Raw genomic sequence first — 55,793 nt, 5'->3', positions numbered from 1 at the left:
AGCGGGGCGAACGGGCTCGTCGAACGGTGCCGGTTCACCGACGCCACCGACAACGCGGTCGCGGTGATCGAAGGAGCCGACGTCTCGGTCCAGCGCAGTTGGATCGGGGGCAGCATGATCCATGGCGTGCGGGTCAGCGGTGCACGTGCCCAGGTCACCGGGTGCGAGCTGACCGGCACCGGCAAAGCGGCCATCATGGCGGACTCGCAGGCGGAGCTCACCGTGACCGACTGCGCGATCAACGCTGTGCAGGCGGAGGGAATGGCGTTCATCCAGCAGTCGAGGGGTTCGGTGAATGCTACGCGCGTCTTCGACGCGCAACACGGGATCGCAGTTGCGAGTGGTGCCGACCCGGTGGTGCGCGGCTGCGCGTTCACCGAATGTCGCGACACGGGCATCAACGTCCACACCTCGGGCCGCGGCAGGTTCGAGGACTGCGAGGTCTTCGGCGCAGGCAACATCGCGGTGTTCTCGACCAAGGGCGGCGCTCCCGAGGTTCACGGTTGCCGCATCTCGCGGGGCAACGTCGGCATAGCCGTCACCGATGCCGGCAGAGGCCGCTTCACCCGGGTCGACATCGAGGACCTGACGAGCGTCGCGCTGCGCGTCCACGACGAGGCCAGGGCCGTGTTCGAGCAAGTCCGCGTCGAACGCTGCCCGTCGCACTTGGAGACACGGGGTAACGGCGGTACCACGGCCGACATCACCGACTCGGTCTTCCGTGATTTCGGCATGTCCGCCGTGGAGGTCCTGGGCCAGTCCCGGGTCACGTTGAAAGGCGTGTCGGCGGAGCGCGGAGTGGTGGGCCTCGGTGTCGGCGAGGAAGCTCAACTGTTCGTGCATGACTGTGACGTCACAGCGGTGAGCTCCTGTGGGGTCGTCGGGTTCGGCAAGGGGAGGCTCGTCGCGCGGAACCTCACTGTGACCGGCTCGGAGGGCTTGGGCCTCTGCGGGACGGACTCCGCCCGCCTGGATGTCATGGACAGCGAGTTCGTCGACTGCGCGACAGCGGGTGCAAGCTTCCAAGCCATGAGCGGCGGACGGCTGGTGGACTGTTCTGTCACCGGAACGCGGGGTGTGGCCGTGCGGGACAACGGCCTCGCCGACCTTGTCTCTCTCCGCACGTCGCTGCCGGTCGTCAAGCAGATCGCGAAGCCGGTCGAGCTTCCGCCGACGATCATCAACAACTACGGCGGTCCGGTGTTCCACGCCGAGGTCCACGGCCCTCAGCTGGCGTGGAACAACAACAACGTCATCCAGCAGCAGAACAACGAGGACGGTTCCAGCACATGACCGAGCCGCAGAACGTCAACAACTACGACGGGCCGGTGTTCAATGCCGGGGTCTCGGGCGCTCAGTTCGCCTGGAGCAACAACACGGTCACCCAGAACCAGCAGAACAACAGCGCTGTGGCCCCAGGCTTCGAAGCACTCGCCATGCTGGTCACCGACTTGCTTCGAGAGCTGCCTCAAGCCGGCCTCGCTGATCCGGACCGAGAGGATGCCGAGTCCGCGGCGAGAGAAGTGCTCGCGACGATCGCCCGGCTGGATGCGCCCGAGGACGGCAGGCTCCGCCGCGCGCTTGCCATGCTGAGGGGAGCTCTGGCCCCAGTCGCGACCGGAGTGGTGGCCGGCACGGCAGCAGGGGCCCAGGAGTGGGCCCGAAACGCGATCGAGGGTTTGACCGGCATCATCTGATCAGCGATGGCGTGTCAGCGGTCTCCAGCGGTCTCCAGCAGCAACGCGCGCTCACTGACCGACTGAGGCAGGCGCGGTGTTCAGCGGTTCGCGGGCCGACTGGATATCCCGCTAATTACCGCACCGTCAACAGGACGCATGCCAAAAGGCTCCTGACGCGGGAATTCAGGCGTGCCCGGTCACGCGATGGGTGGCCTTGGCAGGCATAGTTCCCGGATGGCTCACGTCAGCACCGGCCCCGCCCGCGTCGTCGCAGATCTCGGGAACCGCTTCCGTGGCCGTCTTGCCGGGGAAGGGCGGCTGAAGATGACGGCCGTCACCGCGCTCGGCCTGTTCGTCGCCGTCCGGCTGTGCGGCGGGATCGTGCTCGCCCTCGCCGCCTGGTCCTCGGGCAAACGGCCGCTGCCCCTGCTCGGGTATTCGTGGGACTCGGTCTGGTATCTGAGAATCGCCACGCACGGTTACGACATCCAGAAGAACCTGGCCTTCTTCCCGCTGTATCCGGGCCTGGTCCGCGCCGTCACCGCACTCACCCCGCTCGATGGGATCGCGGCGGGCCTGCTGGTGTCCTGGACGGCCGCCGCGGTCGCCGCGTACGGCATCCACCGGCTCGGCGTCCTGCTCTACGGCCCCGCCGTGGCCACCGCGCTCGTCGTGCTGTGGGGCGTGCTCCCGCACTCCGTCGTGCTGTCGATGGCGTACACGGAGCCCCTGCTGACCGCGTTCGCCGCCTGGTCGCTGTACTCGGTCCTGACCGGGCGATGGGTGTGGGCAGGAGTGCTTGCGGCGCTCGCGGGCCTTTCCCGGCCCAACGGCTGCGCCGTGACCGCTGCGGTCCTGGCGGGGGCCGCACACGAGGTGTGGCAGAAGCGCGGGCGCGGAGTTACCCACAGGTTGTGGGCGGGCGCGGTGCTCTCGCCGCTCGGCTGGGGCGGCTATGTGCTGTGGGTGGGCCTGCGCAAGGGTGATCCGCTCGGCGGCTACTTCGCCGTGCAGCGGCGGTGGGGCTCACGCTTCGACTTCGGTCAGGGTGCGCTGCGCTTCACCGAGCACATGATGCTGCACCGCGCACGGCTGGTCTTCCCGATGGCGCTGGTGATCGTGGTCGTGAGCACCGTGCTCTTCGTGCTGCTGATCCTGGACCGTGTCCCGCTGCCGCTGGTCGTCTACAGCGGTGTCCTGCTGCTGATCGCGCTCGGCGGTGCCGGCAACGGATACTTCCAGTGCAAGCCGCGCTTCCTGCTGCCGGCCTTCCCGCTGCTGATCGTGGTGGCGCGGGCGCTGGTGAGAACCGCCAGAGCCCGGCCGTGGCACGCCACCGTGGTGGCGAGCGCCCTTGCCGGGTTCTCGTTCGTCTACGGCGCGTTTCTGGTCGTGGTGTCCCGGCCGGCCCTTTGAGTGACGGATCAGTCGGCACCCGAAGGCCCGACGCGCGTGCGGCGGTCCGAACCGCCCCGTCGGACCGGGCCGCCCGAACCGCCCCGTCGGACCGGACGACCCGGACCGCCCGCCCCGCCGGACGACCCGAACCGCCCCGCCGGACGACCCGAACCGCCCCGCCGGACCGTCCGGGCCGGCCGCCGCCGTTGCCGGATCCCTACGCCTCCTCGTGCCCCAGCGACACGTCCACCTGCTGGCGCCCGCCCCCGTCGATCTTCACCGGCGTGACGACCGGCGGGTAGCCGCTGGCGACCACCGTGTACTCGTCGCCGGAGAGATCGGTGAAGGCGTACGTGCCGTCGGGGCCGGTGGAGCGGGCGGCGACGACGTTGCCCTCCGCGTCCAGCAGGGTGACCCGGGCGTCCTCCACCGTGCGGCCGTCCCGGGTGCGTATCGTGCCGCGTACGTCGGCGGCGGGGCGGAGTTCGAGGTCGTGGTGGACGCCCTCGGTCGTGACCGTCACCAGGGAGGCCGCCGGGCGGCGGCCCGGGGCGGTGACCGTGACCGCGTAGTCGCCGGGGAGGAGGTCGGCGATCCGGTAGGCGCCGTCGGTCCCCGTCGTCGTCGAGGACGCCACGGCTCCGCGCTCGTCGGTGACGACGACCAGGGCTCCGGACAGCGCCTCTCCGCCCGTGTCGCGCACCGTGCCGGACAGTGTGCCCGTGCCGGCGGGCATCACCAGGTCGTAGGCGATCGGTGCGCCGTTCAGAGACAGCGTGGCGACCTGCGGCTGGTGGCCGGCCGCCGAGCCGATGAGCACCAGGCTCCCGCGTGCGGAGGTGTCCACGGCGTACGAGCCGTCCTCGCGTGAGGTGGCCCGGGCGACCTGGCGGCCCGTCGGGTCAAGCACCGTGATCGCGGCGCGTGCCAGCGGTGTGCCCGCGCCGTCCCGCACCTGGCCGCGGATCACGCCGGGACCGTCGATCTCGACGCCCAGACCGTCGATCTCGACGCCCAGACCGCCGATTTCGGTGTCCGGACGGTCGGTGTCCCGGCCGCCGGTGTCCCCTGTGGTGGCGGCGGCCAGGGGTTCGGGAGCCGCCGGGGCGGCAGGCGTGTCCGCGGCCGGCTGGGGCGTCGCTTTGCGGCGGAACAGCAGCACCGTCACCAGCACCGCGAAGACGAAGAAGCCGGCCGACCACCAGTACGCGGTGGAGTAGCTGTGCAGCGCGGCGTTCACCTTGACCAGCGGGTCGGTCATGTGGTGCTTCGCGTAGTCCGTCGCGGCGCTCGTGGCCAGCGTGTTGAGCAGCGCGGTGCTGACCGAACCGCCCACCTGCTGCGTGGTGTTGACGGCCGCCGAGGCCACGCCCTGGTCGCTCGCATGGACACCGAGGGTCGCGTAGCTCATCGCCGCGGGCATCGACAGGCCGAGGCCCGCGCCGATCAGCAGCAGGGGCGGCAGCACATGCGCGGCGTAGCCGCTGTGCAGGCCGAGGCGGGTCAGCCAGACCATGCCGCCCGCGGCCAGCAGCATGCCGATGGGCACGATCACCTTGGGGCCGATCTTCGGCACGAGCACGTTGGTGGACAGCTGCGCCATCACCATCAGCGCGCCCACCATCGGCAGGAAGGCCACGCCGTTCTTCACCGGCGAGTAGCCCAGCGTCGCCTGCAGGTAATAGGTGAGGAAGAGGAAGACGCCGAACATGCCGGCGGACGAGATGAGCACGGTGGACAGGGCGGCGCCGCGGTTGCGGTCCGCCAGCACGCGCAGCGGCAGCAGGGGGTGCTTCGCCCGGGCCTGCCAGAGGAAGAACGCCAGCAGGAGCACGCCGCCCGCGGCCAGGAAGCCCCAGGTCATCCAGTTGCTCCAGTCGTGCGTCTCCGCGTTGGCGAAGCCGTAGACGACGCCGAACAGGCCGCCGGAGACCAGGATCACGCCCGGGATGTCCAGCCGGGGCCGCTGGACCGGGACCGAGCGGCTGATGAAGACGATCGCGCCGACCAGCGCGAAGACCGCGATGACGTCGTTGACGTACAGCGTCCAGCGCCAGTTCAGGTATTCGGTCAGCAGGCCGCCGAGGACCAGGCCGACGGCGGCGCCGGAACCGGCGATGGCGCCGAAGACACCGAACGCCCTGGCGCGTTCCTTGGCGTCCGTGAAGGTCGTGGTCAACAGGGAGAGCGCGGCCGGAGCCAGCAGGGCGCCGAACAGACCCTGGACGGCGCGCGCGACGACGAGCATGGTGAAGCCGTTCGCCGCGCCGCCGAGCGCGGAGGCCGCCGCGAAGCCGACCAGGCCGATGATGAAGGTGGTCTTGCGGCCGAACAGGTCGGCGAGCCGGCCGCCGAGCAGCAGCAGACTGCCGAAGGCGAGCGAGTAGGCGGTGACGATCCACTGCCGTCCGTTGTTGTCGAAGCCCAGGTCCTGCTGGGCGGACGGCAGTGCGATGTTCACGATCGTGGCGTCGAGCACCACCATGAGTTGGGCGAGGGCGATCACGCCCAGCGCCCACCATCGGTGCTTCGGCTGGGCATGGTGGTGGGTCCGGCCGGAATCTGTGGCCGGGGCGGCTTCGGTCTGGATGAATTCCATGTGATCCCTCTTGCGGGGCTCAAGGGCTCCGGGTGGCTCAGTGCCTTCCACCCCGAGGCGGAGGAGGACGACGGTGTCCGTCCAGCGCTCGTACGGGGTGGGGGCGTCGGTGCGTTCGGTGTTCGGCCGGTGTGGGGGTCGCTTCGGCGAGAGGGTGGGGACTCTCTGTCCGAAACGGTTTCGTACACCGCCCGAGAGTAGGGAACCTCCTAGCGAAACGCAAACGTTTCGATCCTCGCCCGTTCCGCACCTCAGGCCGCGGTGTAGCCGAGCTGGCGCCTCATGTACGGGGTCAGGAGGGTCTTGGCCTTGGCCAGGGTGCTGGTGCGGCCGCCGAGGACGGCGGTTTCGCCGCCCGGCACGGGCATCACGGTCACTCCGTCGGCCGGGCCGAACGGCACGATGAGCGGGGTACGGCGGATCGGCCGGTAGAAGCGGGGCTCCTTGCGGTGCCTGCCGGAACTCTGCAGATACGCGCGGATGTTGTGGGCGGCGATGTCCGCCTGGGCGAGTGCGGCAGGGGTGATCTTGAGCTCGCTGACGTCGTTCACGTCGCCGACCGCGAACACGTCCGTCCACCCCTCGACCCGGAGCGTCCGGTCGACCTTCACATGGCCGGCACCGTTGAGCCAGTCGCCGTGGCCGGCCAGCCGCAGCCAGAGCGTGTTGGGGGTGGTGCCGGTCGCCCAGAAGGAGAGGTCGGCGTCGACGACGTCGCCACGAGCGTCGCGATAGGTGCCGAAGGCGCTGCCGGGTGCCATGAAGGAGTCGAGCCGCACTTCCACGTCGTGGGACTCCAGCCAGGCGCGAGCCTTGCGGCCGGCCCGCGTGCTGCCCGTGGAGTGGAGCAGCTCCGGCCCGGCGTGGGCGAGCGTGACCCGGGCGTCCGGCCGGGCCAGGCGGATCTCGGCGCTGAGCTCGACGCCGGACGGCCCGCCGCCGACGACCAGGACGTGACCGGCGGCGGCCACGTGCTGCTGGTGTCCGGCGAACGACTTGGCCGCCTCCTCGGTGGTGGTGCCGCTGAAGCGGGCCGGTTCTGGGTAGTCGGCGCCGGTGGCGATCACCAGCACGTCGTACGGCAGTCTCTCGCCGGTGGCCAGCGCCACGTGCCGTTCGGCGGTGTCGATGCGGACCGCCTTGCCGACGACGACACGGCCGTTGCGCAGCAGCCGGTCGTACGGAATGAAAGGAGTGGCCGTCCACTCCGGGCGTACGCCGGCGCGCAGGGAGGCGATGCGGTGGAAGAAGACCTCCTTGCGGTCCACCAGCGTGACCCGGGCCAGCGCGTCCAGCCGTTTCGCCAGGCGAACGCCCGCATAACCGCCGCCGATCACCACTACATCGCCGTCGCGCACGCCGAGTCTCCTCGCCTGGTGGGGGGTCGCGAGTGCCGCGCGGACTGACTGTTCTCGGCCACTCGACTGCCGGGGCAGAGTAACGCTTGAACGCTGAAGTTCTGGTGCGGCCGTGTGCGTATTCCGTGAAGCGATGGTGGGGGCGGGCACCACTCGACGCGGGCCCGGGCCGGGGTCAGGGAAGCGTCGGCGAGCCGCTGTCCGGGCCGTTGCCGTCCAAGGTCGTCCCTTGCCGTTGCTCGACCCATTGCCGCAGTTCCTCGTCGCCCACCTGCTCCACTGTGGCGAGCAGTTCCTGTCGCGCTCGCGTGTCCCGGTCGGACTCGGGGAGCAACTGGTAGCGGTTGATGGCTCGTCGCAGAGACTCACGGGGACTGTGCCGCCAGGACGTAGCGGGGGCCGTGTGCGAACACCTGCCGGACGCCGGTGAAGAACAGGGCGCCGCCCGCGATGAAGGCGGTGAGCCAGGCGGGAGCATGGAGCCCCGCCGCCACCACCGTGGACGAGGAAGCGGCCAGGGCCCCCAGCTCGGTGACGCGGTGCCACTTGCGGGCCGAGTCGCGCACCTCCTCGTAGAAGGCCAGCTCCTCCCGGGCGAGCGCGAGCACCGGGTCGGGGGCTTCGAGCCACAAGCTGGTGTCCGGTCTACGTCGGCGCATGGCTCCATGGTGTCCTATGGAGCCCCGCCGACGCCGTCCCGTATGCGGGAGAAGTACAGTGGAGTTGACCGACGAACAGCACAACCGGGCCTGGGGGCAGCAGCGTTCGGATCTACGGAAAGCTGCGTGGACCATGCGCCCCTCTCCCTCCTCCTTCCCTCGACCGCCACTGCCGGACGCCGAGTTGACTCAGCAGGCCGAGCAGGACGGGGCCCGCGACGACCTCGTACACCACCACCCGAGCGCCCACCGGCCGGCCCGCGGTGCCACGCCGCGGCGGGTCCTCGTCACCGGGCTCGGAGCCATCACCCCGCTCGGTGTCGGGGTGGCCGAGTTGTGGCAGGGGCTTCTCGACGGACGATGCGGAATATCCGAGTTGACGGGTGACGACTTCGCCGGGTTGCCCGTCCGCACAGCGGGGACCGTGCCCGCCGATCCCGCCGCGCTGCTGCCCCGGCCGCGGGCGCGGCGGATGAACCGGGCCGCGCAATTCGGGGTGCTCGCGGCGCGGGAGGCCTGGCGGGATGCCGGGTTCGACCTGGCGGGAGCGGTGGAGAGCGGGCTCGAACCCGAGCGCGTCGGCGTGTCCGTGGGGTCCATCCTCGGTGACGCTTCCGTGCTGGTCGGTGGTGACCGGGTGCTGCGGGAGAGGGGGCCTCACGCGGTATCGCCCCTCACCACCCCCATGACCGTGCCCTCCCAGGCGGCCTCCCAGATATCGATCGACCTGGGGATCACCGGGGAGGCGCGCACCGTCACGAGTGCCTGTGCGTCGGGGACCGAGGCGATCGGGCAGGCTATCGACCGGATCCGGTACGGGCACGTGGACGTGGCCCTCGCGGGCGGCGCGGAGGCAGTGGTGACGCCGGCGATCATGGCGTCGTTCGCCGCGATGCGGGCCTTGTCCCAGCACGCGGTGGGGGACGTCTCGCCCTCCCGGCCCTTCGCCAAGGACCGCGACGGGTTCGTGAACGGCGAGGGCGCCGGGTTCCTGTTGCTGGAGGCCGAGGAGCACGCACGGGCGCGCGGGGCGCGTGTGTACTGCGAGGCCGCCGGGTGGGGCCTGTCCGCCGACGCGCACCACATGGCGGCGCCGGATCCGTCCGGTGCCGGGATCGTGCTCGCCTTGCGGCGGGCGCTGCGGGACGCGGGTGCGCGCGCCGCCGACGTCGTCCACGTGAACGCGCATGCCACCGCGACGCCCGACGGCGACCTCGCGGAGGGCATCGCACTACGGGAGGTGCTGGGCGACGCCGTGCCGGTCACGGCGCTCAAGGGGCACCTGGGGCATCTGCAGGGCGCGGCGGGCGGCGTGGAGGCCCTGGTCACCGCGCTGACCCTGCACCACGGGCTCATCCCTCCAACGATCGGCGCCACAGCCCACCATCCTCAGGACTCCCAGGATCCGGAGATTCCGCTGGACGTGGTCCGCGGCCGCCCCCGCCCGCTCCCCTCACGCGGCGACCTGGCCCTGAGCAACTCCTTCGGCTTCGGCGGCCACAACGCCGTACTGGCGCTGCGGCGGGTGCGTTAGGCCCCCTTCGCGGTTGTCTTCTTCGCCGCCGCCTTCTTCGCCGGTGTCTTCTTCGCCGCAGTCTTCTTCGCCGCAGTCTTCTTCGCCGCAGTCTTCTTGGCTTCCGTCTTCTTGGTCGCGCTCTGCCTGGCCGTCGTCTTGTTCGCGGTGGTCCCCGACTTCGCCGTCGTCTTGTTCGCCGTGGTCCCCGACTTCGCCGCCGTCTTCTTCGTCGCCGGCGCCCTCTTCTTCCCGCCGGTCTCCTTCGGCTCCGTACGCGCCGCCTTCCGCTGCGGCAACCGTCTGATCTCGGCCTTCTGCTCCGCCCCCTGCTCGCCCGCCCCCCGCGCCTCCTTGGCCACGCGCACGCTCTTCTCCAGCGCCGCCATCAGGTCGAGCACCTTGCCGGCCTCGGGCGCCGGAGCCGTCGGCGGTTCCTTGCCCTCCGCCTTCGCCGCGATCAGTTCCTCCACCGCCTCGCGGTACTCGTCGTGCAGCTCGTCCAGGTCCACCTCCCCCAGCGTGTCCATCAGGGCGTCCGCCAGGTCCAGCTCCTTGTCCCGGACCGTGACGTTCCCCTCCGGCGCCACGCCCTCCGGTGCGCGGATCTCGTCCGGCCACAGCAGGGCGTGCATGGCGAGGACGTCGCCGACCGCGCGCAGCATCCCGAGCCGTTCCCTGCCCCGCAGGGCGAACTTCGCGATCGCCACCTTCCCCGTGCGTCCCAGCGCCTCACGCAGCAGCGTGTAGGGCTTGGCGGCCGGAGTGCCGTTCGCGCACAGGTAGTACGCCGTGTCCATCTGGAGCGGGTCTATCAGGTCCTCCGGGACGAACGCCACGATCTCGATCGTCTTCGTGGTCGGGATGGGCAGCTGCACCAGGTCCTCGTCCGTGATCGGGATGACCGAGCCGTCCGCGTCCTCGTACCCCTTGCCGATCTCCGCCTGCGCCACCTCGCGGTCCTCCAGCTCGCAGAACTTGCGGTACCGGATCCGGCCGCCGTCCTCCAGATGGATCTGGCGGAAGGAGATCGAGTGGTTCTCGGTGGCGTTCATCAGCTTGATGGGGATGCTCACCAGGCCGAACGAGATGGCACCGTTCCAGATGGATCGCACGTTCCGCCCCTTTTCCGGATAGGTCGGGCGATTTCATGGGGTTCTCGTGGGATTCTCATCGTATGACGCCGATCACAGAGGTGGAGGGCCGACGGCTGGCGCTCAGCAACCTGGAGAAGGTGCTCCATCCCGCGACCGGCTTCACCAAGGGCGAGCTGCTGCACTACTACGCGACCACCGCCGGCGCCCTGCTGCCCCACCTCCGCGACCGCCCGCTGTCCTTCCTGCGCTATCCGGACGGGCCGGACGGACAGCTCTTCTTCGCCAAGAACGTGCCGCCGGGTACGCCCGACTGGGTCACCACGGCCGAGGTGCCGCGTACGGAGGGTGCGGCTCGCATGGTGCTGATCCAGGACCTGGCGAGCCTGATGTGGGCGGCGAACCTCGTCACCGAGTTCCACACCCCGCAGTGGCGCATCGACACGCCCGACATCGCGGACCGGCTGGTCTTCGACCTGGACCCGGGGGCGCCGGCCACGATCGTCGAGTGCTGCGAGGTCGCCCTGTGGCTGCGGGAGCGGCTGGCGGCGGACGGGATCGAGGCGTACGCGAAGACGTCCGGCTCCAAGGGGCTGCACCTCCTCGCCACCGTGGAACCGACGCCTTCGCAGCGGACGACGGACTACGCCCGGCAGCTCGCCGTGGAGGCGGAGAAGGCGATGCCACGCCTGGTCATCCACCGTATGACCCGCAGTCTGCGGCCCGGGAAGGTCTTCGTGGACTGGAGCCAGAACGCGGCGCGCAAGACCACCGCCACCCCGTACACACTGCGCGCCCGGGCGGAGCCCACCGTGTCGGCGCCGGTGACATGGGAGGAGGTGAGGGACTGCGCCTCGCCCGGCAGTCTCGTCTTCCGCGCCGCGGACATCGCTCCCCGGCTGCAGGCGTACGGCGACCTCATGACCGCGCTCTGCGACCCGGACCAAGCGGTTCCGCTGCCGTGAGAGCAGGAGGTTCCACTGCCCTGGGAGCAGGAGGTTCCACTGCCCCGAGCCCCTGCCGTGTGCCGCCGCCCCGCGGTCACACCCGGGACCACGTGTGCCGGTCCCGGGCCATCGCGTGCAGCGCCTCCACGTCCGCCGGCTTCAGCATGCCGCCCAGGCGGGCCAGGGCGGGCACGTCCGTGTCCTTCAGGACGCGGATCTTGCGCAGCGGGGTCGTGATCTCCAGGCGGGCGGGCTCGGTGACGATCAGGACCGGGTGGACCTCGGCCGTCAGCGCGTACGACGCCCGGTCCGCGTCGGCGCTCACCTGGCGCAGCAGCGGCTGCGCCTCCTGGCGGCCCACCGTCACCATGGGGTCGGCGACGAGGACCCGCTGCCTGCGGGCGTTGAGGGAGCGCACCGCGAACAGGCCGCCGGGGCCGATCGCCAGGTGGTGGATGCGGTCGCCGCCGGGCAGCGGCACCGAGTGCAGGGTGCGCCAGCCCGCGCCCTCCAGGTCGTCCAGCGCGTCACCGACCGCCTGCTCGGCGGCGAGCGCCCGGCGCCGTGGGTCCGGGCGCAGCCGGTGGGTGGGGCCCGGGTCGCGGTCCAGGGCGATCAGCAGGGCCTCGCCGGGCCGGTTCGGCGCCAGGTCGTCGTCCGGGTGGAGGGAGAGCCGGGCCAGCTCGGCGGGGGTGGGCGCGGGGGGCGGCCCGACCGTCACCGGGCCCGTCACGAACGGGCCGAGCGCGTCGAGCACGTCCTCGCGCAGGTCCTCGCTCAGCAGGTTGACCCGGCCGGTCTCCCGGTCGTACCAGGCGATGTTCCGCCCGTCGGTGCCGCACACGTACAGGCGTTCCTGTCCGTGCCGCCAGGTCGGTACGACGCGCAGTCCGTCCATGCACATCACCCCTCGACCATGGGAACAGGCGGGGTGCTCCGGGGGCAAGAACCCGGCTACCTTTGTGAGCAGTTGGGGACTCGGTGGGAGGCGCCGTTGCGGACCCGCAGAAAGCAACCCGATGTTCCGGCTCCCGAGAGCCCGTGGAGCGAGATCGTGCCCGGTCTGTGGATGGGCGGCCACGAGTTCAGGGGGCGCTCCGGGGAGCGGGAGTTCGCCGTCGTCCGTGACGAGTTCGATCTGGTGCTGACCTTGTTGCGGCTGCCCGGGCACGGGCCCGACGACGGGGTCGAGCACCATGTGTGGCCCATCCCGGACGGTCCGCTGGACGGGACGCAGCTCGCGGGTGTGATGCGGCTGGCGCAGGCCGCCGACGACGCGCTGGAGGACGGGCGCCGGGTGCTCGTCCGGTGCTACCACGGGTACAACCGTTCGGGTCTCGTCGTCGCGCATGCGCTGGTGCGGGCCGGGCACACCGCCGAGGAGGCGATCCGCATGATCCGCGCCCGGCGCGGGCCCTGGGCGCTGCACAACGAGCTGTTCGTGGAGTACCTGCGGGCGGGCCTGGACACCGCCCGCCTCCTGGAGGAACTCGCGGAGTAACCTCACTGGCCGGTCGTAGAGTGAACAACCGGTCATCAGGTGAGCAAAAAGGACGGATGCCCCCGTGTTCCCCAGCCGTCGCGCCGGCACTGCGTTCCGCAGCCGCCGTGTGGGGCCGGCACTCCGCGGTCGCCCCGTGCGCGTGGCCCTCGGCGTCGCCGTGGCCGCCCTGCTGCTGGCGGGCTGCGGCGACTCCGGTGCCCTGCGCGGCGCGGGCCCGACCGCCACCGCCGTCGGCCCGGTGCGGTTGTGGCCGCAGCTGCCGCCCGCCTCCACGCCCGCCCTGGACTACGGCGAGGCGGACACCGAGACCGTCAAGGGCATCACCGTTCCGGGTGATGACATCCGCCGGGTGGATCCCCTGGACGTCGTGCGCGCCGAGGTCGCCGCGCACCCGGACGCCTACTCCGGCCCGCACGCCGTGTACGCCGAGACGCGCGAGCGGCTGAAGGACTGCGGCGCGGCGGGCCCGCAGGGGCGTCGGTGCCCGGTCCTGCGGGCGTACTACCGCGACCTCACCGGCGACGGCAAGGACGACATGGTGCTCGGCATCCGCTTCCCGGACGACCAGCTGGCGGTGCGCGTGTACACCGTCGAGCACCACCGGCTGGTGCAGGTCATGGGCACTTCGGACAGCGTGATCAGCGTGGAGCTGGCGGACCGGACCGTGATCATCCACTCGCCGTCGACGCTCCCGGGCTACGAGTTCCGCACGGAGTGGACCTGGGATCCGCACCAGCACGCGATGCTGGCGACCCGGGACGAGATCGTGCGGGTGGGCACCGCGCCCCCGCGCCGGCCGGTCGCGCCGGCCCCGTCCGCCGCTCCCCCGGCCCCGCCCGTTCCGTCCGTCTCCCCCTCGGCCGCCCCCGTCCCGTCGGAGAGCGCCCGATGAGGCCCCTCGGCCGCGCGCTCGGCCGGCTGCCGCGCTGGACCGGCACGCTGACCTGGAAGGCGGCCGCGTTCATCACCGTCATGTGCTGTGGTCTGGCCGCGCTGCTCGGCGTGCTCGTCCATGTCCAGGTCACCGACCGGACCGTCGGTGAGGCCCGCGGCCGGGCGCTGGCCCGGCTGACGGAGGCGGCGCAGGCGTACGAGGCGGGCGACCGGCTGCCGCACGGCGCGGGCGTCGACCCGCCGGGACTGCCGGCGCCGCTGCGGGAACTCGCGGCGGACGGGTACCGCGGCACGATGGTCGGGACCCGGGATCCGCAGCCCACGATGTGGGCGGCGGGCCCGGCCGACGGTGGCCGGGCGCTCGCCGTGCAGGTCGACTACGCGCAGGGCGCCCGCATCATCGACGCCCTGGACGAGGCGATCGTGTGGTCCTCGGCGCTGGCGAGCGGCGCGACGCTGTGCGTGGGAGCGTTCGCGGTGACCCGGGTGACCCGGCGGCTGCAGGCCACCGCGCAGGTGGCCCGGCGGATCAGCGCGGGCGACCTGGACGCGCGCGTGAACGACCGGCGCGCGAGGAACCCGGCGCGCCTCCAGGACGAGGTGGCCGCGGTCGCGGGCGCCCTGGACACGATGGCGGCCACGCTGCAGGGCAAGTTGCTGAGCGAGCAGCGGTTCACCGCGGACGTGGCGCACGAGCTGCGCACCCCGCTGACCGGACTGCACGCGGCGGCCGAGCTGCTGCCGCCCGGGCGGCCGACCGAGCTGGTGCAGGACCGGGTGGCGGCGCTGCGCACGCTGACCGAGGACCTGCTGGAGATCTCGCGCCTGGACTCGGGCGGCGAACGCCTCGAGCTGGCCGAGGAGCGGCTCGCGCCGCTGGCGCAGCGGGTGGTGCGGGCCTCCGGCACCCCGGTCGAGGTCCGGGTGGTGCGGGACGCGTGCGTGGCGACCGACCGGCGGCGGCTGGAGCGGGTGCTCGGCAATCTGGTGGCGAACGCGCACCGGCACGGCCGGGGCCCGGTGGTGCTGACGGTCGACGGTGCGCGGGTCACCGTACGGGACCACGGGGGCGGTTATCCGGAGTACCTGCTGGAGCACGGGCCGCAGCGGTTCCGCACCGAGGGCGGCGCGAAGGGGCACGGCCTCGGGCTGACGATCGCGCTCGGGCAGGCGGAGGTACTGGGCGCCCGGCTGGAGTTCGCCAACGCGCCGGACGGCGGGGCCACGGCCACGCTCTCCCTCCCCGAGACGCCAAGGAGTACCGGAACGGGCTGATTGCCCCCGCATAACGGGACATACCGCTTACCGCTTGCTACGTTCCGCACATGATCCCGCCCGGAACGCCAGGAGCGAGGACCGTGACGCCGGCGGACGCCCCCGCCCCCGCGCTGCGCCTGCCCCGGCGCCGGGGCACCGAGTTCGGCCTGATCGTCCTCGCCGTGCTGCTGTCGGTGTACGGCTACTGCGCCGTCGGCCTCGCCCGGCACGGCACCCTCCCGCCCGGCGCGCTCCGCTACGGCGCCGGGCTCGGCGCGCTCGCGCTGCTCGCGCACTGCGCGGTGCGGCTGCGCGCCCCGTACGCCGATCCCCTGCTGCTGCCCATCGCGGTGCTGCTCAACGGCGTGGGCCTGGTGCTGATCTACCGACTGGACCTGGAGAGCCCGGGCCACCGGGCCGCCCCCACCCAGCTGTCCTGGTCGACGCTCGGCGTGGCGCTGTTCACCGCGGTCGTCCTGCTGCTGCGCCACCACCGGGTGCTCCAGCGTTACACCTACCTGTGCGGGGGCGCCGCGCTCGCCCTGCTCACCCTGCCGATCTTCTTCCCGGCGGTGAACGGCGCCCGGATCTGGCTCAGGGTCGCCGGGTTCTCCATCCAGCCCGGCGAGTTCTCGAAGCTGCTGCTCGCGGTCTTCTACGCCGGCTACCTGGCCGCCAACCGGCAGGCGCTGGCGTTCACGGGCCGCAGGGTGTGGCGGCTTCAGCTGCCCACCGGGCGGGTCCTCGGCCCGGTGGTGGCGATCTGGCTGCTGAGCGTCGGCGTCCTCGTCCTGGAGCGCGACCTCGGTACCTCGCTGCTGTTCTTCGGGCTGTTCGTGGTGCTGCTGTACGTCGCCACCGGCCGCACCGGCTGGATCGCGGTCGGTCTGCTGCTCGCGATGATGGGCGCGGTCGGCGTGGGCCGGCTGGAGCCGCACGTGCACGCCCGGGTCGAGGACTGGCTGCACCCCTTCGCGTCGATCGAGGCGGGCCGGGGCGCGGGCCAGCTCGCCCAGTCGCTGTTCGCGTTCGCCGCCGGCGGCGCGCTCGGCACCGGACTCGGCCTCGGCCACTCGGTGCTGATCGGCTTCGCCGTGAAGTCGGACTTCATCCTGGCGACGGCGGGCGAGGAACTGGGCTTCGCCGGCCTGTGCGCGCTGTTCCTGCTCTACGCGCTGCTGGTGGAGCGCGGCTACCGGGCGGGGCTGGCGCTGCGGGACCCGTTCGGGCGGCTGCTCGCCGTGGGGCTCGCGTCGATCGTGGCGCTCCAGGTGTTCGTGATCGCGGGCGGGGTGACGGGCCTGATCCCGCTGACGGGCATGGCGATGCCGTTCCTCGCGCAGGGCGGTTCGTCGCTCGTGACCAACTGGATCATCGTGGCGCTGCTGATCCGGATCAGCGACTCGGCCCGCAGCCAGTACGACAGGGCGGCCGCGTCGTGAGCAGGTACATCCGCCGGGCGGCGGCCCTGTGCGCGGTGCTGCTGATCGCCCTGCTGGCGAACGCCACCCGGGTACAGATCCTCGAGTCCGCCCGCTACGGGGACAACCCCGCCAACCGCCGGCAGATGATCGCCCGCTACGGCGGTCCACGCGGCGACATCCTGGTCGACGGCCGCCCGGTGACCGGGTCCCGGGACACGGGCGGCATGTTCCGCCACACCCGCACCTACACCGACGGGCCGCTGTACGCGCCGGTCACCGGATTCGCCTCCCAGGTGTACGGGACGACGCTGCTGGAGCACACGGAGGACGCGCTGCTGTCGGGCACCGACCCGCTGCTCGATCCGTTCCCCCTGTGGACCGGCGTCCTGAGGAAGCGCGTCCCCGGCGGCCATGTCGTCACCACGCTCAACGGGGCGGCGCAGCGGGCGGCGTACCAGGGGCTGGCCGGGCGGGCGGGCGCGGTCGCCGCGGTCGACCCGACGACGGGGCGGATCCTGGCGCTGGTCTCGACGCCGTCGTACGACCCCGGGGAGCTGTCCGGGACGTCGCCGTCCGTGGCCCGGGCCTGGAAGAGGCTGAACGGGGACGTGGCGCGGCCCATGCTCAACCGGGCGATCCGGCAGACGTATCCGCCCGGTTCGACGTTCAAGGTGGTCACGGCCGCGGCGGCCCTCGAGGCGGGGGTGGTGACGGACCTCGACGCGCCGACGGACTCCCCCGACCCCTACCGGCTGCCCGGCACGACGACCGAGCTGACCAACGAGACCGAAGGCTGCGAGGACGCGTCGCTGCGGTACGCCTTCACCTGGTCGTGCAACACGGTGTTCGCCAAGCTGGGCGGGGAGGTGGGGCTGAGGAACATGACGGACACGGCGGCGAACTTCGGCTTCAACGAGCGGAGGCTGAGGGTGCCGTTCGCGGTGGCGGCGAGCACGTTCGACCCGAAGCTGGACGCCTCCCAGCTGGCGATGTCCTCGATCGGGCAGTTCGAGACCCGGGCGACACCGCTGCAGATGGCGATGGTCGCGGCTACGGTGGCCGGCGGGGGCGATGTGAAGGCGCCGTACCTGGTGGAGCGGACGACGACCAAGGACGGCGAGACGGTCTCCACGGCCACGCCCCGCACCCTGCACCGGGCGATGAGCGCCGCCACCGCGGAACAGCTGCGGGAGCTGATGACGGACGTGGTGCAGGAGGGTACGGGTCGTAACGCGGCGATCCCCGGCGCCCGAGTGGGCGGCAAGACGGGCACGGCCCAGCACGGCGTCGACAACTCCGGGAAGCCGTACGCCTGGTTCATCTCCTGGGCACAGGCGGACGACGCGCTCGAGCCGGCGGTGGCGGTCGCGGTGGTGGTGGAGGACGCGGGCCGGCAGGGGGAGGTCAGCGGGGGCGGGGACGCGGCTCCGATCGCGAAGGCGGTGATGGAGGCGGTCCTGAACTCCCGGAAGCAGCCGCACAGTTGACGGGTCCGACTGCTGAGACGGGGACTGTTGCGGGCGATCCGGCCGACCTACCGTTCGGTTCCATGACGACCACCCAGCAGCCGAAAGCCGCCTACGAACTCGCCGAGGTCAACATCGCCCGCCTCAAGGCCCCGCTGGACTCACCGCAGTTGAAGGACTTCGTGGAGGCCCTGGATCCGGTGAACGCGGCGGCCGACGGGGCCGACGGTTTCGTGTGGCGGCTGCAGAGCGACTCGGGCAACGCCACGGACATCCCCGTGCTGGGCGACGAGTGGCTGATCATCAACATGTCGACATGGCGGGACACGAACGCCCTCACGGCTTTCATGTACCAGGGGCAGCACCGGGAGATGCTGGCGCGGCGCCGGGAGTGGTTCGAGCGGCTCGAGGAGGCGTTCACGGCGCTGTGGTGGGTACCGGCGGGCCACCGCCCGACGGTGGCGGAGGCGGAGGAGCGGCTGCTTCACCTCCGCGCGCACGGGCCGACGGAGTACGCGTTCACTCTGCGGACGTCGTTCCCTCCGGGGGAGGGGCGACCGGCGGCCGGCGGTTGATGGCGGTGAGGTCGATGTCGATGGGGAACGGGACGGTCAGCCTCAGCTTGTCGTGGTGAATGCCGGTGGGCACGTACGCCTGGGTCTGCGGGTCGAGCTCGTAAACGTAGACAACGGGAAGGCCGTTGTTCTGCTCGACCCTCCAGAAATGCCGGATGCCTGCGGCGGCGTACTTGCGGGGCTTGGCCTCGCGGTCACGCTCCACGGAGTCCTCGGACACGACCTCGACGGCGAGAATGACATCCTTGGGAAGGAGCCGTGTGTCCCTGGGCCCGGTGTCAGCACCGGCGCGGACCACCAGGACGTCCGGCTCCAGACGGTTGCGGCGGTCGAGCGTCACGGTGAACTCGCGGTAGACCTCGAATTCGTCCGGAGCCCGGTCGAGCAGAGCGATGTCCAGCAGTCGGATCGTGCGCATGTGGAACGAGGTCTGCGGACTCACGAAAACCAGGCTCCCGTCGATCAGCTCCGTGTGCGGAGGAAGGTTCGGGAGCCGGTCCAAGTCATCCGCCGTCCAGCCGCCGACCGGCGGACGGGGCCACTCGTAGTCCTCGTCCAGCCCGTAGTCACGTGCGGCGCTCATGATTACTCCCATGCGGCGGAGTCTGCCTGGTACGGCCAGCCTACCCAGACGAATATGCCGATTCGCCCGTCGATCGAGTGATCAACCGCTGAGGCGTTGCCCCTCCTCGATGGCCTCCTCCACCTCGGCGACCCGCTCCCGCTCCTCCGCCGCGAAGCGCTCCGCGTCCAGCTTCTCGGCGATCTCCTCGTCCTGGGCCATCAGCAGGTCCAGGTTCGAGTCGCCCATCTCGAAGACGCCCATGTCGACGTAGGCCTGCTGGAGGCGCTTGCCCCACAGGCCGATGTCCTTCACGCACGGCACGATGCGGCTGAACAGCAACTGCCGGAACAGCTGGAGGAATTCGGACTTCTCGCTGTACGCCTCCGCCTCGGCCTTGGGGACGCCGAAGTTCTCCAGCACCTCCACCCCGCGCAGCCGGTCCCGCATCAGGTAGCAGCCCTCGATGACGAACTCCTCGCGCTCGCGCAGTTCGGCGTCCGTGAGCTGCTTGTAGTAGTCCCGCAGGGCCATCCGCCCGAAGGCGACGTGCCGGGCCTCGTCCTGCATGACGTAGGCGAGGATCTGCTTGGGCAGCGGCTTGTCCGTGGTGTCGCGGATCATGCCGAAGGCGGCGAGCGCCAGGCCCTCGATGAGGACCTGCATGCCGAGGTACGGCATGTCCCAGCGACTGTCCCGCAGGGTGTCCCCGAGCAGTGCCTGGAGGTTGTCGTTGATCGGGTAGAGCATCCCGATCTTCTCGTGCAGGAAGCGGCCGTAGATCTCCGCGTGCCGCGCCTCGTCCATCGTCTGGGTCGCCGAGTAGAACTTGGCGTCCAGGTCGGGGACCGACTCCACGATCCGCGCCGCGCAGATCATCGCGCCCTGCTCGCCGTGCAGGAACTGGCTGAACTGCCAGGAGGCGTAGTGCTTGCGCAGCTCGCCCTTGTCCTTGTCGGTCATCTTCGCCCAGTACGGCGTTCCGTACAGGGTCATCGCCTCGTCCGGTGTGCCGAGCGGGTCGTACGGGTCCACCTCCAGGTCCCAGTCGATCCGCTTCTGCCCGTCCCACTGCTTGTCCTTGCCCTTCTGGTACAGGGCCAGCAGCCGGTCGCGCCCGTCGTCGTACTCCCAGCTGAAGCGGGCCGCGCCACTCGCGGGCACCTGCCAGAGGGGTTCCTCCGGCTCCTTGGCGTACAGCTCAAACGTCGGCATGAGCACACGCTCACATGAGGTAGACGCCGCGTCAACAAGTGGAACGCAAGGGATTGACGTCCTTGCTGACAAGCAGTCTCATAAGACCGTGACCGCGGGTAACAGGCGGCCCGTACGACGAGGTGGTGGGCACAGCGATGACGACCGTGACCGAAGCAGACGTGCTGCACGATGCGCTGGGACTGCTCAAGGACCGGGAGCAGGTGGCGGAGCGGCTCCTCGCCTCCTCCGCCAAACACTCCTTCGACCCGGACGAGGAACTGGACTGGGACGCGCCCTACGAGGAAGGCAAGTGGTTCTGGCCCCCGGAGCTGGTGTCGCTGTACGACACACCGCTGTGGCGGCGGATGAGCGAGGAGCAGCGGATCCGGCTCTCCCAGCACGAGGCCGCGGCGCTCGCCTCGCTCGGCATCTGGTTCGAGATCATCCTGATGCAGCTGCTGGTCCGGCACATCTACGACAAGGCGGCGACGAGCGCGCACGTGCGGTACGCGCTGACCGAGATCGAGGACGAGTGCCGGCACTCGAAGATGTTCGCCCGGCTGATCGGGCACGGCGACACGCCCTGGTACCCGGTGAGCCGGGTGCACCAGAACCTGGGCCGCGTCTTCAAGACGATCTCGACCACACCGGGCTCGTTCACGGCCACGCTGCTGGGCGAGGAGGTCCTGGACTGGATGCAGCGGCTGACGTTCCCCGACGAGCGGGTGCAGCCGCTGATCCGCGGGGTCACCCGTATCCACGTGGTCGAGGAGGCCCGCCACGTCCGCTACGCCCGCGAGGAACTGCGCCGCCAGATGCTGACCGCTCCGCGGTGGTCGCAGGAGTTCACCCGCATCACGTCCGGCGAGTTCGCACGGGTGTTCTCGGTGGCCTTCGTGAACCCGGAGGTCTACACGAACGTGGGCCTGGACAAGCGGGAGGCGATGGCACAGGTGAAGGCGAGCGGCCACCGCCGGGAGATCATGCAGACGGGAGCGAAGCGGCTGACGGACTTCCTGGACGACATCGGGGTGCTCAGGGGTGTGGGCCGACGGTTGTGGAGGTCGTCGGGGTTGCTGGCATGAGTACGTCCCGGCTTCCGGCCGGCCTTTCCAGCCCGTCTGGGGGTCCCTCCCTGCTCGAAGGGCTTGGCGGAGTTTGAGGACGAGGCCGTTCAGGCCGATGGGGTCTGGGGGCGCAGCCTCCGGCACGGCCACCGCAGCTCCGGGTGCCTCATCCTCCCGGCGACACGATTACGCTGCGAACATGACCTCCGAGGCCACCACGCGCGCGTACCGAAGGCTCAGCGTGGAAGAACGCCGCAGGCAACTCCTCGACGCCGCGCTCACCCTCTTCGCGCACCGCGCCCCCGAGGAGGTCTCCCTCGACGACGTGGCCGAGGCGGCCGGTGTCTCCCGCCCCCTCGTCTACCGGTACTTCCCCGGCGGCAAGCAGCAGCTCTACGAGGCCGCCCTCCGCTCCGCCGCCGACGACCTCCGGCAGTGCTTCGCCGAACCCCCCGAGGGCCCGCTCAGCCACCGCCTGGCCCGTGCTCTCGACCGCTACCTCGCCTTCGTCGCCCGGCACGACGCCGGTTTCAGCGCCCTGCTCCAGGGCGGCAGCGTGGCCGAGACGTCCCGCACCACCGCCATAGTCGACGGCGTACGCCGGGCCGCGGCGGAGCACATCCTCAGCCACCTCGGCGTCGAGGACCCCGGCCCCGGGCTGCGGATGACCGTACGTATGTGGATCACCTCCGTCGAGGCCGCCTCCCTCATCTGGCTCGACCAGGACAAGCAGCCCCCGGTCGAGGAGTTGCGGGACTGGCTGGTGGAGCAGTTCGTGGCCTGCCTGGTGGCCACCGCGGGACGTGATGCGCAGACCGCCGCCGTGGTCCGCTCCGCGCTGGCCCTGGAGAGCGCCGAGGGCCCGGTCGGCGCGCTGGCCCGGCGCGTCCTGCCCGTGCTCGGCGACGCCGGTCACCTGCTGTGACACTGGTGCCGTGAAGAGCCAAGACACCCCGTTCGTCGGCGGCCCCCTGGACGGGCGCGTCCTGCCCGTCCTGCTCGGCGTCACCGGGCACCCCCCGAAGACCTACCGCGTGCCGGTCCCGGACGCGGCCGGCGGTCCGCCCACCGTCCTCGTCTACCGTCGCGTCCAGGCGGGCCCGAGCGGCAGGTTCGGTCTCCACCCGGGCTGGAAGTACGAGTACGACCCGGAGGGGGACACCGGCGGCCGCCCGCGGTGGCCGTGGTCGAAGCCGCGCCGGACGCCAGGCGCCACGCCGGGAGGCGGCCCGGACACCGCCCACGAGTGACCTCGCTGCGCCGAACCGACCACTCGGCGCGCGCACGGGCCGCACCCGTCTCATCCTGCCGGTGCGAGGTGGAGGGACCACCCGGCATCCGGAGGTGATGACATGTCAGAAGGGTTGCTGCGCCTGGCGAGTGCTGCGGCGGTGACCACGTGGGCCTTGCTCGCCGCCGCGCCGGCGATCGCCGTCCCGGACCCCGTCCCCACCACCACGGCCCAACCGGACCCCGCGCCCAGCGCCACCACCCAGCCGGACACCGGCCCCAGCGCCATGCCCCAGCCGAACCCCGTGCCCGGCAACACGGCCCAGCCGAACCCCGACCCCGGCAACACGGCCCAACCGGACCCCGTCCCCACCACCACGGTCCAGCCGAGCACCCCACCCGTCGCCCAGCTCCTGACGGACCTTCAGCAGCTCTACCGGGCGGCGGAGCAGGCCACCCAGACCTACGACACCACCACCGAGAAGCTGAAGCAGCGCCAGGCGGAGGTGGCCCGGCTCGACGGGGAGCTCGCCAGGACCCGGCTCGACCTGCAGAGCAGCCGCCTCGCGGCCGGACGGCTGGCCAGGCAGCAGTACCAGAGCAGCGCGGCCCTCTCCCCGTACGTACGCCTGCTGTTCGCCCGCGATCCACAGCACGCGCTCGACGAGGGGCATCTGATCGGCCAGTTGACGCGGGAGCGGGCCGCGACCGTGAACCAGCTGACCTACGCCGAGAGGAGCGCAGACGCCCTGGCCCGCGCGGCCCGTAAGGCGCTGGACGACCAGCTCACCCTCGCCGACCAGCAGAGGAAGGCGCGGGACGACGTCGAACAGCGGCTCAAGGACATCGAGAAGCGGCTCGCCTCCCTCACCCCCGAACAGCTGGCCGCCCTGGCCCGGTTCGAGCAGGAGACGGCCGCGGCGGCCGAGCAGACGGCCCCGGCCTCCGGTGCGCCCGGCGCGGAGCGTACGCCGACGGCCGAGGGCCCGACGGCGTACGGCACCGTGCGCCCGGGGGCGTCGGGTCAGGCGCCGGCCACCGACGCCAGGTAGGCCTCGGCCTTCTGCGGCTCGTAGAAGAAGTTCTCGAAGTCCGAGGGGTCGTTGAACCCGTTGGCGATCCGGTGCGCCACCGGCGGCACGGCCCCAGCCGCCCCGATCAGGTTCAGCACGTGCTCCGGCGGCACGCCCAGCATCGCGTTGGTCCACTTGGTCACGTGGCGCGCCGTCTCCCAGTAGCGGTCGAACGTCTGCTGCATCCACGCCTCGTCGAATTCCTTGTCCCCGTGTTCGAGGATCGAGGCCAGATAGGCGGCCGCGCACTTGGACGCCGAGTTGGAGCCCTGCCCGGTGATCGGGTCGTTCGCCACGACCACGTCGGCGACGCCGAGCACCAGTCCGCCACCGGGCAGCCGCCCGATCGGCTTGCGCACGGTGGGCGCGTACCGCCCGGCCAGCGTGCCGCCGGCGTCGGTCAGCTCCACCTTCGTGGCCCGCGCATACTCCCAGGGAGTGAACTTCTCCATGAGTTCCAGGGTCAGGGAGAGGTGCTCGCCGGGGTCCTTGACGCCCTTGAAGACGTCGAGCGGGCCGCCGGGTATGCCCTCCCAGAACAGGATGTCCGCGCGGCCGGAGGTGGTGAGCGTCGGCATGACGAACAGCTCGCCGACGCCCGGGACCAGGTTGCAGCGGACCGCGTCGAAGTCCGGGTGCTCGGTGCGCGGCCCGAGGCCGTGGACGTACGACACGGCGAGCGCGCGCTGCGGCTCGCTGTACGGGGACCGCTCCGGGTCCCGAGCGAACATCGACACCAGCTCGCCCTTGCCTGCCGACACCAGCACCAGGTCGTAGGTGCGGGAGAAGTAGTCGAGGTCGGAGACCGCCGCGCCGTGGATGACGAGCTGGCCGCCGCGCTGCGCGAACGTCTCCATCCAGCCGGCCATCTTCAGCCGCTGGTCGACCGACTGCGCGTACCCGTCGAGCTTCGCCACCCAGTCGATCGCGCGCTGCGACGGGCCCGGGTCGAACGAGCCGGGAGCGGCGACGGACACGCCGAGTCCTTCGATCTTCGGGGCCTGGGACTCCCAGAAGTTCAGCTTCAGGTCGCGCTCGTGCTGCAGCGCCGTGTCGAACATGCACTGCGTCGACATGACCCGGCCGGTACGGATCTCGTCCGCGGTCCGGTTGGACATCAGGGTGACCTCGTACCCGTGCGACTGGAGGCCGAGGGCGAGCTGGAGTCCGGACTGACCGGCTCCGACGACGAGTATCTTCCGCATGCGGGTGGTGCTCCCTATCTTTTTGACTCGTTCGCCTCCGGGGCGCTGAAGCCGGTGCCGAGGGCCCGATCGTGCTCAGCCCTTCGGGCCTCCGCGCTCTCCCGAGCTCTCGACTTCGCTCGAGCAGGGGGGACCCCCTGGTCCCTCGACACCGGCGCGCCCCTTCGGCTTGCTCACTGCCGGGGGACTACTCCGGGGTGACGTCCAGCGCGTGGCCCACCAGGGCCAGAAGGGTCTCGATCACCGAGATCCGGCGGCGCGCGTCCATGATCATGACAGGTATGTGTGCGGGAATGGTGAGGGCCTCGCGCACATCCTCGGGTTCGAACCGCTCGCTGCCGTCGAAGTGGTTGACGGCGACCATGTACGGCAGGCCGCTGCTCTCGAAGTAGTCGAGCGCCGGGAAGCAGTCCGCGAGCCGGCGGGTGTCGGCCATGACGACCGCCCCGATCGCGCCGCGCACCAGGTCGTCCCACATGAACCAGAACCGCTGCTGGCCCGGCGTGCCGAAGAGGTACAGCACCAGGTCGTCGTCGAGCGTGATGCGGCCGAAGTCCATGGCCACGGTGGTGGTGAGCTTGTCCGGGGTACCGGTGAGGTCGTCGGTCTCCTCACTGGCCTCGGTCATCAGCGCCTCGGTCTGCAGGGGCGTGATCTCCGAGACGGCACTCACCAGGGTGGTCTTGCCGACGCCGAAGCCGCCCGCCACCACTATCTTCGTGGCTATCGGGGCACGCGTACGGTCCGTCTGCCAGGCCTTCAGTTCCTCGTCGGGCTCGACGAGTCGGTCGACGCCCGGGGCGGCGTCAGAGACGACGGAGTCCACTCAGCACCCTTTCCAGCAGAGCGCGGTCCGGCTGTCCCGTGCCGTGACCGGTTCCGTACACACGGATCTTTCCCTGGTCCGCGAGGTCGCTCAGGAGCACGCGGACCACCCCGAGCGGCATCTTCAGCAGTGCCGCGATCTCCGCCACCGTGCGCATACGGCGGCACAGTTCGACGATGGCCCGCATCTCCGGCATCACGCGGGTGGACAGTGAACCATTCGTCAGTTCCCGCCGCTCCTCGGGGGCGTCCAGGGCGGCGACGAAGGTCTCGACGAGCAGGACGTGGCCGAAGCGGGTGCGGCCCCCGGTCAGGGAGTAGGGGCGTACGCGGGCGGGTTTGCGCTCGCCGCCGCGGACGGGAAGTTTCTTCTGTGTGCCGCTCATCGGGCGCTCCCTGCCGACTCGGCCTCGAGGGACCTGCGCAGCTCGCTGCGGAGTTCGGGGGTCAGGACGTGTCCGGCGCGGCCGACGAAGAGCGCCATGTGGTACGCCACCACGCTCATGTCGCAGTCCGCGGAGCCGTGCACGCCGAGCAGCGAGCCGTCGCTGATGGACATGACGAACAGACTGCCCTCGTCCATGGCGACCATCGTGTGCTTGACCCGGCCGGCGTCCATCAGCTTGGCGGCGCCGATCGTGAGGCTGCCGATGCCGGAGACGATGGTGGCGAGGTCGGCGGCGGACCCCTTGGGGCCGCCGGGCCCTCCGTCGCGGCCCGCGCGGGCTTCCGCAATGCGGCCGGGGTCGGACGAGAGCAGGAGCAGGCCGTCGGAGGAGACCACCGCGACCGACAGGATGCCGGGCACCTCCTCCACCAGGTTGGTCAGCAGCCAGTGCAGGTTGCGGGCTTCACTGCTCAGTCCGAAGGTACTGGACGCGGTCAACTGCTTGCCTCCTCGACTGTGCCCCCCGATGATTCAACGTCCTGTGCGGTGCCGGGTGTCGCGTGCTGAGGTGGGGCCGTGGGCCGGTGCCCGGGTGCCTTGGTCTCCCCCGTCCGCTCGGCGATCTCCGCCTCGACGTGGCGGAAGCCCTCCTTGGCTCCCCGGTGGAACCCGCCGAGCCTGCGGCGCAGCGCCTCGGCGTCCACGCCGCCGGCGCGCGGTCGCGGGGCCGGAGCGGGCGCGGAGATCTTGGGGGTGCGCTTGGGGAGCCCCTTGGCGGTGAGCCGGGGGGTCTCGGGCTCCTCAGGCGCCTCGGGCTCCTGGGGTGCCTCCGGCGCGGGCGGCTCGGGAGCGGTGGTGCGGGGCGCCTGCGCGGCGGGCCGCGGCTCGCCCTCGTCCACCGTGCGTTCGTGGCTCTCCGGGCCGATGGCGTAGGGGTCGCCGGCCGCCTGGGCGGGGATGTCGACGGCCGGGGCGGACTCCTCCGCCCGGGGCGACGGCTCCACGCGGGGCGACGGAAGGAACAGCTCCATCGTGGTCTCGGGACCGAACTCGGGCTCGGCGGCGGGCTCCGGCGCGGCGGGCTCGCGTACGGGTTCGGCGCGCGGGGCGTCCCAGTCGTCCTGTACGGATTCGGCGCGCGGTGCGTCCCAGTCGTCCCGTACGGGTTCGGCGCGTGATGCGCCCCAGTCGTCCCGCCCGGGTTCCTCACCGTCGGCGGGCTCCTGCCGCTGCTCGCTCTCCTCCCGCTCCCGTACGGCCTCCTCCGCCGCCGCGATCAGGGGGTCCTCGTCGCCCTCGGGCCTCCCCGGCGCGAGTCGCGCACGGCCGCTGAGGACGTTGGAGTTGACCTCCGCGTCCGCGCCGGGCAGCGAGAAGGAGGCCGCGCCCCCGGCCACCGGGGCCCCGGCGGGTACGGCCGCGGCCGGCGCCTCGGCGAGCAGCGGCTTAGGCAGGACCACGACGGCCGCGATGCCGCCCTGCTTCTGCTCCCGCAGCTGCACGCGCACGCCGTGCCGGTGGGCGAGGCGGGCCACCACGTACAGGCCGAGCCCGAGGCCCTCGCCGCTCTCCTGGTCGTAGGAGTCCTCCGGGTCGAAGTCGGCGAGCCGGGCGTTGAGCCGGCTCATCCGTTCGGCGGCCATGCCGATGCCCTCGTCCTGCACGGAGAGCATCACCTCGCCGCTCTCCAGGAGCCAGCCGGAGATCTCGACGGGGACGTCGGGCGGCGAGAAGGAGGTGGCGTTCTCCAGCAGTTCGGCCACCAGGTGCGACAGGTCGTCGGCGGCGAACCCGGCGACGTGCGCGTGCGGGGGCAGTGCGGCGATACGGACGCGCTCGTAGCGCTCGATCTCGCTGACCGCGGCGCGCACCACGTCGACGAGCGGCACCGGCCCGGCGTGCTGCTGGACGTGCTCGGCGCCGGCCAGGACGAGGAGGTTCTCGCTGTGGCGGCGCATGACCGTGGCGAAGTGGTCGAGCTTGAACAGCGTGGACAGCCGCTCCGGGTCCTGCTCCCGTTCCTCCAGGCCCTCGATGACGGTCAGCTGGCGCTCGACCAGGCCGAGGGTGCGCAGGGCGAGGTTGACGAAGGTGGAGTGGATGCTGTGCCGGACCTGCTGCAGATGGGCGGCGGCCTGGGCGAGTTCGGCGCGCAGCCGCTCGCGCTCGTCGGCCATGGTCTGCCGCTGGCCGACGAGGTGCTTGCGGTCGGCCTCCAGGGTCGAGAGGCGCTCCTGGAGGGCGACGGCATGCGCGTGCAGGGCGTTGACGGAGCGGACGACCTGCGCGAACTCGTCGTTGCGGCCGGTGAACTTCACCGGTTCCTCGCCGGCCGGGTCGGCGGCCACGCGCGCGGTGCCGAGGCGGAGCACGGCGAGCGGGCGGGTGAGGCTGCGGGCCATGGCCATGGCGATGCCGACGGCGACCAGCAGGATGGCGCCGAGGACGGCGATGCGGATCTCCAGCGCGGTGACGTCGTCGTCGCGCAGCCGGGCGAGGTCCTTGCTGCGGGCCTCGTAGAGGGAGGACTCGACGCCGCGCATCAGGTCGACGCGGGCGGAGAGGGCGGCGTCGACCTTCTTGGTGCTCAGGTCGAGGTCGCTGTCGGCGAGGGTGGGCTGGTCGGTGAGGGAGGCGAGGTACTTCTCGGCGGAGGAGACCTCGGGGCCGGTGACCGTGGAGTCGTAGGAGGACTTGGCCGCGGCGGGCGCGGTGTCGCGGAAGCCGGCGATCGCCGCGTCGGAGCGGACGGCGGCCTGCTGGGCGGCGGCGGTGAGCGCGTCCCGCTGCTTGGTGTCGGCGGCCGAGGAGGTGCTGGTGGTGGTCGGCAGGCCGGTGACCGGGCTGATGACGGTCCGGGTGGTGTGCGGGATGTTCAGGGCCGCGAGGAGCAGTCCGCGGGCGGCGGCGGCCTGCTGCACGGCGGTGTCGAGCTCGGCGAGGGAGTGGGCGCCGGAGCCGGCGCGCGGCGGCATCTGGTCGGCCAGCTGCTCGGCGAGCGCGTGCAGCTCGGTGATGGCGGCGGAGTACGCCTGGTGCGCCTGGAGAGCGGTGCTCTTCCCGGTGAGCGCCGCCCGCCGCACCGCGGCCACGTCGTCGAGGTCCTTGCGCAGGCCCGTGGAGAGGTCCGGGTTGGCGCGCAGGTCCTCGATCTCCCGGTCGACGCGGGCCTGCTGCTGCTCGGCGGGCGCCTTGGACCCGGGGCGCCCGGCGGCCACGTACGAGGTGACCTCGTCCCGTTCGTCGGCCAGCGAGTGGGCGAGGACGAGCGCGTCCTGGGTCTGCTCGGCGAGTGTGACCAGGTTCTGGGAGTCGTGCAGCTGCTCGGAGGCGGCGATGACACTCGGCGCCCCGGCCCCGGCGATGGCGGCGGCTACCACGGCGACGGCGACGATCAGCCGGTTGCGCACATGGGCGGCGCGGCCGTGGCCCGCGGACTCGGACGAGGCCCCCTGCGCGGGGGCCGTCTGCTTGCCTGTGCTCCGAGGCCGCGTCTTCTGCACCGGTGCTCGCACTTCCTCACTCGTGTACCCATGGGCCCGGGGTGACGTTCCGTCAACGGGAATGCCGACCCGGTACGACGGCTTCCGACCCTCCCAGTGCCGGTGGGCAGAGGTCCCGCTTCGCCTGACCCGCCACCCGAAGGAGTGAACATCGGTGGGGAGTTGGCGGGCAAGTTCCTCTGGCGCGTGCGGAGGCCTTGCGCGGTGGGCCGGTTGGACGTCGGCGGCGCACTTTGGCAATATTCGCCGCCACGCTTCACCGGAAGCGATTATTCCGTACCAAACCAGGCGGCTGACCTGCGCGCCCGTATCGATTCGGCGACCGTTGACAGCCTTTCGTGGACCTTGTGAAGGCCTCGTGCAGACTGGCTGGATGCGTATTGAGCTGACGTCCGAACCCGGCGATGCGACTCACCCGAACGAGGACTTCGCCGCGCTCGCACTTCCGGCTTCAGGGCAGGGCGGGGCGCTGGTCGTCCTGGACGGGGTGACCCCGCCGGCCGGCGACGACGGCTGTCTGCATTCCGTCCCCTGGTTCTGTGCGCGCCTGGGCGGCCTGCTGACCGAACTGTCCGTTTCCCACCGGGATCTGACACTGTCGGAGATCCTCGCGGAGGCCGTTCGCCGCACCGCCGACACCCATGCCTCCACTTGTGACCTTTCTCACCCGCGCACGCCCCAGGCGACCGTGGCCCTCGCCCGCTGGTCCGAGGCCGCGGTGGAGTACCTCGTCCTGTCGGACTCGGCGCTCCTCGTCGAGGCCCCCGACGGCACGGTCACCGCCCTCCTGGACGACCGCCTCGCCCGCCTCCCGCGTGCGGCGCTGGCCACGGACGCGCTGGTGGACACGACGGTCCGCAACAAGGAGGGCGGATTCTTCACGGCGGCGGCGGACCCCTCGGTCGTAGCCCGCGCCGTCACCGGGGAACTGCCGCGCGGGCGGGTGCGCGCCCTGGTGGGCCTGACGGACGGGGCGACGCGCTGGACGGAGAAGTTCCGCCAGGGCGACTGGACGGATCTGTTCACGGTCGTCCGCAAGGAGGGCGCGGCGGCGCTGGTGGAGCGCGTACGGGCGCTGGAGAGCGCCGACCGCGAGGAACGGGCGTACCTCGGCCGCAGCAAGACGCACGACGACGCGACGGTGGTGTACGTGGAGCCGTAGAGCTCCCGCCCGGCAGGGCTCCCGCCCCGCAGGGCCGGCGGCCTCGCAGGGCTCCTGCCACCCGTACGGCTACTGCTTGTCCATGCCGAGGTTCAACTGGTGCAGCAGCCGTGCCAGTTCCGCCACCTCGCGCGGGTCCCAGTGGGCGAGCTGGCGCACATAGCGGGCGCGGCGGGCCTCGCGTACACGGCCGACACGCCGGTGGCCCTCCTCCGTGAGGTGCACGAGCCAGGCGCGGCCGTCGGCCGGGTCGGGCTCCCGGGCGACCAGACCCAGCTCCTCCAGGGCGCGCAGCTGGCGGGACATCGTGGCCTTGCCGACACCGATGTAGGCGGCGAGTTCCGTGGCGCGCTGACGCCCGCACTCGTCCAGCCGTACGAGGAGCCCGTACGCGGCGGACTCCAGGTCCGGGTGGACCTCCCGGGCCATCTGGCCGGCGTTGGCGCGGGCGCGCCGCAGGAACACGGTCAGCTCGCGCTCGAGCGCCAGGAACTCCTGGTTCGCGTCACCGGACCGGTCTGCGCCCTCCGCCGACGCGCCGGGGTCCACCGGACGCCGCTCACCGTTTCCGTCCTCGTGCACGTCAGTCACCTGATCCGGTATCCCGTTCCTCGAAAGTCTCCGCCGAAGGCCGCCGTCGCCGCAGCTCCGTCAGTATTTCGCAGGCGTAGACCAACGGCAGCACCGGTCCATGGCGAAGGCCCGGGCCTCCCTCACGGAGCCCGGGCCTTCCCTCATCCGGCAGCGTCCGTCACGCCGCCACCGGAACCTCCGGCGTCGCGTCGCTCGTGGCGGGTGCGAGCGCCAGCTCCAGGACCTGGCGGACGTCGGTGACGGCGTGGACGTCGAGCTTGTCCAGCACCTCCGCCGGGACGTCGTCCAGGTCGGGCTCGTTGCGCTTGGGGATGATCACCGTGGTGACCCCCGCCCGGTGCGCGGCGAGCAGCTTCTGCTTCACGCCGCCGATCGGCAGGACCCGGCCGGTCAGCGAGACCTCACCGGTCATCGCCACGTCCGTGCGGACCAGCCGGCCCGACAGCAGCGAGGCCAGCGCGGTCGTCATCGTGATGCCCGCGCTCGGGCCGTCCTTGGGGACCGCGCCCGCCGGGAAGTGGATGTGCACGCCCCGGTCCTTCAGGTCGCCGACGGGCAGTTCCAGTTCGGCGCCGTGGGAGCGCAGGAAGCTGAGCGCGATCTGCGCGGACTCCTTCATCACGTCGCCGAGCTGACCGGTCAGGGTCAGGCCCGCCGCGCCCGTCTCCGGGTCGGCCAGCGACGCCTCGACGTAGAGGACGTCGCCGCCCGCGCCGGTGACCGCCAGGCCGGTCGCCACACCGGGGACCGCCGTGCGCCGCTCGGCCGGGTCCTGGGCGGACTCGGGCACGTGGTGCGGGCGCCCGAGCAGTCCGCGCAGGTCCTCGTCCCGGACGGTGAACGGCAGCTCCCGCTCGCCGAGTTCGTGCTGGGCCGTGACCTTGCGCAGCAGCCGCGCGATGGACCGCTCCAGGGTGCGCACGCCCGCCTCGCGGGTGTACTCGCCGGCGAGCCTGCGCAGCGCGGCCTCGTCGATCGTGACCTCGTCCTTGTTCAGACCGGCCCGCTCCAGCTGGCGCGGGAGCAGGTGGTCACGGGCGATGACGACCTTCTCGTCCTCGGTGTAGCCGTCCAGGCGGACGATGTCCATCCGGTCGGCGAGCGCCTCCGGGATGGCCTCCAGGACGTTGGCCGTGGCGAGGAACACCACGTCCGACAGGTCGAGTTCGACCTCCAGGTAGTGGTCGCGGAAGGTGTGGTTCTGCGCCGGGTCCAGGACCTCCAGCAGGGCCGCGGCCGGGTCGCCGCGGAAGTCGGAGCCCACCTTGTCGATCTCGTCCAGCAGGACGACCGGGTTCATGGAACCGGCCTCCTTGATGGCGCGGACGACACGGCCGGGCAGGGCGCCGACGTACGTACGGCGGTGGCCGCGGATCTCGGCTTCGTCGCGGACGCCGCCGAGGGCGACGCGGACGAACTTGCGGCCCATGGCGTGCGCGACGGACTCGCCGAGGCTGGTCTTGCCGACGCCGGGCGGGCCGACGAGCGCCAGCACGGCGCCGCCGCGGCGGCCGCCCACCACGCCGAGACCCCGCTCGGCGCGCCGCTTGCGCACCGCGAGGTACTCGGTGATGCGCTCCTTCACGTCGTCCAGGCCCGCGTGCTCGGCGTCCAGGACGGCCCTGGCGCCGCGGATGTCGTACGCGTCCTCGGTGCGCTCGTTCCAGGGCATCTCGAGCACGGTGTCGAGCCAGGTGCGGATCCAGGAGCCCTCGGGGGACTGGTCGCTGGTGCGCTCGAGCTTGTCGACCTCCTTGAGCGCGGCCTCACGGACCTTCTCGGGCAGGTCGGCGGCCTCCACGCGGGCGCGGTAGTCGTCGGACTCCTCACCCTCCTGGCTGTCGCCGCCCAGCTCGCGCAGCTCCTTGCGGACGGCTTCCAGCTGGCGGCGCAGCAGGAACTCGCGCTGCTGCTTGTCGACGCCCTCCTGGACGTCCTTGGCGATGGACTCGGCGACCTCCTGCTCGGCGAGGTGGTCGCGGAGCTGCTGGGTGGCGAGCTTCAGCCGGGCCACCGGGTCGGCGGTCTCCAGGAGTTCCACCTTCTGCTCGGTGGTGAGGAAGGGCGAGTAGCCGGAGTTGTCGGCGAGCGCGGAGACGTCGTCGATGGCCTGGACTCGGTCGACGACCTGCCAGGCGCCGCGCTTCTTCAGCCAGCTGGTGGCGAGGGCCTTGTACTCCTTGACGAGTTCGGCGACGTGGCCGGGCAGCGGGTCGGGAACCGTCTCGTCGATGCGTGTTCCCTCGACCCAGAGCGCCGCGCCGGGCCCGGTGGTGCCCGCACCGATCTTCACCCGTCCCAGGCCGCGGATGAGGGCGCCCGGGTCGCCGTCCGCGAGCCGGCCGACCTGCTCGACGGTGCCGAGGACTCCGGTGGCGGCGTAGGTGCCGTCGATGCGTGGAACGAGCAGGACCCTTGGCTTTCCGGGCTCGGAACGGGCGGCCGCCTGGGCGGCCTCCACCGCCGCGCGCACCTCGGAGTCGCTCAGGTCCAGCGGGACCACCATGCCGGGCAGGACAACCTCGCCGTCGAGCGGCAGCACAGGCAGGGTGAGCGGTGTGGACGTCGAAGCCATGATCTCCCCTTCGGCAGTCAAGTTGAGCTGTGCAGGCTCAATGCACCAGAGGATTCGATTGTTCCCCGACCCTTGTTCGCTGTCAGCGATCAGTCGGTGCGAGTGCTGTGACCAGGCACGGAGCGGCTCGGGGGGAGAGATCACCGCCAGAGGCCGGGACGGATCACCGTGAGAGGCCGGGACGGCGTCCGGGACGGCGCCTGCGACCGTGCTGCGTTGAGCGGCGCGCGGCGGAACCGCAGGGCGGATGCCTGAGTCATCGAACCGGCGCCAGGGTGACCTCGGCTCCGGTCCGGGCCCAGCGCCGTACCAGCGGCCAGGTCGCGATGCCGACCGCCAGCGCCAGCAGATGGCCCCAGTTGCTCAGCGGGTCCGTGAACTCGGCCAGGTCCTGGAGGAGCAGCGCGGTGAACACGATCAGCACGGTCCAGCGCAGCCACGGCCGCAGCAACCCCGTCAGCGCGCCCAGGCTCGCCGCCACGCCGAAGCTGATGCCGTAGTCGAGGCGGTGCAGTGAACTGTCCGGCAGATGGCCCGCCAGCACCGCGAGGCCGACCGGGACCTCGGTGCCCAGCGTCGCGAGAACATGCCCGAGCAGGAAGACGACCGCCGTGCGGGCACCGCCTATCCGCCGCTCCAGCGCCGTCAGCACGACCAGGAAGACGAGCGCGTAGTACGACATCATCCCGCCCGCGATCCACAGCGCGCTGGCCAGCAGCACCACCACCGGACTGCGCATCAGATGCGCGACGTCCGTGCTGGATCCCTGGTACAGCGCGTCCATCAGCGAGGGGTCGGCGAACTGGGCGAACAGCGAGGTCACCAGCAACACGGCGGCGTAGCCGAAGGTGAACGGCGCCCGCGTGGGGCTCGGCAGCAGCGACGCCACGCGTGGTGCCGTCCACCGCACCGGGAGCGCGGCCGCGGGCTCGACGGGCGGCGGCGCCGTGCGCTGACGCGGCATGCCGTTCAGAAGCGGCGCGCCCGTCTCGGGGGGCGTGAGCATGGCGTCAGCCGCCGAGACCGTACGTTCCAAGGTGCGGCGCTCCTTCCGTCACGCTCCACCCTTCGCGCCGCGCCGGTCGCTGTCTATGACCGACGCCACCCGAGGCGCGATTCACAGCAACTTCCCAGCTGTTTCCGGCGTCCGGGGTGACCGCGCACGGCTGCCGGCGGCATCGGCGGTCCGTTCGACCGCTGCGGGAAATCAGTTCGATCGCCGGGGAAAATCCGTCGTCCCGCGCCCCACCGGTCACCAGAATGTGGTTCATGCCTCATCCGTACGACACCGACGAGACCCCGGTGGTCCTGGACCGTCGCGAGGGCCCGCACGGCGAGGTCGTGCTGCGGCGCCACGGTGAGCTGCTGCAGATCATCGCCAACGGCTGCTTCCTGATGGACACCTCCGACGGTCGCTCGGAACGGCTGCTGGTGCAGGCCGCGTCGGACGCCCTGGACGGCCGCCCGGAACCGAGCGTGCTGATCGGCGGACTCGGCGTCGGCTTCTCGCTCGCGCACGCCGCGGCCGACCCCCGCTGGGGACGCATCACCGTCGTCGAACGCGAACGCGCCGTCATCGACTGGCACCTCCACGGCCCCCTGTCCGCGCTGTCCGCCGACGCGCTCGCCGATCCGCGCACCCGCATCGTGGAGGCCGATCTGGTCGCCCACGTCAATGAGACATCGGACACGTACGACGCCCTCTGCCTGGACATCGACAACGGCCCCGCGTGGACCGTGACGGACGACAACGGCAGCATCTACTCGACAGCCGGACTCACAAGCTGCGCAAGGGTGTTGAAACCCGGCGGTGTGCTGGCGGTGTGGTCGGCCGAGCCCTCTCCGGAATTTGAAGGAACACTTAGGAATGCCGGGTTCCGGCAGGTGCGTACCGAAGAGGTGCCCGTTGCCCGGGGCGTTCCCGACGTCGTGCACCTCGCGATCGGACCTGGATAGCCGACCGGCGGTAACTCCCCGTACGCTGCTTCCCTGACGCGGATCATTCAAGCGTCAAACGCAGTCATGGGATCACCCCACGGATTCCGGAAAGCAACCCCAGGGGCGGGCGATGGAGCAGACACACACCTCCCACAACGGCACGACGGCGACCCCGGGCGCTCAGCGGCGCGTCCTGGTGGTCGAGGACGACCAGACGATCGTCGACGCCATCGCCACCCGTCTGCGCGCGGAGGGATTCCTCGTGCAAACGGCAGGTGACGGTCCGGCGGCGGTCGACACGGCGGAGGCCTGGCAGCCCGACCTGCTGATCCTCGACATCATGCTGCCGGGCTTCGACGGCCTGGAGGTCTGCCGGCGCGTGCAGGCCCAGCGCCCGGTGCCGGTGCTGATGCTCACCGCGCGCGACGACGAGACCGACATGCTGGTCGGGCTCGGTGTCGGCGCCGACGACTACATGACCAAGCCGTTCTCGATGCGGGAGCTGGCGGCGCGCGTGCACGTGCTGCTGCGCCGGGTGGAGCGGGCCGCGCTGGCCGCCGCGACCCCGCGCACCGGGATACTCCGCCTCGGTGAACTGGAGATCGACCATGCGCAGCGCCGGGTGCGGGTGCGCAGCGAGGACGTCCATCTGACGCCCACCGAGTTCGATCTGCTGGTGTGCCTGGCCAACACGCCGCGCGCCGTGCTCTCCCGTGAGCAGCTGCTCGCCGAGGTGTGGGACTGGGCGGACGCCTCCGGCACCCGCACCGTCGACAGCCACATCAAGGCACTGCGGCGGAAGATCGGCGCCGAGCGCATCCGGACGGTGCACGGCGTGGGCTACGCCCTGGAGACCCCGACGCCATGAGCGACGGGCGGTCGGCCGCGCGGAGGAACCCCGGGCAGCCCTGGGGCGGCGTACGTCCGTTCTCGATCAAGACCAAGCTGGGCGCGCTGGTCGTCATCTCGGTGTTCATCACCACGGGCCTGCTGATGATCGCGGTGCGCACCGCCACCGAGCTGCGGTTCATCACGGTGTTCTCGATGATCGCCACTCTGCTGATCACGCAGTTCGTGGCCCACTCGCTCACCGCCCCGCTGGACGAGATGAACGCGGTGGCCCGGTCGATCTCGCACGGCGACTACAGCCGTCGTGTGCGTGACAACCGCCGGGACGAGATGGGCGACCTGGCCCAGACGATCAACCTGATGGCCGACGAGCTGGAGGCCCAGGACAGGCAGCGCAAGGAGCTGGTGGCGAACGTCTCGCACGAGCTGCGCACCCCCATCGCGGGCCTGCGCGCGGTGCTGGAGAACATCGTCGACGGGGTCACCGAGGCCGACCCGGAGACCATGCGCACGGCGCTGAAGCAGACCGAGCGCCTCGGCCGCCTGGTGGAGACGCTGCTGGACCTCTCCCGCCTGGACAACGGCGTCGTTCCGTTGAAGAAACGTCGCTTCGAGGTGTGGCCGTACCTCTCGGGCGTCCTCAAGGAGGCCCAGATGGTGTCCTCCGCGCGCGCGGGCATCGCCTCGGGCTCCGGCAGTCACACCCGTACGGACGTCCATCTGCACCTCGACGTCTCCCCGCCGGAGCTGACCGCGCACGCGGACCCGGAGCGGATCCACCAGGTCGTCGCCAACCTGATCGACAACGCGGTCAAGCACAGCCCGCCGCACGGCCGCGTCACGGTGAAGGCCCGGCGCGGCCCCGCCCCGGACTCCCTGGAGCTGGAGGTGCTGGACGAGGGCCCCGGCATCCCCCAGTCGGAGTGGCACCGGGTCTTCGAGCGCTTCAACCGCGGCGCCGTGAACCGGCCGCACGGGCCCGGCAGCGACGGCGGCACGGGCCTCGGCCTGGCGATCGCCCGCTGGGCGGTGGATCTGCACGGTGGCCGGATCGGTGTGGCCGAATCCCCGCGCGGCTGCCGGATCCAGGTCACCCTTCCGGGAGAGCCATCTCTTCCAAGTTGACGTAAAGTTCGAAGCGGAGCAACAAGATCCACGCCTGTCCGCGCAGCCGGACACGTGTGATCAGGCAGAGGCCCGCGCACTTCCCGCGCCGGGCCGGGGTCGTCGCACCCGTCCGCAACCGGAACCACGCTTGTTTCCCGCCATTTCAACCCCTGAAACGCACTTTCTGATGTGACTTACGCGACGATGAACCGGCCCGACCTGACCTTCGCGGTCTTGGAGGCGTAGCCTTAATTCCCGCTGTCCAATCACCTTGTGAAGCGGAAGAGGGCGGTTGCCGCCGTGTCGCCACAGTCCCCGAGTAACCCGAGCGTCTCGACCGACGACCAAGCCGGGAGGAATCCCGCTGCTGCGTTCGGTCCCAACGAGTGGCTCGTCGACGAGATCTATCAGCAGTACCTCCAGGACCCGAATTCGGTAGACCGTGCCTGGTGGGACTTCTTCGCCGACTACAAGCCCGGGGCCGCCGCCGCTGCCGCCTCGGCTCCGGCGGGTACCGCGGCCGCGGGGGCCGCGGAGACCACCACGGCGCCCCAGGCAGCGCAGGCCGCGCCCGCGGCCCCCGCCGCACCGCAGGCGCCGGCCGCAGCCGCACCGCAGCAGGCCGCCGCACCGGCCCCGGCGAAGCCCGCCCCGGCGGCCGCCGCACCGGCTCCGGCCAAGCCCGCCGCACCCGCCGCCGCGAAGCCCGCCGCGGCCCCCGCCCAGCCCAAGAAGGACGAGCCCGTGTCCGAGGCCCCCGCCGGCCCCGAACTGGTGACGCTGCGCGGCCCCGCCGCCGCCGTCGCGAAGAACATGAACGCCTCCCTGGAGATCCCCACGGCCACGTCCGTGCGCGCGGTCCCGGTGAAGCTGCTCTTCGACAACCGCATCGTCATCAACAACCACCTCAAGCGCGCCCGCGGCGGGAAGATCTCCTTCACGCACCTCATCGGCTACGCGATGGTCCAGGCCATCAAGGCGATGCCGTCGATGAACTGGTCGTTCGCGCAGAAGGACGGCAAGCCCACCCTGGTCAAGCCGGACCACGTCAACCTCGGCCTCGCCATCGACCTGGTCAAGCCCAACGGCGACCGCCAGCTCGTCGTCGCGGCGATCAAGAAGGCCGAGACGCTGAACTTCTTCGAGTTCTGGCAGGCCTACGAGGACATCGTCCGCCGCGCCCGCGACGGCAAGCTGACGATGGACGACTTCACCGGCGTCACCGTCTCCCTCACCAACCCCGGCGGCCTCGGCACGGTCCACTCCGTGCCGCGCCTGATGCCCGGCCAGTCGGTGATCATGGGCGTCGGCTCCATGGACTACCCGGCGGAGTTCCAGGGCACCTCCCAGGACACCCTGAACAAGCTCGGCATCTCCAAGGTCATGACGCTCACGTCGACCTACGACCACCGGGTGATCCAGGGCGCCGCCTCCGGCGAGTTCCTCCGCCAGGTCGCGAACCTGCTGCTGGGCGAGAACCGCTTCTACGACGAGATCTTCGAGGCCCTGCGCATCCCCTACGAGCCGGTGCGCTGGCTCAAGGACATCGACGCCAGCCACGACGACGACGTCACCAAGGCCGCCCGCGTCTTCGAGCTGATCCACTCCTACCGGGTCCGCGGCCACGTCATGGCCGACACCGACCCGCTGGAGTACCGCCAGCGCAAGCACCCCGACCTGGACATCGTGGAGCACGGCCTCACCCTGTGGGACCTGGAGCGCGAGTTCGCCGTCGGCGGCTTCGCCGGCAAGTCCATGATGAAGCTGCGCGACATCCTCGGCGTGCTGCGCGACTCGTACTGCCGCACCACCGGCATCGAGTACATGCACATCCAGGACCCCAAGCAGCGCAAGTGGATCCAGGACCGCGTGGAGCGTCCGCACTCCAAGCCGGAGCGCGAGGAGCAGCTGCGCATCCTGCGCCGCCTGAACGCGGCGGAGGCCTTCGAGACCTTCCTGCAGACGAAGTACGTCGGCCAGAAGCGCTTCTCCCTGGAGGGCGGCGAGTCCGTCATCCCGCTGCTCGACGCGGTGATCGACTCCGCGGCCGAGTCCCGCCTGGACGAGGTCGTCATCGGCATGGCCCACCGCGGCCGCCTGAACGTGCTGGCGAACATCGTCGGCAAGTCGTACGCGCAGATCTTCCGCGAGTTCGAGGGCAACCTCGACCCGAAGTCGATGCACGGCTCCGGCGACGTGAAGTACCACCTGGGCGCCCAGGGCACCTTCACCGGCCTGGACGGCGAGCAGATCAAGGTCTCGCTGGTCGCCAACCCCTCCCACCTGGAGGCGGTGGACCCGGTCCTGGAGGGTGTCTCGCGCGCCAAGCAGGACATCATCAACAAGGGCGGCACGGACTTCACGGTCCTGCCGGTGGCGATCCACGGCGACGCGGCCTTCGCGGGCCAGGGCGTGGTGGCCGAGACCCTGAACATGTCGCAGCTGCGCGGCTACCGCACCGGCGGCACGGTCCACATCGTCATCAACAACCAGGTCGGCTTCACCGCGGCGCCCGAGTCCTCGCGCTCCTCCATGTACGCGACGGACGTGGCCCGCATGATCGAGGCCCCGATCTTCCACGTGAACGGCGACGACCCCGAGGCCGTCGTGCGCGTCGCGCGGCTCGCCTTCGAGTTCCGCCAGGCGTTCAACAAGGACGTGGTGATCGACCTCATCTGCTACCGCCGCCGCGGTCACAACGAGTCGGACAACCCGGCCTTCACCCAGCCGCTGATGTACGACCTGATCGACAAGAAGCGCTCGGTGCGCAAGCTGTACACCGAGTCCCTCATCGGTCGCGGCGACATCACCCTGGAAGAGGCCGAGCAGGCCCTGCAGGACTACCAGGGCCAGCTGGAGAAGGTCTTCACCGAGGTCCGCGAGGCCACGTCGCAGCCGGCCGCGGCCGCCGCGCAGGCCCCCGAGGACGGCTTCCCGGTGGCGGTCGACACGGCCGTCTCGGCCGAGGTCGTCAAGCGGATCGCCGAGTCCCAGGTCAACATCCCCGACCACATCACCGTCCACCCGCGCCTGCTGCCGCAGCTGCAGCGCCGGGCGGCGATGGTCGAGGACGGCACGATCGACTGGGGCATGGGCGAGACCATCGCGATCGGCTCGCTGCTCCTCGAGGGCGTCCCGGTCCGCCTGTCCGGCCAGGACTCGCGCCGCGGCACCTTCGGCCAGCGCCACGCGGTCATCATCGACCGCCGGACCGGCGAGGACTACACGCCGCTGCAGTACCTCTCCGAGGACCAGGCGCGCTACAACGTCTACGACTCCCTGCTGTCCGAGTACGCGGCGATGGGCTTCGAGTACGGCTACTCGCTGGCCCGCCCGAACGCGCTCGTGATGTGGGAGGCCCAGTTCGGCGACTTCGTCAACGGCGCCCAGACGGTCGTGGACGAGTTCATCTCGTCGGCCGAGCAGAAGTGGGGCCAGACGTCCGGCGTCACCCTGCTGCTCCCCCACGGCTACGAGGGCCAGGGCCCGGACCACTCCTCGGCCCGCCCGGAGCGGTTCCTGCAGCTGTGCGCGCAGAACAACATGACGGTCGCGATGCCGACCCTGCCGTCGAACTACTTCCACCTCCTGCGGTGGCAGGTGCACAACCCGCACCACAAGCCGCTGGTGGTCTTCACGCCGAAGTCGATGCTGCGCCTGAAGGCAGCGGCCTCGAAGGCGGAGGAGTTCACCACGGGCCGCTTCCGCCCGGTCATCGGGGACGCCTCGGTGGACCCGGCCGCCGTCCGCAAGGTCGTCTTCACCGCGGGCAAGGTCTACTACGACCTCGAGGCCGAGCGTCAGAAGCGCGGCGTGACGGACACCGCGATCATCCGCCTCGAGCGGCTGTACCCGCTGCCGGGTGCGGAGCTCCAGGAGGAGATCAAGAAGTACCCGAACGCCGAGAAGTACCTGTGGGCCCAGGAGGAGCCGGCGAACCAGGGCGCCTGGCCGTTCATCGCCCTGAACCTGATCGACCACCTGGACCTGGCGGTCGGCGCGGACATCCCGGCCGGCGAGCGTCTGCGCCGCATCTCCCGCCCGCACAGCTCGTCCCCGGCGGTGGGCTCGGCGAAGCGGCACCAGGCGGAGCAGGAGCAGCTGGTGCGTGAGGTGTTCGAGGCGTAGGCCTCGCGGCGGTAACCTCGCGGCAGTACGAAGGGCCCGGCCCGAGTCCGTGTGACTCGGACCGGGCCCCTTCCGCGTCCCGTCCGGCTCACGGACCACGTGGTCGGCGTCGCCTGGCCAGCTGCTGCGCCGCCGCCTCCAGGTCGGCGCACGCCCGCACCACAGCGGCCCGGTGCTCGCTCGCCATGTGCTGGAGCGGTCCCATGCCGTCTCCGGGCACGACTTCACCCTGCTCATGGACATGAGATGCACGGCGCCGCCGCGAAGGCCGCCACCTGGATGAGGGAGATCCTCGCCGAAGGCGCCCCGCACTCCTCCCGCCTGCACCACCTCCGCCGGCTCCAGGCCTGGCTCGACGAGGGCGAGCGGTGCGCCTCCATGACGGTCGGTCCGTAGGCTGGTTCCGGCACCATCGCATTTCACGAACGCAGGAGAGCAGCCCCATGTACTTCACCGACCGCGGCATCGAGGAACTGGAGAAGCGGCGCGGCGAGGAGGAGGTCACCTTCGAGTGGCTCGCCGAACAGCTGCGCACGTTCGTCGATCTCAACCCGGACTTCGAGGTGCCGGTGGAGCGGCTGGCGACCTGGCTGGCACGGCTGGACGACGAGGAAGACGAGTAGACGGCATCGTCAGGTGGGGCGCCCCGTGGACGGGGGCGCCCCACCCTTTTGTGTGAGTGATCACCGGAACGGGTGTCTTGACTTCCCGCAGCCGCGATATATCGTGAATAGCGAAGACGCGATATGCCGCGTTCGTCGACGTGTGGCGAGTGTGTGCGGCGTGCCGAGCCCGCCGAGGCGAACCGCCCGTCACCCGCCAAGCGCCCGCACCGGCCGAGGAGGTCAGCATCATGCCCGAGTGGTCCGTCGCAGAGCCGAGGAAGCTCACCTTCGACGACCCGGTGACGGCGCTCCATGTGCGCATCGTCAACGGAACGGTGAACGTGGTGGGCACCGACGAGGGTTCCGCACGGCTGGAGGTCTCCCACGTCGAGGGCCCCGCCCTGACGGTGACACAGAAGGACGGCACCCTCACCGTGGCCTACGACGACCTGCCCTGGAAGGGCTTCCTCAAGTGGCTCGACCCCAAGGGCTGGCGTCGCAGCGCGGTGGTCTCCCTCGCCGTCCCGGCGTCCACCCGCGTGGAGGTGGGCGTGGTCGGGGCCGACGCCCTGGTCTCCGGGATCGACGGCGGCGCCGACGTCAAGAGCGTCACGGGAGCGGCGACCCTGGCCGGCCTCGCCGGCCCGGTCCGCGCCACCACGGTGTCGGGAAACGTGGAGGCCCAGGGCGTCACCGGGGAGTTGCGGCTCAACTCCGTCTCCGGCGACCTGACCGTCATCGAGGGCGCGTGCCCGTCCGTGAAGGCCGACTCCGTCAGCGGCTCGATCATCCTGGACCTCGATCCCACCAGCGGTCCCACCGACGCCCGCCTGACGAACGTCTCGGGCGAGATCGCCATCCGTCTCCCCCACCCGGCGGACGCCGAGGTGGAGGCGAACACCGCGAGCGGCACCGTGTCCAACGCCTTCGACGACCTGCGCGTCACCGGGCAGTGGGGCGCGAAGAAGATCACGGGCCGCCTGGGCGGGGGCAGCGGCCGGCTGAAGGCGACCACCGTCTCCGGTTCCATCGCCCTGCTGCGCCGCCCACCCGCCGAGGACGAGCCATGGGACACGCCGCCCGCCGACGCGTCCCCCGGCACCGGCAGCGACGACACCGCCGTCCCGGCCGACCGTTCCCCCCACGGTACGACCGGCGGCCCCACCGAGCGGAAGGGGCTCTGACATGCCTCCCGTCTTCGCCCATGGACGCCTGCGGCTGTACCTGCTGAAGCTCCTCGACGAGGCACCACGCCACGGATACGAGGTGATCCGGCTGCTGGAGGAGCGCTTCCAGGGGCTGTACGCACCGTCCGCCGGCACCGTCTACCCCCGGCTGGCCAAGCTGGAGGCCGAGGGCCTGGTCACGCACACCACCGAGGGCGGCCGCAAGGTGTACGCGATCACGGACGCGGGACGTGCCGAACTGGCCGACCGCAGCGGTGAACTGGCCGACCTGGAGCTGGAGATCCGCGAGTCGGTCGCCGAGCTGGCCGCCGAGATCCAGGCGGACGTGCGGGGGGCGGCCGGTGACCTGCGCCGCGAGATGCGGGCCGCGGTCTCCGAGGCGCGCCGGGGCACCAAGGAGCACGAGGGTGCCTACGGCGCGTACGGCGACCAGGCGGAGAAGGAGGCGTGGCGCGCAGCCCGGGAGGAGATGCGCCGCGTCAAGCAGGAGTGGAAGGAGCAGGCCCGGCGCGCCAAGGACGAGAGCCGGCGGGCCCGTGAGGAGGCCCAGCGGGCACGCCGCCAGGCCAAGGAGGCGCAGGAGCGGGCGCGCGCCCAGGCGCAGGAGGAGCTGCAGCGCATGGCGCGACGGGTGCAGGAGCAGGTCCAGGACCACTTCGCGCGGGGCGACTGGCCGACGGGCGTACGGGAGGGTCTGGCCGAACTGGCCAAGGAGTTCGGCGAGTTCGGCAAGGACTTCGGCAAGGACTTCGGCTTCGGGCGCCCGGGGGCCGCGGGCGCGCCCAAGACGGCGGAGCAGCCCGAGTACGCGACGACCCCGGAGGACTTCCCGGGTGCGTACGAGCCGTCCTGGGCGCACGAGGACTTCCCGGGCGACCCGGCCCGGGCCCTCGACCGGCTCCTCGACCGCTTCCGTGACGACATTCGCGACGCGGCCCGGGACCACGGGGTGACGGAGGAGCAGTTGCGCGACGCCCGTCGGCACCTGTCGACAGCCGCGGCGCACATCGGGGCGACGCTGCGGTCACGGAAGGGGTAGGGCTGCTCCTCACCTCACGACCGGCCGAGCGTCACCCGGCGGCAGGCTCACCCCGCCTTCGCCCGGCCGCTGCCGCCCCACAGCAAGTCCTCCACGGCCGCGTAGGTCGCTCCATGGTCGGCGAGGACCTCGGAGAGGACGCCGGGGCGGGCGGTCAGGGCGAGGAGCAGGTGCTCGTCACCGATGTGCCGGTCGCCGTGCGCGTGGGCCGCGCGCAGGGACCGGGTGAGTACGTCCTTGGTGCCGCGGGTGAAGGGGCGGCGCCCGGACCGCCGTACGGCCCCTGCGTGAGTCCTGGCCAGCGCGCCCTGTCCGTGGGCTTCCTCGACCCGGGAGACGATCTGGGTGAGGTCGATGCCGAGCCCGGCGAGAGCGTCAGCGTCGGCGCGGGTGAGCCCGCCGCGGCGGCGGGCCTCGGCGAGGTCCCGTTCCACCGCGTCCCGCCGGCCGGTCAACCCGAGCTCCGCCAGGGCGAACGCGGCGCGGCCGCGCTCCCTCTCGAGGAGGGCGAGCAGCAGGTGGGCTTCGTCGACGCGTTGCTCACCGGCGCGTTCGCAGTGCGCGACGGCGCCGGTGACCACCGCGCGGGCGTCCTGGGTGAAGCGCTCGAACATCACTGCCTCCCGTACTTCTTGTGCACGGCCTGCCTGCTGACTCCGAGTTCCGCGGCGATCTCCTGCCACGACCAGCCCTGGTTGCGCGCGCTGCGCACCTGCACCGCCTCCAGCTGCTCCAGCAGCCTGCGCAGCGCGGCGACGGCTCGCAGCCCGACTCGCGGATCGCGGTCGCCTGCGCGTTCGGCGAGATCCGTTGCTTCGGTCATGGTGTCAACATAGGTTGACATGCCGAGGCTTGTCAACCCTGGTTGACATATCGGCCGCAGAAACGCCCATGGCGGGCTCGGGACGACTCCCGGGTCCGCCATGGGCACGTGGAGGAAAACGCCGTCAGTTGGCGTCAGTTGGCCGTCAGCACGATCTTCCCGAACTGGTCTCCGGCCTCCAGACGTTCGAAGCCCTCGCGCGCCCGGTCAAGGGGAAGGACCTCGTCGATGACGGGGCGCACGCCGGTGGCGGCGCAGAAGGAGAGCAGGTCCTCCAGCTCGTCCTTGGAGCCCATGGTGGAGCCGACGACCTTCAGTTCGAGGAAGAAGATGCGGGTGAGTTCGGCGTGGGAGGGCCGGTCGCCGCTGGTGGCGCCCGAGATGACGAGGGTGCCTCCGGGACGCAGGGACTTGACCGAGTGGGACCAGGTGGCGGCACCGACGGTCTCGATGACGGCGTCCACGCGCTGCGGCAGCCGGGCCCCGGACTCCAGGGCCTCCACGGCGCCCAGTTCCACGGCCCGCTTGCGCTTGGCCTCGTCCCGGCTGGTGGCGAAGACCCTGAGGCCGGCCGCCTTGCCGAGCACGATCGCGGCGGTCGCGACACCGCCGCCTGCCCCCTGGACGAGGACGGAGTCACCGGGACGGACGCCGGCGTTGGTGAACAGCATGCGGTAGGCCGTCAGCCAGGCGGTGGGGAGGCAGGCGGCCTCCTCGAAGGAGAGTTCCCTGGGCTTGGGAAGGAGGTTCCAGGTGGGGACGGAGACCTGTTCGGCGAACGTGCCCTGGTAGCGCTCGGTGAGGATGGAGCGGGGCTCGTCGGGGCCGACGCCGTGGCCGGTCTGTCCGATGACGGAGTGGAGAACGACCTCGTTGCCGTCCTCGTCGACGCCGGCCGCGTCGCAGCCGAGGATCATGGGGAGCTTGTCCTCGGAGAGCCCGACGCCCCTGAGGGACCAGAGGTCGTGGTGGTTGAGGGAGGCGGCCTTGACGGTCACGGTCGTCCAGCCGGGCCTCCGCTCGGGGGCCGGGCGCTCTCCCAACTCAAGGCCGGAGAGGGGGTTGTCGCGGTCGATACGGGCGGCGTAGGCAGCGAACATGACCTTGAGATTAGGCTCCGCGCCTGGCGGAGGGAACCGAGACGGGCTGTGACGCGTGTCCCTGCTCCCTGCTTCCCCGCCGCCGGAGAGCGCAGCCGACGCCCGGCCGCCACCAAGGCCGGGCACCTTGCAGACACCGAGCAGAAAGCCGCGCTTCACACCACGCGGGCGGGCGGGAGAAGACCCCGCCCGCCCAGCGCACCGTTACCGCCGAGCCACGCCCTCCGCCCGAGCTGCCGCGGCCACCGCCGCCGTCACCGCGGGGGCGACCCGCTCGTCGAACGGCGAGGGAATCACATAGTCGGCAGCGAGATCGTCCCCGACGACCCCCGCCAGCGCCTCCGCCGCCGCGATCTTCATCCCCTCCGTGATGCGGGACGCCCGCACCTGGAGGGCTCCGGCGAAGATGCCGGGGAACGCCAGCACGTTGTTGATCTGGTTCGGGAAGTCGGAGCGGCCCGTCGCCACCACGGACGCGTACTTGTGCGCGACGTCCGGATGCACCTCCGGGTTCGGGTTGGCCATCGCGAAGACGAAGGCACCCTCCGCCATCGACGCCACCGCCTCCTCCGACACGGTACCGCCGGAGACGCCGATGAAGACGTCAGCCCCGTCCAGGGCGTGCTCGAGAGACCCCGAAAGCCCCGCCTTGTTGGTGAACTCGGCGAGCTCCCGCTTGACCGGCGTCAGATCCTCCCGCTCCCGCGAGACGACTCCCTTGCGGTCGGCGACGGCGACGTCACCGATCCCCGCCTCGATCAGCATCTTCGCGATGGCGAAGCCCGCCGCGCCGGCGCCGGAGATGACGGCCCGCAGATCGCCGAGCCCCTTCCCGGTCAGCCGCGCCGCGTTCCGCAGGGCGGCCAGCGTCACCACGGCCGTGCCGTGCTGGTCGTCGTGGAAGACCGGGATGTCCAGCCGCTCCTGGAGCCGGCGCTCGATCTCGAAGCACCGCGGCGCCGAGATGTCCTCCAGGTTGACGCCTCCGAAGGAGGGCGCGAGCCGGGCCACGGTGTCGATGATCTCGTCCACGTCCGTGCAGTCCAGGGCGATCGGCACCGCGTCCACGCCGCCGAACTGCTTGAACAGGATCGCCTTGCCCTCCATCACCGGGAGGGAGGCCTCGGGGCCGATGTCACCGAGCCCCAGCACTGCCGTGCCGTCGGTCACCACGGCGACGACCGACGACTTCCATGTGTAGTCGTGGACCAGCTCCGGCTGCTCCGCGATGGCCGTGCACACCCGGGCGACGCCGGGCGTGTACGCCAGGGACAGGTCGTCCTTGTCACGGACCGGCACGGTGGCCTGCACGGCCATCTTGCCGCCGCGGTGCAGCGCGAACGCCGGATCGAAGGAATCGTGGGGCTCGGCCCCGCCGTCCTGATCCGCGTTGCTGGCGCTGCGCGAGTTGACGATCTCCGCTGCCACTGTCTCGTACCCCTTAGATCTGCATGGTTTGAGGGTGACCACTCCTGGTTGAGGGGTGGGCGGGCACCGCGTACGACCCAGGTGACTGGTGCGTAAGGGCACATACGCGACGGGCGCGCCGCACACGCGCCCTGAGCCCCGGATGAGGGGTGTAACGCACCTTCTTACCGGACGGATGGTGTCCGGGACGAGTCCATAACGCGAAGGTCACACGCCGGTGAGATGACTCATGGCCGAAAATGTGGACAAGTCCGCTGCACGCCCTCACACGATCACGCGTGCAGGCGTGAGACCGACCGCATGGTGAGATGCACCGAAGATCTTCCGGCCGGAAGGGGGGATTCCCGCACAAGGTGCGGCCGAAATCGGCCGTCCGAGGCGGTTCGGGGGTCACCCGTTATCCGATTTTGACATAGCGAGTCACCTGAATGCCGTCGTGCGACTGGCAAGATGCCTCAATCACACGAGGTCGCGACACCCGAAGGTGTGTGTACTCGTCGACCCGTCGGCACAAACCCATTCCGCCGGAGGAACCACCATGACCGCACGCTCCACCCGTCGTACGACCGCCACGCGCTCCCGAATAGCCGCGGTCGGCGCCATAGCGGTCGCGGGCACCCTGGTGCTTGCCGGTTGCGGCGACCACACGGACAAGGGCAGCACCGACAACAGCGGCGGCGGCTCGTCCACGTCCTCGGCGCCGCTCGCCGACAAGCTCCCCAAGGACATCCGTGACGCGGGCGTCATCAAGGTGGGCTCCGACATCTCGTACGCCCCGGTCGAGTTCATGCAGGGCGGCAAGGCGGTCGGCATCGACCCTGACATCGCGGACGCCCTCGGCAAGCAGCTGGGCGTGAAGTTCGACTTCCAGAACGGCAAGTTCGACCAGCTCATCGTGGGACTGCAGGCCAAGCGGTTCAACGTGATCATGTCCGCGATGAACGACACCAAGGACCGCCAGAACGGCATCGACTCCGACACGGGCAAGAAGGTCGGCAACGGCGTCGACTTCGTCGACTACTTCACCGCCGGTACCTCGATCCTCGTCCAGAAGGGCAACCCGAAGGGCGTCAAGTCGCTGGACGACCTGTGCGGAAAGGTGGTGGCCCTGCAGAAGGGCACCACGTCCGAGGGTGTCGCCAAGGCCCAGAGCACGAAGTGCACGAAGGACGGCAAGAAGCCCATCACGCTGCAGACCTTCGACACCGACCCCGAGGCACTGCTCCGTCTGAAGCAGGGCGCGTCCGTCGCGGACCTGAACGACTTCCCGGTCGCGGCCTACAACGCGAAGACCTCGGGCGGCGGCAAGGACTTCGAGGTCGTCGGAGAGCAGATCGAGGCGGGTCCGTACGGCATCGCGGTCAGCAAGGAGAACGCCCAGCTGCGCGACGCCCTCCAGGCGGCCGTGAGCGCGATCATCAAGAGCGGCGAGTACCAGAAGATCCTCCAGAAGTGGAACGTCACGGACGGCGCGGTGACCGACGCGAAGATCAACGGCGGCTCCTGAGCCTCACGCAACACTGAAGGGCAGTCACCGTGACTGACACTGTCGACAAGACTCCGGCGCCGACGGTGCCGCCGGAGCAGATCAAGGCCATACCGGTGCGCCACTACGGGCGCTGGGTGGCCGGCGTCCTGGTCGTCACCGTCGTGGTCCTGATCGGAATCGCGTTCTCCAACGCGAAGATCAACTACAGCGTGATCCCGGACTACCTCACGGACGGCACCATCCTGTCCGGCGCCTGGCACACGCTGTACATCTCGGTGCTCGCCATGGTGCTCGGCCTGGCCCTGGGCATCGTCCTCGCGGTGATGCGGATGTCGTCGAACCCGGTCACCAGCACGGTGTCCTGGTTCTACATCTGGTTCTTCCGCGGCACTCCGGTCCTGGTCCAGCTGCTCCTCTGGTACAACATCGCACTCGTGTTCCCCATCCTGAACCTGGGGTTCTACAAGGACGAGATGAACCAGGTGATGACCCCGTTCCTGACGGCTCTGCTGGGCCTAGGCCTGAACGAGGCCGCGTACATGGCGGAGATCGTGCGCGCCGGCATCCAGTCGGTGGACGAGGGGCAGACGGAGGCGTCCCACGCGCTGGGCATGACCCAGGGGCAGACGCTGCGGCGTGTGATCCTCCCGCAGGCGATGCGCGTGATCGTGCCGCCGACCGGCAACGAGTTCATCAACATGCTGAAGACCTCGTCGCTGGCCTACGCGGTGCAGTTCAACGAGCTGATCAAGCGGTCCACGGACATCTCCAGCACCTCGCTCGCGGTCGTGGAGATGTACTTCGTGGCGTCGATCTGGTACCTGGTCCTGACCACGATCTTCAGCATCTTCCAGTACTACATCGAACGCCGTTACGCCCGAGGTTCGACGCGCAACCTGCCGCCGACCCCGCTGCAGCGGCTGAAGAGGAACCTCCGTCTGTTCGGTTCGTTCCGCCGCCCGGAGGTGGCCCGATGAGCAGTCTCAGCAAGGACATCGCCAAGAGCGGCGGCGGCCCGATGGTCAAAGCAGAGGGCGTCCACAAGTCCTTCGGGCCGGCGCACATCCTCAAGGGCATCGACCTCGAGGTGAACCCGCGGGAGGTGTTCTGCCTCATCGGCCCCTCCGGCTCGGGCAAGTCCACCTTCCTGCGGTGCATCAACCACCTGGAGAAGATCAGCGCCGGCCGGCTGTACGTCGACGGGGACCTGGTCGGCTACCGGCAGAAGGGCGACAAGCTCTACGAGCTGAAGGAGAAGGAGGTCGCGGCGCAGCGACGGGACATCGGCATGGTGTTCCAGCGCTTCAACCTCTTCCCGCACATGACGGCGCTGGAGAACGTCATGGAGGCGCCGGTCCAGGTCAAGCGCGAGAGCAAAGCCGCCGCCCGGGAGCGGGCGCAGCGGCTCCTGGACCGGGTGGGCCTCGGTGACCGTACCGGCCACTACCCCGCCCAGCTCTCCGGCGGCCAGCAGCAGCGCGTCGCCATCGCCCGCGCGCTGGCGATGGAGCCCAAGCTGATGCTCTTCGACGAGCCGACCTCGGCCCTCGACCCGGAGCTGGTCGGCGAGGTCCTCGACGTCATGCGGGACCTCGCGGAGGACGGCATGACGATGGTCGTCGTCACGCACGAGATGGGCTTCGCCCGGGAGGTCGGCGACTCGCTCGTCTTCATGGACGACGGTGTGGTGGTCGAGGCCGGCCACCCGCGTGAGGTCCTGACCAACCCCCAGCACGAGCGGACGAAGTCCTTCCTGTCGAAGGTCCTCTGACGGGTGGCGGCACAGAGGGCGGTACGGGCTCCCCGTACCGCCCTCGACTCTTCTCTCCCGGGCCCTACTTGAGGGCCAGCAGCAGCGTGTCCGAGGGGGAGCACCACACCGGTCGGGCCTCGGCGAAGCCCTTCTCGCGCAGTACGCGCGCGTGCCAGGCCGCGGAGGGCATGTCGCCGTCGGCGTGGGACCCGTAGATCTCGAAACGGCGGGCGGTGGGCGCGGCGAGGACGGGGTCCTTGGCGGCCAGCGCCCACCACTCGGCCCAGTCGAGGGCGCCGTCGCGCATGGCCTGATCCATGCGGGCGTGCCGCTGGGCGCTTTCGGCCGCGTTGATCCGGGGCGTGGTGTCGTCGATCATGTGGTCGGCGTTCATGAAGACGCCGCCGTGGCGGACGAGTTCCGCGATCCGACCGTAGAGCGCCTCGAGGGGCTCGTCGCGCAGCCAGTGGAGGGCCGTGGCGGTGAGGACGGCGTCGTACGCGTCGTACGGCAGGCGCGCCGGCCAGTCGGGGTCCTTGAGGTCGGCCTCGACGAACGTGACGCGGTCGTCGCCCTCGAACGTGCCGCGCGCGATGGTGAGCAGGGCCGGGTCGAGGTCGACGCCGGTGCTGGTGGCCTTCGGGAAGCGAGCGAGGAGCCGGGCTGTGATGCTGCCGGTGCCGCACGCGAGGTCGAGCACGCGGGGTTCGGTGCCCACGAACGCCTCGACCATGTCGAGCATGATCCGGAAGCGTTCCTCGCGGTCGGGCATGTACCACTCCTGCTGGCGGTCCCAGCTCTCCTGCCACGCCTGCCAGTCGGTGCCCGTGGTGGATCCGGTCGTTGTGTCCATGGGAAGCCCCCTTCTTCGCAGAACTGCGTAATACCCTGGACACAGGGTCATCTGTTACGCATCGCACCCACGACGATAGAGCGCCTTCGTAAGGACTACAAGTGGAACTGGCCTATTACTCGGACTATGCCGTACGTCTCGTGAACAGCGAGGAACCGGCCCGGGGCAAGGACTCGCTGACCTCGGTGGAGGCCGTCCGCGACCTCTTCGGGGGCAACCAGTCGGCGGCCCGCCGCGCCACCGACGCCGACGTGACCCGCTTCCGCTCGGTCCGGGCCCGGCTGCGCTCGGTCTTCGAGGCGGCGGACCGGGGCGACGAGACGCTCGCCGTGGACCTGCTGAACTCCCTGCTCCTCGAATTCCCCGTGAGCCCGCAGATCTCCGGGCACGACCACCGGGACGACGACGGCCGCCCCCTGTGGCACATGCACCTCGCGGACCACCCGTCGAACGCGACCGCGGGCTACACGGCCATCGCCGCGATGGGGCTCGCGTTCCACCTCACCGAGTACGGCGTGGACCGCCTGGGCCTGTGCGAGGCGGCCCCCTGCCGCAACGCCTACCTCGACACCTCGACGAACCGCTCCCGGCGCTACTGCTCGGACCGCTGCGCGACGCGCGCGAACGTGGCCGCCTACCGGGCCCGCAAACGCTTGGAGGCGGACCGGTCGGAGAGCACGGGCCGGGCGGCGGACAGCGCCCAGCGCAGCAGCGCGAAGGCCGAGCGCTGACCGTCCCTGAGCGGGCGGTAACGGAACCACACCTTCCCGAGGACCAGTTCCTCGGGGACGGTGCCGTAGTCGGTGCTGTCCCCACCCGCGTACGGATTGTCGCCGAGCACCCACCAGCCGCCCTCGCGCAGCTCCACGGCACGCTTGACGACCAGCAGGTCCTGCTGGAAGGGGTGGCGCAGCACGATGACGTCACCGGGCCGCACCCGGGCCCCGTACTGCAGGAGCAGCCGGTCCCCGTGCTGGAGCGTGGGCACCATGGACGGCCCTGTGACCTCCGCCACCCCCAGCGGCAGCAACGCCCTCGAGCGCTCGGTCTCCTGTGACAGCTCCGGCATCATCCGGCACCTCCCCGGTCCGTTCCTCCACCAGTCCCAGTCTCACCCTGGACTTTTGGCGTAAGCCCCTGGGGGCACTCGCCAAAACCGGTCCCCCACGGAGTAATGTCCCACCTGAGATGACGATCACGAGGAAGGACAGCTTCATGCTCTCCCGCCTGTTTGCCCCGAAGGTCAAGGTCAGCGCCCACTGCGACCTCCCCTGTGGTGTCTATGACCCGGCCCAGGCCCGCATCGAGGCGGAGTCGGTGAAGGCCATCCAGGAGAAGATGGCCGCCAACGACGACCCGCACTTCCAGGCGCGCGCCACCACCATCAAGGAGCAGCGTGCCGAGCTCGCCAAGCACCACGTGTCGGTGCTGTGGAGCGACTACTTCAAGGCCCCGCACTTCGAGAAGTACCCGGAGCTCCACCAGCTGGTCAACGACACCCTGAAGGCCCTCTCCGCCGCCAAGGGCTCGACGGACCCGGCGACGGGCCAGAAGGCGCTGGACTACATCGCCCAGATCGACAAGATCTTCTGGGAGACCAAGAAGGCCTGATCTTGGATCATGCCCTCTGACCTGCGATTACGTTGGTTGCAGTGTCTCTCTGTCCGCACCCGGTCCGCAGGCCGCCGAGCACGGCGTCCATGACGGTCCGGGTGCGGTCTCTTTTCACCCGGCCACAGATGGGCGTAGATCCGCAGGGTGATGACGGCGGACGCGTGGGCAGTTCCAGTCCGTCTTCCAGCGGCGGCGGTTGAGGGGCGAGGTGCCTCAAGAGGCGCCCTGGCGGCCTCACCGACCGGGACAGCGCGCCGGGACTTGGCGGTCTTCGGCAAACCCGTCCTCCCAGCCACGGCCCGCGCCGAGCCGAACTGCAGGCGAGGGCAAGGACGTTCAGCCACGCCCGCCGCTCGGCGTACGCGGCCACGAGCAGCGGGCCGCAAGGCAGCCGGACCCGCCCTCCGCCACCTGTAGGCCGGCCGGCAGCGGGCCGCCCGGCCAGTCCTGCCGGACTCACCCGACGCGCCCGCGTGCCACCACCATGCCCGCGGCCGCACGAGAGGCCGACCAGTGGAGACCCGTGGCCGACTGACTGCAAGGACCCACCGGGTTGAGGCGTCCCCGGGCTCGGACCGGGGCCGCCTCGGTCCGCACACAGTCGGCTCGTCCCCGTCCGGGAGCAGGAGGGCGATGTCCAGATCACCGTGACGGTCGCCCGTCCCCGAGCCGTCGAGCCACCGCTGAGCACGGCGGCGAGGACACCCGGGCAGCGGCCGTCGATGAGCCGGCGCCTGGTCGAGGGCCGTGACGAGAGCGGGCGGAGGTGCGGGGCCCTGCGGGCGTGGTGGCTCCGTCCTGCGCCCGACGGCCCGTGCGTTTTCCCGGGCGCCCGTCCGACCAGCCGGTTTCACCCCGCCCCCACCCGTGAAACCGCCGTGATACCGCCGTAAAGCCGGCCCCCCGCACGCTCCTCCCATGACCACGACACGACACGCGATCACCGCGAGCGGACTGCGGAAGGCCTACGGCGAACACGTCGTTCTCGACGGGCTCGACCTGGCCGTCGCCGAGGGCACCGTCTACGCGCTGCTCGGGCCCAACGGCGCCGGCAAGACCACCACCGTGCAGATCCTCTCGACGCTGACCGCCGCCGACGGCGGGGAGGTCGGGGTCGGCGGGTACGACCCCGTCGCCGATCCCCGTGCCGTCCGCGCGCAGATCGGCGTCACCGGACAGTTCGCGGCCGTCGACGCCATGCTGACCGGCGAGGAGAACCTCGTCCTCATGGCCGACCTGCACCACCTCGGCAAGCGGGAAGGGCGCCGCCGCACCACGTCTTCGGCAACGCCCTCGGTGCGGGCGTCGGACCCGGGGCCCACGGCCACTACGTCGACTATGTGGCGCCCGGCATCATCCTCATGGCCTGCACCTACGGCTCGGTCTCCGTCGCGGTGTCCGTCTGCTCCGACATGACCGAGGGCATCGTCAACCGCTTCCGCACCCTGTCCATCTCCCGCGCGGCCGTCCTCAACGGCCACGTCCTCGGCGGTGTCATCCAGACCCTGTTCAGCCTCGTCCTCGTGGTCGCCGTGGCCCTGCTCACCGGTTTCCGCCTGCACGCCACACCCGTCGAGTGGCTCGCCGCCGCCGGGCTGCTGACCCTGGTCGTCGTGGCCCTGACCTGGCTGGCGGTCGCGATGGGACTGGGCGCCAAAACGGTGGAGGCGGCCAGCAACGCACCCACGCCGCTGACCTTCCTGCCCTTCCTCGGCAGCGCCATCGTCCCGACCGACTCGATGCCGACGGCGGTGACCGCCACCGGTCCCGGGGGCAGGTCCACGCCGGGGCGGGCGGCGCGGGCCCGCTGCCCGAACAGCTCGACGGTGGTGGTCAGGCTCAACTCCGGCAGCAGGTACACCGATTCGGAGGTCAGCCCGAGGGGGGCGCGGCTGGTGGTGAGGACGCACAGATCGCCGGTGAGGGAGACCAGGGCACGCACGAGGGCGGCCACGCCGCGGACGACCTGCTCGCAGTTGTCGAGGACGAGGAGCGCGGGGCCGGGGCCGAGGGCCGCGGCGATCCCGGTGAGCGGGTCGGGGTGCACGGTCTCGCCGGTGCCGAGGGCGGTGGCGACCTCGCGGGTCACGTCCTCGTCCCGGGTGACGCCGGCGAGCGGCACGAAGTGGACG

General features: G+C 71.1%; 50 protein-coding genes and 3 pseudogenes (2 of these 53 running past the window's edge). 31 read left to right on the top strand and 22 right to left on the bottom strand.

The window, feature by feature from the left end; all coding sequences use genetic code 11:
- The 3 genes from ACIRC0_RS11605 to ACIRC0_RS11595 all read left to right on the top strand — a co-directional run.
- Window positions 1-1,293, top strand: the 3' portion of a protein-coding gene (locus ACIRC0_RS11605; RefSeq protein ID WP_403614401.1) for a right-handed parallel beta-helix repeat-containing protein. It extends 255 nt beyond the left edge of the window; only the last 1,293 of its 1,548 coding nucleotides appear in the window; its start codon lies off the left edge, out of view; the stop codon is at window positions 1,291-1,293.
- Window positions 1,290-1,697: a hypothetical protein gene (locus ACIRC0_RS11600; RefSeq protein ID WP_403614399.1), complete on the top strand. Its 408-nt coding sequence runs from the start codon at window positions 1,290-1,292 to the stop codon at window positions 1,695-1,697. The genes ACIRC0_RS11605 and ACIRC0_RS11600 overlap by 4 nt, the downstream gene beginning before the upstream one ends.
- Before the next feature lie 216 nt (window positions 1,698-1,913).
- Entirely contained in the window at window positions 1,914-3,095 is a 1,182-nt protein-coding gene (locus ACIRC0_RS11595; protein ID WP_403614397.1) for a mannosyltransferase family protein, read from the top strand.
- Window positions 3,096-3,294: 199 nt separating this feature from the next.
- On the opposite strand, the gene ACIRC0_RS11590 is transcribed toward ACIRC0_RS11595, so the two are convergent.
- From ACIRC0_RS11590 to ACIRC0_RS11580, 3 genes are all read right to left on the bottom strand, one after another.
- Window positions 3,295-5,676, bottom strand: coding sequence for an MFS transporter (locus ACIRC0_RS11590; RefSeq protein ID WP_403614395.1), 2,382 nt, complete (start codon window positions 5,674-5,676; stop codon window positions 3,295-3,297).
- A 251-nt stretch (window positions 5,677-5,927) separates the two neighbouring features.
- Window positions 5,928-7,034, bottom strand: coding sequence for an NAD(P)/FAD-dependent oxidoreductase (locus ACIRC0_RS11585; RefSeq protein ID WP_403614393.1), 1,107 nt, complete (start codon window positions 7,032-7,034; stop codon window positions 5,928-5,930).
- Window positions 7,035-7,399: 365 nt separating this feature from the next.
- Window positions 7,400-7,693 (bottom strand): hypothetical protein, encoded by a 294-nt coding sequence (locus ACIRC0_RS11580; protein WP_403614391.1) that lies wholly within the window; start codon window positions 7,691-7,693, stop codon window positions 7,400-7,402.
- A 58-nt stretch (window positions 7,694-7,751) separates the two neighbouring features.
- Here ACIRC0_RS11580 and ACIRC0_RS11575 point away from each other — a divergent pair, with 58 nt between their 5' ends.
- The gene (locus tag ACIRC0_RS11575) at window positions 7,752-9,227 is read left to right on the top strand and encodes a beta-ketoacyl-[acyl-carrier-protein] synthase family protein (RefSeq protein WP_403614389.1); all 1,476 of its coding nucleotides are present in this window, start codon (window positions 7,752-7,754) and stop codon (window positions 9,225-9,227) included.
- Here ACIRC0_RS11575 and ACIRC0_RS11570 read toward each other — a convergent pair.
- Window positions 9,224-10,321, bottom strand: a complete 1,098-nt coding sequence (locus ACIRC0_RS11570) for a Ku protein (RefSeq protein ID WP_403614387.1) — start codon at window positions 10,319-10,321, stop codon at window positions 9,224-9,226. The two genes, ACIRC0_RS11575 and ACIRC0_RS11570, sit on opposite strands and share 4 nt — an antisense overlap.
- A 62-nt stretch (window positions 10,322-10,383) precedes the next feature.
- On the opposite strand from ACIRC0_RS11570, the gene ligD reads away from it, so the two are divergent.
- The gene (gene ligD, locus ACIRC0_RS11565; RefSeq protein WP_403614384.1) at window positions 10,384-11,265 is read left to right on the top strand and encodes a non-homologous end-joining DNA ligase; all 882 of its coding nucleotides are present in this window, start codon (window positions 10,384-10,386) and stop codon (window positions 11,263-11,265) included.
- Window positions 11,266-11,341: 76 nt separating this feature from the next.
- Here the strand turns inward: ligD and ACIRC0_RS11560 are convergent, their stop codons facing one another.
- Window positions 11,342-12,145 carry a nuclease-related domain-containing protein gene (locus ACIRC0_RS11560; protein WP_403614382.1) on the bottom strand — a complete coding sequence of 268 codons (804 nt, stop codon included), beginning with the start codon at window positions 12,143-12,145 and terminating at the stop codon, window positions 11,342-11,344.
- 96 nt (window positions 12,146-12,241) lie between these two features.
- Between ACIRC0_RS11560 and ACIRC0_RS11555 the strand changes: the two genes are divergently transcribed.
- From ACIRC0_RS11555 to ACIRC0_RS11530, 6 genes are all read left to right on the top strand, one after another.
- Window positions 12,242-12,748, top strand: a complete 507-nt coding sequence (locus ACIRC0_RS11555; protein ID WP_403614380.1) for a dual specificity protein phosphatase family protein — start codon at window positions 12,242-12,244, stop codon at window positions 12,746-12,748.
- 136 nt (window positions 12,749-12,884) lie between these two features.
- A complete protein-coding gene (locus ACIRC0_RS11550; RefSeq protein WP_403614377.1) occupies window positions 12,885-13,643 on the top strand; it encodes a hypothetical protein in 759 nt (252 codons plus the stop codon).
- Window positions 13,640-14,920, top strand: a complete 1,281-nt coding sequence (locus tag ACIRC0_RS11545; RefSeq protein WP_403614374.1) for an ATP-binding protein — start codon at window positions 13,640-13,642, stop codon at window positions 14,918-14,920. The genes ACIRC0_RS11550 and ACIRC0_RS11545 overlap by 4 nt, the downstream gene beginning before the upstream one ends.
- Window positions 14,921-14,970: 50 nt before the next feature.
- Window positions 14,971-16,344: an FtsW/RodA/SpoVE family cell cycle protein gene (locus tag ACIRC0_RS11540; RefSeq protein WP_403614372.1), complete on the top strand. Its 1,374-nt coding sequence runs from the start codon at window positions 14,971-14,973 to the stop codon at window positions 16,342-16,344.
- Window positions 16,341-17,813, top strand: coding sequence for a penicillin-binding transpeptidase domain-containing protein (locus ACIRC0_RS11535; protein WP_403614370.1), 1,473 nt, complete (start codon window positions 16,341-16,343; stop codon window positions 17,811-17,813). Before ACIRC0_RS11540 ends, ACIRC0_RS11535 begins: the two co-directional genes overlap by 4 nt.
- Before the next feature lie 62 nt (window positions 17,814-17,875).
- The gene (locus ACIRC0_RS11530) at window positions 17,876-18,367 is read left to right on the top strand and encodes a DUF3291 domain-containing protein (RefSeq protein WP_403614368.1); all 492 of its coding nucleotides are present in this window, start codon (window positions 17,876-17,878) and stop codon (window positions 18,365-18,367) included.
- Here the strand turns inward: ACIRC0_RS11530 and ACIRC0_RS11525 are convergent.
- The gene (locus ACIRC0_RS11525; protein ID WP_403614365.1) at window positions 18,312-18,950 is read right to left on the bottom strand and encodes a Uma2 family endonuclease; all 639 of its coding nucleotides are present in this window, start codon (window positions 18,948-18,950) and stop codon (window positions 18,312-18,314) included. The two genes, ACIRC0_RS11530 and ACIRC0_RS11525, sit on opposite strands and share 56 nt — an antisense overlap.
- 81 nt (window positions 18,951-19,031) lie before the next feature.
- On the bottom strand, window positions 19,032-20,144 hold the full coding sequence (locus ACIRC0_RS11520) for a ferritin-like domain-containing protein (protein WP_403614363.1): 1,113 nt from the start codon (window positions 20,142-20,144) through the stop codon (window positions 19,032-19,034).
- Window positions 20,145-20,281: 137 nt separating this feature from the next.
- On the opposite strand from ACIRC0_RS11520, the gene ACIRC0_RS11515 reads away from it, so the two are divergent.
- From ACIRC0_RS11515 to ACIRC0_RS11500, 4 genes are all read left to right on the top strand, one after another.
- Window positions 20,282-21,211 carry a diiron oxygenase gene (locus tag ACIRC0_RS11515; RefSeq protein ID WP_403614361.1) on the top strand — a complete coding sequence of 310 codons (930 nt, stop codon included), beginning with the start codon at window positions 20,282-20,284 and terminating at the stop codon, window positions 21,209-21,211.
- A 181-nt stretch (window positions 21,212-21,392) separates the two neighbouring features.
- Window positions 21,393-22,118, top strand: coding sequence for a TetR/AcrR family transcriptional regulator (locus ACIRC0_RS11510; protein ID WP_403614359.1), 726 nt, complete (start codon window positions 21,393-21,395; stop codon window positions 22,116-22,118).
- Window positions 22,119-22,128: 10 nt separating this feature from the next.
- The gene (locus ACIRC0_RS11505) at window positions 22,129-22,443 is read left to right on the top strand and encodes a hypothetical protein (RefSeq protein WP_403614357.1); all 315 of its coding nucleotides are present in this window, start codon (window positions 22,129-22,131) and stop codon (window positions 22,441-22,443) included.
- Window positions 22,444-22,545: 102 nt separating this feature from the next.
- On the top strand, window positions 22,546-23,475 hold the full coding sequence (locus tag ACIRC0_RS11500; protein ID WP_403614354.1) for a hypothetical protein: 930 nt from the start codon (window positions 22,546-22,548) through the stop codon (window positions 23,473-23,475).
- On the opposite strand, the gene ACIRC0_RS11495 is transcribed toward ACIRC0_RS11500, so the two are convergent.
- From ACIRC0_RS11495 to ACIRC0_RS11475, 5 genes are all read right to left on the bottom strand, one after another.
- Complete coding sequence (locus tag ACIRC0_RS11495; protein ID WP_403614351.1) at window positions 23,448-24,701, bottom strand: styrene monooxygenase/indole monooxygenase family protein; 1,254 nt, start codon at window positions 24,699-24,701, stop codon at window positions 23,448-23,450. The two genes, ACIRC0_RS11500 and ACIRC0_RS11495, sit on opposite strands and share 28 nt — an antisense overlap.
- 187 nt (window positions 24,702-24,888) lie before the next feature.
- Window positions 24,889-25,527, bottom strand: coding sequence for an ATP/GTP-binding protein (locus ACIRC0_RS11490; RefSeq protein WP_103839268.1), 639 nt, complete (start codon window positions 25,525-25,527; stop codon window positions 24,889-24,891).
- Window positions 25,508-25,912 (bottom strand): DUF742 domain-containing protein, encoded by a 405-nt coding sequence (locus tag ACIRC0_RS11485; protein WP_200419282.1) that lies wholly within the window; start codon window positions 25,910-25,912, stop codon window positions 25,508-25,510. The genes ACIRC0_RS11490 and ACIRC0_RS11485 overlap by 20 nt, the downstream gene beginning before the upstream one ends.
- Complete coding sequence (locus tag ACIRC0_RS11480) at window positions 25,909-26,412, bottom strand: roadblock/LC7 domain-containing protein (protein WP_403614347.1); 504 nt, start codon at window positions 26,410-26,412, stop codon at window positions 25,909-25,911. Before ACIRC0_RS11480 ends, ACIRC0_RS11485 begins: the two co-directional genes overlap by 4 nt.
- Entirely contained in the window at window positions 26,409-29,417 is a 3,009-nt protein-coding gene (locus tag ACIRC0_RS11475; RefSeq protein WP_403614344.1) for a nitrate- and nitrite sensing domain-containing protein, read from the bottom strand. The genes ACIRC0_RS11480 and ACIRC0_RS11475 overlap by 4 nt, the downstream gene beginning before the upstream one ends.
- A 373-nt stretch (window positions 29,418-29,790) precedes the next feature.
- On the opposite strand from ACIRC0_RS11475, the gene ACIRC0_RS11470 reads away from it, so the two are divergent.
- A complete protein-coding gene (locus tag ACIRC0_RS11470; RefSeq protein WP_403614342.1) occupies window positions 29,791-30,579 on the top strand; it encodes a protein phosphatase 2C domain-containing protein in 789 nt (262 codons plus the stop codon).
- A gap of 69 nt (window positions 30,580-30,648) precedes the next feature.
- On the opposite strand, the gene ACIRC0_RS11465 is transcribed toward ACIRC0_RS11470, so the two are convergent.
- The 3 genes from ACIRC0_RS11465 to ACIRC0_RS11455 form a co-directional block, all read right to left on the bottom strand.
- On the bottom strand, window positions 30,649-31,161 hold the full coding sequence (locus tag ACIRC0_RS11465; protein WP_403614339.1) for a MarR family winged helix-turn-helix transcriptional regulator: 513 nt from the start codon (window positions 31,159-31,161) through the stop codon (window positions 30,649-30,651).
- Window positions 31,162-31,330: 169 nt separating this feature from the next.
- A complete protein-coding gene (gene lon / locus ACIRC0_RS11460) occupies window positions 31,331-33,748 on the bottom strand; it encodes an endopeptidase La (protein ID WP_403614336.1) in 2,418 nt (805 codons plus the stop codon).
- Window positions 33,749-34,004: 256 nt separating this feature from the next.
- On the bottom strand, window positions 34,005-34,784 hold the full coding sequence (locus ACIRC0_RS11455) for a rhomboid-like protein (protein WP_403614334.1): 780 nt from the start codon (window positions 34,782-34,784) through the stop codon (window positions 34,005-34,007).
- Between the two features lie 233 nt (window positions 34,785-35,017).
- On the opposite strand from ACIRC0_RS11455, the gene ACIRC0_RS11450 reads away from it, so the two are divergent.
- From ACIRC0_RS11450 to ACIRC0_RS11415, 8 genes are all read left to right on the top strand, one after another.
- Complete coding sequence (locus ACIRC0_RS11450; RefSeq protein ID WP_403614332.1) at window positions 35,018-35,704, top strand: spermidine synthase; 687 nt, start codon at window positions 35,018-35,020, stop codon at window positions 35,702-35,704.
- A 112-nt stretch (window positions 35,705-35,816) separates the two neighbouring features.
- Complete coding sequence (locus ACIRC0_RS11445; RefSeq protein ID WP_103839275.1) at window positions 35,817-36,554, top strand: response regulator transcription factor; 738 nt, start codon at window positions 35,817-35,819, stop codon at window positions 36,552-36,554.
- A complete protein-coding gene (locus tag ACIRC0_RS11440) occupies window positions 36,551-37,660 on the top strand; it encodes an ATP-binding protein (protein WP_403614329.1) in 1,110 nt (369 codons plus the stop codon). The genes ACIRC0_RS11445 and ACIRC0_RS11440 overlap by 4 nt, the downstream gene beginning before the upstream one ends.
- A gap of 282 nt (window positions 37,661-37,942) precedes the next feature.
- On the top strand, window positions 37,943-41,770 hold the full coding sequence (locus tag ACIRC0_RS11435) for a multifunctional oxoglutarate decarboxylase/oxoglutarate dehydrogenase thiamine pyrophosphate-binding subunit/dihydrolipoyllysine-residue succinyltransferase subunit (RefSeq protein ID WP_403614735.1): 3,828 nt from the start codon (window positions 37,943-37,945) through the stop codon (window positions 41,768-41,770).
- Window positions 41,771-42,016: 246 nt separating this feature from the next.
- Window positions 42,017-42,166 carry a hypothetical protein gene (locus tag ACIRC0_RS11430; protein WP_403614326.1) on the top strand — a complete coding sequence of 50 codons (150 nt, stop codon included), beginning with the start codon at window positions 42,017-42,019 and terminating at the stop codon, window positions 42,164-42,166.
- Window positions 42,167-42,213: 47 nt separating this feature from the next.
- Window positions 42,214-42,393, top strand: a complete 180-nt coding sequence (locus tag ACIRC0_RS11425) for a DUF6104 family protein (protein WP_014674941.1) — start codon at window positions 42,214-42,216, stop codon at window positions 42,391-42,393.
- A gap of 230 nt (window positions 42,394-42,623) precedes the next feature.
- Entirely contained in the window at window positions 42,624-43,559 is a 936-nt protein-coding gene (locus ACIRC0_RS11420; protein WP_403614323.1) for a DUF4097 family beta strand repeat-containing protein, read from the top strand.
- Between the two features lies 1 nt (window position 43,560).
- Window positions 43,561-44,601, top strand: coding sequence for a helix-turn-helix transcriptional regulator (locus ACIRC0_RS11415; RefSeq protein WP_403614321.1), 1,041 nt, complete (start codon window positions 43,561-43,563; stop codon window positions 44,599-44,601).
- A 47-nt stretch (window positions 44,602-44,648) separates the two neighbouring features.
- Here the strand turns inward: ACIRC0_RS11415 and ACIRC0_RS11410 are convergent, their stop codons facing one another.
- The 4 genes from ACIRC0_RS11410 to ACIRC0_RS11395 form a co-directional block, all read right to left on the bottom strand.
- The gene (locus tag ACIRC0_RS11410) at window positions 44,649-45,215 is read right to left on the bottom strand and encodes a Clp protease N-terminal domain-containing protein (RefSeq protein ID WP_403614318.1); all 567 of its coding nucleotides are present in this window, start codon (window positions 45,213-45,215) and stop codon (window positions 44,649-44,651) included.
- Window positions 45,215-45,424: a helix-turn-helix domain-containing protein gene (locus ACIRC0_RS11405; RefSeq protein ID WP_018571396.1), complete on the bottom strand. Its 210-nt coding sequence runs from the start codon at window positions 45,422-45,424 to the stop codon at window positions 45,215-45,217. Before ACIRC0_RS11405 ends, ACIRC0_RS11410 begins: the two co-directional genes overlap by 1 nt.
- A gap of 134 nt (window positions 45,425-45,558) precedes the next feature.
- A complete protein-coding gene (locus tag ACIRC0_RS11400; RefSeq protein ID WP_366023601.1) occupies window positions 45,559-46,524 on the bottom strand; it encodes a zinc-binding dehydrogenase in 966 nt (321 codons plus the stop codon).
- Window positions 46,525-46,728: 204 nt separating this feature from the next.
- Window positions 46,729-47,952: an NADP-dependent malic enzyme gene (locus tag ACIRC0_RS11395; protein WP_403614315.1), complete on the bottom strand. Its 1,224-nt coding sequence runs from the start codon at window positions 47,950-47,952 to the stop codon at window positions 46,729-46,731.
- Window positions 47,953-48,490: 538 nt separating this feature from the next.
- On the opposite strand from ACIRC0_RS11395, the gene ACIRC0_RS11390 reads away from it, so the two are divergent.
- Genes ACIRC0_RS11390 through ACIRC0_RS11380 form a run of 3 tightly spaced genes read left to right on the top strand, consistent with a single transcriptional unit; the run spans window position 48,491 to window position 51,212 of the window.
- A complete protein-coding gene (locus tag ACIRC0_RS11390; protein WP_403614313.1) occupies window positions 48,491-49,459 on the top strand; it encodes an ABC transporter substrate-binding protein in 969 nt (322 codons plus the stop codon).
- A gap of 29 nt (window positions 49,460-49,488) precedes the next feature.
- Complete coding sequence (locus ACIRC0_RS11385; RefSeq protein WP_403614310.1) at window positions 49,489-50,418, top strand: amino acid ABC transporter permease; 930 nt, start codon at window positions 49,489-49,491, stop codon at window positions 50,416-50,418.
- Window positions 50,415-51,212, top strand: coding sequence for an amino acid ABC transporter ATP-binding protein (locus ACIRC0_RS11380; RefSeq protein ID WP_403614308.1), 798 nt, complete (start codon window positions 50,415-50,417; stop codon window positions 51,210-51,212). The genes ACIRC0_RS11385 and ACIRC0_RS11380 overlap by 4 nt, the downstream gene beginning before the upstream one ends.
- A 64-nt stretch (window positions 51,213-51,276) precedes the next feature.
- On the opposite strand, the gene ACIRC0_RS11375 is transcribed toward ACIRC0_RS11380, so the two are convergent.
- Window positions 51,277-52,047 (bottom strand): methyltransferase domain-containing protein, encoded by a 771-nt coding sequence (locus ACIRC0_RS11375; protein WP_403614305.1) that lies wholly within the window; start codon window positions 52,045-52,047, stop codon window positions 51,277-51,279.
- A gap of 101 nt (window positions 52,048-52,148) precedes the next feature.
- Here ACIRC0_RS11375 and ACIRC0_RS11370 point away from each other — a divergent pair, with 101 nt between their 5' ends.
- On the top strand, window positions 52,149-52,778 hold the full coding sequence (locus ACIRC0_RS11370) for a CGNR zinc finger domain-containing protein (RefSeq protein WP_403614303.1): 630 nt from the start codon (window positions 52,149-52,151) through the stop codon (window positions 52,776-52,778).
- Here the strand turns inward: ACIRC0_RS11370 and sodX are convergent.
- Window positions 52,682-53,116: a nickel-type superoxide dismutase maturation protease gene (gene sodX, locus ACIRC0_RS11365; RefSeq protein WP_403614300.1), complete on the bottom strand. Its 435-nt coding sequence runs from the start codon at window positions 53,114-53,116 to the stop codon at window positions 52,682-52,684. The genes ACIRC0_RS11370 and sodX overlap by 97 nt on opposite strands.
- Before the next feature lie 146 nt (window positions 53,117-53,262).
- On the opposite strand from sodX, the gene sodN reads away from it, so the two are divergent.
- From sodN to ACIRC0_RS11350, 3 genes and pseudogenes are all read left to right on the top strand, one after another.
- Window positions 53,263-53,658, top strand: coding sequence for a superoxide dismutase, Ni (sodN, locus tag ACIRC0_RS11360; RefSeq protein WP_103839348.1), 396 nt, complete (start codon window positions 53,263-53,265; stop codon window positions 53,656-53,658).
- A gap of 921 nt (window positions 53,659-54,579) precedes the next feature.
- A pseudogene (locus tag ACIRC0_RS11355) lies at window positions 54,580-54,930 on the top strand (ATP-binding cassette domain-containing protein); the annotation flags it as partial.
- 92 nt (window positions 54,931-55,022) lie between these two features.
- Window positions 55,023-55,346, top strand: a pseudogene (locus tag ACIRC0_RS11350) (ABC transporter permease); the annotation flags it as partial.
- A 71-nt stretch (window positions 55,347-55,417) separates the two neighbouring features.
- On the opposite strand, the pseudogene ACIRC0_RS11345 reads toward ACIRC0_RS11350, so the two are convergent.
- Window positions 55,418-55,793, bottom strand: a pseudogene (locus tag ACIRC0_RS11345) (BTAD domain-containing putative transcriptional regulator); its annotated part runs 500 nt beyond the window's last position; the annotation flags it as partial.

Source organism: Streptomyces sp. NPDC093984 (assembly GCF_044764595.1).
GTDB classification, from domain to species: Bacteria; Actinomycetota; Actinomycetes; order Streptomycetales; family Streptomycetaceae; genus Streptomyces; species Streptomyces cynarae.
Note: the sequence above shows the minus strand (reverse complement) of the source record. Positions and strands in the feature narration are given on the sequence as shown.

Excerpts from the sequence above, each read along its gene's own strand:
- ACIRC0_RS11485 (WP_200419282.1), bottom strand. The coding sequence starts at position 25,912 with ATGAGCGGCACACAGAAGAAACTTCCCGTCCGCGGCGGCGAGCGCAAA.
- ACIRC0_RS11525 (WP_403614365.1), bottom strand. The coding sequence starts at position 18,950 with ATGAGCGCCGCACGTGACTACGGGCTGGACGAGGACTACGAGTGGCCC.
- ACIRC0_RS11375 (WP_403614305.1), bottom strand. The coding sequence starts at position 52,047 with ATGGACACAACGACCGGATCCACCACGGGCACCGACTGGCAGGCGTGG.
- ACIRC0_RS11540 (WP_403614372.1), top strand. The coding sequence starts at position 14,971 with ATGATCCCGCCCGGAACGCCAGGAGCGAGGACCGTGACGCCGGCGGAC.
- sodX (WP_403614300.1), bottom strand. The coding sequence starts at position 53,116 with ATGCCGGAGCTGTCACAGGAGACCGAGCGCTCGAGGGCGTTGCTGCCG.
- ACIRC0_RS11580 (WP_403614391.1), bottom strand. The coding sequence starts at position 7,693 with ATGCGCCGACGTAGACCGGACACCAGCTTGTGGCTCGAAGCCCCCGAC.
- ligD (WP_403614384.1), top strand. The coding sequence starts at position 10,384 with ATGACGCCGATCACAGAGGTGGAGGGCCGACGGCTGGCGCTCAGCAAC.
- ACIRC0_RS11380 (WP_403614308.1), top strand. The coding sequence starts at position 50,415 with ATGAGCAGTCTCAGCAAGGACATCGCCAAGAGCGGCGGCGGCCCGATG.
- ACIRC0_RS11590 (WP_403614395.1), bottom strand. The coding sequence starts at position 5,676 with ATGGAATTCATCCAGACCGAAGCCGCCCCGGCCACAGATTCCGGCCGG.
- ACIRC0_RS11600 (WP_403614399.1), top strand. The coding sequence starts at position 1,290 with ATGACCGAGCCGCAGAACGTCAACAACTACGACGGGCCGGTGTTCAAT.
- ACIRC0_RS11530 (WP_403614368.1), top strand. The coding sequence starts at position 17,876 with ATGACGACCACCCAGCAGCCGAAAGCCGCCTACGAACTCGCCGAGGTC.
- ACIRC0_RS11405 (WP_018571396.1), bottom strand. The coding sequence starts at position 45,424 with ATGACCGAAGCAACGGATCTCGCCGAACGCGCAGGCGACCGCGATCCG.
- ACIRC0_RS11445 (WP_103839275.1), top strand. The coding sequence starts at position 35,817 with ATGGAGCAGACACACACCTCCCACAACGGCACGACGGCGACCCCGGGC.
- ACIRC0_RS11450 (WP_403614332.1), top strand. The coding sequence starts at position 35,018 with ATGCCTCATCCGTACGACACCGACGAGACCCCGGTGGTCCTGGACCGT.
- ACIRC0_RS11495 (WP_403614351.1), bottom strand. The coding sequence starts at position 24,701 with ATGCGGAAGATACTCGTCGTCGGAGCCGGTCAGTCCGGACTCCAGCTC.
- sodN (WP_103839348.1), top strand. The coding sequence starts at position 53,263 with ATGCTCTCCCGCCTGTTTGCCCCGAAGGTCAAGGTCAGCGCCCACTGC.
- lon (WP_403614336.1), bottom strand. The coding sequence starts at position 33,748 with ATGGCTTCGACGTCCACACCGCTCACCCTGCCTGTGCTGCCGCTCGAC.
- ACIRC0_RS11515 (WP_403614361.1), top strand. The coding sequence starts at position 20,282 with ATGACGACCGTGACCGAAGCAGACGTGCTGCACGATGCGCTGGGACTG.
- ACIRC0_RS11415 (WP_403614321.1), top strand. The coding sequence starts at position 43,561 with ATGCCTCCCGTCTTCGCCCATGGACGCCTGCGGCTGTACCTGCTGAAG.
- ACIRC0_RS11430 (WP_403614326.1), top strand. The coding sequence starts at position 42,017 with ATGCACGGCGCCGCCGCGAAGGCCGCCACCTGGATGAGGGAGATCCTC.
- ACIRC0_RS11440 (WP_403614329.1), top strand. The coding sequence starts at position 36,551 with ATGAGCGACGGGCGGTCGGCCGCGCGGAGGAACCCCGGGCAGCCCTGG.
- ACIRC0_RS11545 (WP_403614374.1), top strand. The coding sequence starts at position 13,640 with ATGAGGCCCCTCGGCCGCGCGCTCGGCCGGCTGCCGCGCTGGACCGGC.
- ACIRC0_RS11560 (WP_403614382.1), bottom strand. The coding sequence starts at position 12,145 with ATGGACGGACTGCGCGTCGTACCGACCTGGCGGCACGGACAGGAACGC.
- ACIRC0_RS11520 (WP_403614363.1), bottom strand. The coding sequence starts at position 20,144 with ATGCCGACGTTTGAGCTGTACGCCAAGGAGCCGGAGGAACCCCTCTGG.
- ACIRC0_RS11420 (WP_403614323.1), top strand. The coding sequence starts at position 42,624 with ATGCCCGAGTGGTCCGTCGCAGAGCCGAGGAAGCTCACCTTCGACGAC.
- ACIRC0_RS11425 (WP_014674941.1), top strand. The coding sequence starts at position 42,214 with ATGTACTTCACCGACCGCGGCATCGAGGAACTGGAGAAGCGGCGCGGC.
- ACIRC0_RS11470 (WP_403614342.1), top strand. The coding sequence starts at position 29,791 with ATGCGTATTGAGCTGACGTCCGAACCCGGCGATGCGACTCACCCGAAC.
- ACIRC0_RS11410 (WP_403614318.1), bottom strand. The coding sequence starts at position 45,215 with ATGTTCGAGCGCTTCACCCAGGACGCCCGCGCGGTGGTCACCGGCGCC.
- ACIRC0_RS11500 (WP_403614354.1), top strand. The coding sequence starts at position 22,546 with ATGTCAGAAGGGTTGCTGCGCCTGGCGAGTGCTGCGGCGGTGACCACG.
- ACIRC0_RS11400 (WP_366023601.1), bottom strand. The coding sequence starts at position 46,524 with ATGTTCGCTGCCTACGCCGCCCGTATCGACCGCGACAACCCCCTCTCC.
- ACIRC0_RS11510 (WP_403614359.1), top strand. The coding sequence starts at position 21,393 with ATGACCTCCGAGGCCACCACGCGCGCGTACCGAAGGCTCAGCGTGGAA.
- ACIRC0_RS11595 (WP_403614397.1), top strand. The coding sequence starts at position 1,914 with ATGGCTCACGTCAGCACCGGCCCCGCCCGCGTCGTCGCAGATCTCGGG.
- ACIRC0_RS11390 (WP_403614313.1), top strand. The coding sequence starts at position 48,491 with ATGACCGCACGCTCCACCCGTCGTACGACCGCCACGCGCTCCCGAATA.